This window comes from Pseudodesulfovibrio thermohalotolerans (genome assembly GCF_021353295.2).
GTDB lineage: Bacteria > Desulfobacterota > Desulfovibrionia > Desulfovibrionales > Desulfovibrionaceae > Pseudodesulfovibrio > Pseudodesulfovibrio thermohalotolerans.
In genome coordinates, this window is the sequence record NZ_CP120635.1 from 3,247,189 (window position 1) to 3,303,252 (window position 56,064).

The following is a 56,064-nucleotide window of genomic DNA, read 5'->3' on the forward strand; positions in this document are numbered from 1 at the left end:
CGGCGCCGGGATTCCCACGCTGCTAGGCATCTTCGCCGTCAATGACCTGACGGCCCTTGTAGGAGCCGCAGACAGAGCAGGCGCGATGAGGCAGAGTGGGCTCACCGCACTCGCAGTAAATGACGTTGGGAGCGGCAACCTTATCGTGAGCGCGGCGCATACCCTTGCGGGACTTGGACGTTTTCTTCTTGGGGACAGCCATGATATATACCTCGTATTGATTTGTTCTCAACCGAATGCCGCGAAGCCGAAGCTCCGGGCAAGGGCGTTACTTTATCTTCAAGTTGCGGAAAACCGCAAGCCTTTCGTCACCCTCTTCCCGCTCGCAAGCGCACTCGCCGGTATTGAGGTTGACGCCGCATCCGGGACAGACGCCCTTGCAGGACTCCCCGCACAGGGGTTTGAACGGCAGGGCCAGGGCGAATTCCTCCCAGAGGATCGCGCCCATGTCGAGCTGAAGCTGACCATTATCCAGGCGCACCCGGGGATCGCCTTCACCCTCGTCGCCATCGGGCAACTGCTCGAAGGCATCGAAGTTCACGTCGATTCCGTATTCGAAATGTTCGGCGCAACGGTCGCAGGCCAGCATGACGGCACCATTGAGAGTACCGCGTACCAGCGCCCCGTCGTCGGACTGGGGCAAAACGGAATACTCGGCCACAAGGTCGCGGCCCGGACGGATGTCCAATTTAAACGCACGCCACGCATCGCGCCAGAAATTCTGGTCGTCGAAGGTGAAGTTCCCGCCCTCCGCGGCAATGTCGCTGATAGTCAGCCAGTATTCAACCATGTCGCACTCCGTCTTCGGCCCGGCTCCACGGCCGGACAACCGGTGCTTCCTATATGGTAATAAAATCCCATGTCAAGAAAAAAACCCTTGCCATTTGCTTCAGGGCTCGGTAAGGATTCTCTCCCGCTGCCCGGAGAAGCTACCAGAACCAGGCGGCCTTGCAAGTACGAAAACGAATTATTTCCTTAGAATACATTAGGAGGTCGCAATGTCTCAGGTTTGCGATATTTGTGGAAAGGGTCCCCAGACCGGCAACAATGTCAGCCATTCCCACATCAAGACCAAGCGCCGCTTCATGCCCAACCTGCAGAAGGTTCGTCATCAGCTGGAGTCCGGCCAGGTCGTCAGCATCAAGGCCTGCACCCGCTGCATCCGCAATGGCGCAGTGGTCAAGCCCGTGGCTAGCAAGAAGCCCGAAGCCTAACGTGCAGCACATTTCGATGGCAAGAAGTTGCCGCCGAAACTTTTTTTCGGCGGCAACTTTTTTGCGTCCATCGTCCTGCTGTCCTTATTCCTCTCTCCCCTCCCCCTTGTGCAACCTTGTGTAGCCTCTGCACGCAAGGGTCTGCACATCTGCACCATTCCTCCCACTGTCCCCTAACGGCAATATGCCGAAATAGCTGACAAATCAGTTTGGCACAGTCCATGCTTTCTTCCAAGCAAACAAGCTCTGGAGAAATCATGGAATTTTTGACTTCACTCGGAACCTGGTGTTCCGGCCCGGGATTCCGATTCGGCGAAGGGCCCGGCGGTTGGTTCGGCTCAATGAGCTTCCTCCACGGGGGTATAGTCCAATTCCTGGTGCTGGGGCTGATAATATATATCCTGGTGCGACTATTCCACAAACCCGCCATGCCTCCGGAATCCGCAACGCCGGAGGAAATCCTCAAACGCCGCTATGCTTCCGGCGAGATTGATACGAGCAAGTTTCTCGCCATGAAGGACAAACTGCGCAACGGCTAACGGAGCACCACCCCGAACGAAGGCCCCCGCCGGAATCTTTCCGACGGGGGCCTTTCAGTCAATTTCCATCCGACGCGGCGGGCTACAGCTCGACCGCCCTTCTGATTCGGGCCAGCGTCTGTTCCTTGCCGAGCACGATCATGGTCTCGAACAGGCCGGGCGACTGGGTCTTGCCGGTGATGGCCACACGGATGGGCTGAGCCACGACCTTGAACTTGATGTCCTTTTCCTCGATGAACTGGCGGTGCAGTTCCTCCAGGGCCTGTTCGGTAAACTCATCGAGGCCTTCCATGCGATCGGCGATCTCCGCGAGCAGGGGTTTGGTCTCATCGGTCAGGAATTTCTTCACCGCTTTCTCGTCGTAGGGCAGGAACGAGGCGTCCACGATAAACGGGTGGGCCTGCTCCAGCATGTCGAGCAGGGACTTGGCCCGGGGCTGCAACAGCGGCGCGATGCGGGCGAACTGCTCGCGGGTCACGGACTTGGCCTCTTCCTCGCCCACCTCGCGGGCCAGGAAGTCGCAGAGCATCCCGGCCAGACGGTCCGGGTCGGCCTTCTGCATGTACTGGCCATTGACCCATTCGAACTTGGTCAGGTCAAAGACCGACGGGGAATTGCCCAGGCCGTCGGTGGAGAAAAACTCGATCATCTCGTCCATGGAAAACAGCTCCTGATCGCCATGGGACCACCCCAGCCGGGCCAGGTAGTTGGTCACGGCCTCGGGCAGGTAGCCCATCTTCTCGTATTCCATGACCGACAGCGCGCCGTGGCGCTTGGAAAGCTTTTTCTTGTCCGGGCCGAGGATCATAGGCACATGACCGAATTCCGGCACGTCCCACCCCATGGCGCGATAGATGAGGATCTGTCGCGGGGTGTTGTTCACGTGGTCGTCGCCGCGCAGCACATGATTCACGCCCATGTCGTGATCGTCCACCACCACGGCCAGGTTGTAGGTGGGGGTTCCGTCCGTACGGCGCAGGATCATGTCGTCCATCTCGGAATTCTCCACCGAGATGAACCCCTTGACCATATCCTTGTAGCCGGTGGCGCCCTCCTGCGGGGTCTTGAGACGGACCACGCCCGAGGTCAGCCCTTTTTCACGGCAGGTGCCGTCGTACTTGGGCTTGCGGCCTTCCCGCATGGCCTTCTCGCGCATGGCGTCCACGTCCTCCTTGCTGCACTGACAGTAATAGGCGTGGCCCGAGGCCAGAAGCTGGTCGATGACCTCGTTGTGCCGCTCGGAACGGGCGGACTGAAAGACTATCTCGCCGTCGTGCTCAAGCCCGAGCCAGCGCATGGAGTCGATGATGGCGTCCGTGGCCTCCTGGGTGGACCGCTCACGGTCCGTGTCTTCGATGCGCAAACGGAACTCCCCGCCCATGGACCGGGCAAGAAGCCAGGAAAACAGTGCGGTGCGGGCACCGCCGATATGCAGAAACCCGGTCGGGCTCGGCGCGAAACGGGAAACAACTTTGGTCATGAGAATGCCTCCGGCGGCTCGGAAGCCTGTTGAAAAAGGTTTCCGAGAATCTCCAAAACTTTTTTACCGCCGCTTCGCGGTAGGTGCGAACGCGGCGGATGTTCTTAGTATGTAATATGTCGAATGCCGCCCTCCGCCCCATTTACCCGCCCTCCCCCTTATGCGGCGACGCATCAAATGGGGAAGAAAGGGAAAAAACAGGGTCCGGGGGAGGCTTCTTCCGCTATACGGCTTCGACGCCCTTTACTTCGGGGATTTCCTTGAGAAGAATCCGTTCGATGCCGTTCTTGAGGGTCATCTGGGACATGGGGCAGCCTTTGCAGGCTCCTGTCAGGCGGACCTTGACGATACCGGAGTCGGTGATATCCACCAGCTCCACATCGCCGCCGTCGCCCTGCAGCATGGGCCGGATCTTGTCCAGCACGTCCTCAACTTTTTCACGCATGGCAAAACCTCCGTTGATTCGGGTTCGGTCGGAACATCTACGGCCTGCCGCGCGAGTTGTCAAACACGGCGCGCGAAAGGCAGAAGTTCCAGACGGGTCGGATAGCCCTTTGCGAAGGCGGTTTACCTATCCAGAAGAATGGAGAACGCCTCTTCCAATTCCTCGTCCAGGTCCTCGACCATCTCGTCCATCTGTTCAGGCGTGAAGTTCATGGAGGCCCACGCCTCCGGGGACGGCGGCTGAACAAAGAACTCTCCGCTGGAGCCGACGCCCAGGCCGGTGGCGAGGGTCTCGGCGCAGTGCACCAGAAGCGGCTCGGCTTCCTTGTGCCCGGGCTTGGGATGATGGTGTTCAAGCACCGCAGAGACCAGGACGTAAGGGAAGTTCCACTTGCGCAGGAGCATTCCGCCCAGGGTGGCGTGGTCGAACCCGAGCAAAGTCTTTTCCTCGGCGAACAGCACGGCGTCCTTGGCACGGGCATGGGCGTGGACGGCCGTGGCCCTCTCCGGCTCCACCTGAAGGAGAATAAGCTGGCCGATGTCGTGCAGCAGGCCGGAAACAAAGGCCCGTTCCGGGTCGCCCTTGCCGGACATGCGGCACAGCCGCCGGGCGATAAGGCCGCAGCAGATGGAATGTTTCCAGAATTGCTCCATGTCGATGACGTCGGCGGGCACGTCCTTGAACAGGGACATGACCGAAGTGCCGACGGCCAGGGTGGAAAGCTGATTCACGCCGACCACGGTGACGGCCCGCGAGATGGTGTCTATCTGCATGGGCAGGGAGTAGAAGGCGGAGTTGACCATACGCAGGAGGAAGGCGGTCAGGCCGGGGTCCCGGCTGATGATCTCGGCCAGGTCGTCGGCCGATGTGGACCGGGAGCCGATGGCCTGCTGCAATTCGAGGAATACCTGGGGCAGGGCCGGGAGCTGGTGATCCTTGCGCAGGATGTCCAGGGGGTCCAGCGGGCTGACCTCGGGCAGGGGCGCTTCCGGCTCAGGCTCCCGGTAGCGTTGCGGGTGGGCGGCCATATCCGCGGCCACGCGCTCGACGCCAAGCCGCGCCAGCCGTTTCAAAGAGTCGTCCGGTTTCCGGATGAACTTGAACCGCCTGGTCAGCAATTTCTTCGCCGCTTCATGAATTTCCGGCGCAACCGCCGTGTTTTCCTTCACCGGAACGCTTTCTTCTGCCATCTGTCGATCCTCGGAGGTTATGGAAGCCAGCCGCCGTCAACATAATAAATAAGCCAAGGAAGATGAAGCGGTTTTTCCTCCATCCCCGCCGCTTCCGACCATTTCTAAAGCAGTTGGAAATCGTATTGCAGCCGGAGCCGCACCTGGAAGCCGTCCTTGCCGCCCATGTCCTCGTCCGCATCCTGATACGACCAGCGGTTGAGGATGGAAAATCCTTCGAGATCGCCGTCAAAGGCGTAATTCAAATTCAGGGTGTACTCGTCGCGGTCATAGGAGGCGTTGCTGCCCGAGTCCGGAGTATCGCCGAAGGCGGTCTTGATGTTGGCCGAAAACCCCTTGGCCCCGATGCGTGAAAAATCGTAGGCCAGTCCGAGATAGAGCGACTTCTCCCCGGCCCGGTTGAAATAATAGGCCATCAGGTTGTTGAAGAACGGATAAGTGCCCCAGGAATTCCGGATGCCCTGCGAACCGTCCACCACGGTCCCGCCGATGTCGAAGGTGATCCCGGCGAACATGAGGGACCCCATGAGCCCAACCTCGCCCGTGGTGTAGTCCCCGCCCAATTGGTCTCCCACGCTGCGCTGGTCCACGCCCTGAAAAAGCAAGCCGTAGCGCACCCCATCGGGATCGCCGAAGGTGTACTTGATCTGCGTGAAAAAGGTGTTGTCCAGGTTCGGGGCGTAATAATTCCAGAACCGCATGGGCAGGTCCTTCCCGGGAGTCCAATCGGCTCCGGCCATGAACACGCCGCCCTGTTCGTCCAGCCCCGCCATCTCGGTCATCGACTTGAACAGTTCGGTATCGCGGGCCTTTTCCTTGTCCACCCAGAAAACGGACAGCTCAAGCGTGTCGATGTCCGAGGATTTCAGGCCATACGCCTCAAAGGTCTGGGCGAGCATACGGCTGTCATTGCTGTTGATGAACGGACTCTCGATGCGCTGCCGCCAAAACCGCGCCTCGGTCTCCTCGACACGGACCTTGAGGTAGGCCTCGCCCAGGACCGCGAACCCTTCGTTGTCCGGACTGAGCAACCCGGTCCCGCCCTGGTCCTTCTGGTTGAGCTCGCCGGTCACGGGCGCGGTGCCGTACAAGGCGGCCGCCGCGCCGAAGTGGTCGCCCAGCCACGGGGTCTCGTATTTGAGATAACCGCCGATAGCCAATGATTCCTTTATATTGTCATAATCATCACCCGTGGTCTTGTTCCGCTGTGTGAAGTAGTAGAGCCGGGCCTGGCCGGTAACGGTACCCCACTTGGAAAGGTCTTTCTCCGCCGCCGCCGCACACGGCAGGGCGATCACCAAAGACAGAAAACAGACCAACACAGCGGACATGATTTTGTCAGGCACGGCGAATCTCCTTTGTTCCAGACCTCGAAACGGAACGGGCGGGACTTCGGCCCTATCGCCTGTATGCCCTTGATCTCGCGCTGAATCAAGCCCCCACGCGAACAAAGCCGACGCAAAGGACGGTCACGAACGGGAAAAATCGCCTGTCGCGATCAACTGAATATGAAATGCGGGTTGTTTTCCCTCTCGTGGCGCACCGTGGTCATGGGGCCGTGGCCGGAATAGACGCGGGTGTCCTCGGGCAAGGTGAAGATGCGTGAACGGATGGAGCCAAGCAGGGCCGAGGAGCTGCCGCGCGGCAGGTCGGTCCTGCCCACCGCGATCATGAACAGCAGGTCGCCCACGAACACGCACCCGGCGGCGGGAAAGAAATAAGACAAGCTGCCCGGCGTGTGCCCCGGGGTGTCCAGAACGAACATCGGCTGACCCAGCGCGGTGCGCCTGCCCGGCCCAATGGGGGTGTAGGCGAAATCGATGTAGGGAGCGAACTCACGGTTGCCGCCCGCCTCGAAGGAAAGCTCCTTCAGGAACTCGTCTTCCGGGCTGGCGTAGACCGGGGCGGGATGGGCCTCAAGGAGTTCCTTGACCCCGCCGATATGGTCCATATGAAAATGGGTCAGAAACACGGCATCCAGCTTCAGGCCGAGAGCCGTGATGCGCTCGACAAGACGGTCCGGCTCCAGGCCCACATCGAAGACCACGGCCTTCCCGCCCATGCTCACCAGATAGCAGTTGGTCTCGTCCGGACCAAGGATGAAAGTTTCAATGGTCAGTTTGGCCATGGCTTGCCCTGCGCTTCTTTGCTGCGTATGAAACAATGACATTAACGATTTCGCGAGGATAAGAATGCTGCACTTTCTGGGCAACTGTCAAATGGAATTCCTCGGCAAGGCCGTGGCCGCCCTTGGCCTGCCCGTTGCCCACCGGCCACTCGCCTCGCCCATGACCCACGCCAGCCATCCCGGCGGAATACCGCCCGAACTAGCGCGGCAGGCTCGCCTGCATGGTCCGGATGACATCTTCAACGGGCGGCTGCCGGAATACCAGTTCGGGCTGCCGGGCCTCGACGACGCGCCCGAGCTACTGGTCCTGAACCTGTTCCATGAAACAGCCCCGCTCTTTCTGCACAACGACGGCTTCATCTTCCACCTGAACCCGGCTGCCTGCGCGGGCAGACCTGAGCTGGCCGCCTGGATCAACGGGCAGTGCCGTCCCATCGCGCCCAATCCTACCTCCTATCTCCAGCGATTCGGTCGCTTTCTCTCGCAGGCCCGCGAACAACTCCCTGAAACGCCCATACTGGTCATGGCGCGGCTCAACCACTACCCCGCCTTTGGCCCGTCTCCGCAATCCTATCTTCCGGGATGGGACGATCTGAGCCGCGAAGCCCCGGCCCACTACGCGGTCTGGAAACGCGAACTTGACGTACACATACTCGACATGAACCGCGTTTTCGGCGGCATCCGGCGCGATACAGGCGAAAGCATCGAATCCCATTGCCCGTTCCTCAAAATCAAACGGGAGGAACAAGACGGCGCGGTGGTCGGGCTTCGCGCCTCCCGCGACGTGGAGCACATCGGCCCCATCTGGGCCGTTCTGGCCGACAAGATCGCGGCCTTCGCCAAGACCGGCGAGATACGATACGAACCGCACGAGACCGTGCCCGCTGAATGGAACCGCCCATGGCGGCCGACAGCCCTGGATGACGAAGCCGTCATCGACCGTTTCGCCACCGAGAGCAACTACCCCTGGGCCGAGGCCGTGGCCAGTTTCTTCATGGACCTCGGCCGGGACCGCACCCCCCTGCTGGCCGCGTCCGGCGAGTTCATGCCCGTCTGCCACAATACCCTGCACATGATCCGCGCCTATGGACGCATTTTCAGGAATCCGCTCCTGGCCACCTTTTGCGACGCCCACCGTCCAGCCGCCGAAGCCTTCACCGCCAACGGATCGTTCTATCGGGCCGACTATCTGGCCCGGCTCGACAAGATCAGGGAACACGCCCTGACGTAGGGAACGCCTCCGGCGCCCGGGGCGCTGCCCCGGCCCTCGCCGGAGAACCTTTTGGAAAAGGTTCTCCGGACTCTCCAAAACTTTTTATTGCGCCTTCGGCGGGATAGACGAGAAAAGGGGAAAAGATAAAAAAAAGCGTGGGGTGATTCCCACGCATTTTTCATCTAGCGGCGGGTGAGGCCGTATTTTTTCAACTTGTATTGCAGGGTGCGGCGGCTGATGCCGAGGGCTTCGGCGGTACGTTCGCGGTGGTTGCCGTTTTCCTCAAGGGCCTGAATGATGACCTGTTTTTCCGCCTCTTCCAGGTTGGCCGGGGTGGGCGCATGGCGTGCGCCGTGAACGTATTCCATGTCCATGGCGTTTTCCCGCGCGCCGGTGATCTGCGGCGGCAGAAGGTCCGGGCCGAGAGCGTCGGACCGGGAGAGAATGAGCGCGCGCTCCAGCACGTTCTCAAGCTCGCGGACGTTGCCGGGCCAATCGTAACCGGACAGGGCGTCGAGAAAGGCCGGGGTCACGGTGCGGATGATCTTGTTGTTCTTGTTGCCCAGGCGGCGAAGCAGGAAGCTGACCAAAAGCGGCAGGTCCTCCTTGCGTTCGCACAGCGGCGGAATACGGATTTCAAGTACGGCCAGACGGTAGTAGAGGTCTTCACGGAACCGTCCCGCCTCGACCTCTCTCTTGAGGTTGCGGTTGGTGGCCGCGATGATGCGGGCGTCCACCTGGATGGTGCGCACCGAGCCAAGCGGCTCGATGGTCTTCTCCTGCAACGCGCGCAAAAGCTTGGCCTGGAGCGCGGCGGGCATTTCGCCGATCTCGTCCAGAAACAGGGTGCCGCCATCGGCCAACTGGAACCGGCCGGGCTTGTCCTTGACCGCGCCCGTAAAAGCCCCCTTCTCATAGCCGAAAAGCTCGGATTCGAGGAGGTCGTCGGGCAGGGCCGCGCAGTTGACCTTGATGAGCGGCTTGTCCGCCCGCTGGCTGGCCCGATGCAGTCCCTCGGCCACCAGTTCCTTGCCGGTGCCGCTTTGACCAAGGATAAGCACTGTGGCCTCGGCGGGACCGGCCTGACCGATGAGGTCGCGGACCCGCTCGATACCGGGGCTGGCCCCGATGAAATCGGGTTCGCTGCCAACCTCGGCGCGCAACCGGGCGTTCTCGTCGAGCAGCTTGTGATATTCGAAGGCCTTGCCGAGCACGGCGGTAAGCTCGTCGTTGTCGGCGGGCTTGGTCAGGTAATCGAAGGCCCCGCGCTTCATGGCGTCCACGGCGGACCCCACAGAGCCGAAAGCGGTCAGCAGGACCACGGGCATACTCGGCCGCCGGACCTGCAACTCCTTGAGCAACTGCATTCCGTCCATGCCGGGCATCTTCATGTCCACCATGGCCACATCGGGGAAGGTGTCGGCTTCGGCCTCCTCGGCCAGCACGGTCAAAGCGCGCTCGCCGGACTCGGCTTCGAGCACGGTCCAGCCGTCATCCTCCAGCACGGCCCGAACCATCATCCGATGGCCCGGCTCGTCGTCGACGATCAGCGCAATACGTTCTTCATTCATGGCTATTCCTTGGCTTCCCGGTGCTGCGGGTCGGGAAAGAAGAGCTTCATCTCGGTTCCCGCACCGGGTTCGGATTCGATGATTACCCGGCCCTTGTGGGCGCGCATGATGTTGTGGACGATGGCAAGACCCAGGCCGGTGCCGGTCTTCTTGCCCGTGACGAACGGCTTGAAGACGTCGTCGCGAATTTCAGGGTCCATTCCGGGCCCGTCATCGGCCACGATAATCCAAACGCCCTCGTGCCCGCGCATGGAAACCAGGCGGACATGGCCGGGCTTGTCGCAGTCGGCGCACCCCTGAATGGCGTCCAGGCTGTTGGAAATGAGATTGAGCAGGACCTGCCTGAGCGCGTCGGGATCGGCCCAGACCGGCTCGGGGCCGAAATCGAACTCCGGCTCGATCTGCTTGTCCTCGAAATCGAAGCGCATGAGCTGCCTGAGGGAGTCGCCCACCTTGAACAGGTCGATGAACGACGGGTCGAGCTGGCGCGGCCGGGCCAGATAGAGGAGATCCGTGACCACCCGGTTGAGGCGGTCCGCCTCCTGGACCATGGCGGCGGCATACTGGTCGAGCGGAGCCTGGCCCTTGAGCTTGGTGGCGAAGAGCTGAGCGAAACCGCGCAGGGAGGAAAGCGGATTGCGCACCTCATGAGCCACACCCGCGGCCAGAGAGCCAATGGCGGCCAGCCGCTTGGCCTCGTTCAGGTCCTCCTCCAGGGAGCGGATCTGCGTGCGGTCACGGATGAGCACGAGCCGCTGGCCCAGCTCGGGCGCGGTGTCGTCGTCATGCTCCTGGAACGGCAGGAACAGAATCTCCAACTGACGGCCCTGATAGTCGAACTGTTCCCATTCCACGGAACCGGACGGCCGGGTTTCATTGGTCTGCAGGCCGAAGTCGAAATCCTGCCAGTATCCGCCCACGATCTCGGGCGGCGGCGCGGGGGCGTCCCCGTTTTTCTTTCCGGCGTTTTTTCCGCCCTTCTTTCCGGACGGTTTCCCGTTCTTCCCGCCGGGCTTGTTTTCGGCCCCGGCCTCGGAAACGGCCCCGGACTCCTCGTCCGGCCCAGGCGCGAGGAGCTGCCTCGCCGAACGGTTGGCGGCCAGTATCTCGCCGGTCTCGGCCAGAGTGACCAGGCCGTCCGGCATGTTGTCCAGCAGCTTGTTCTGGAACCGCTCCAGGCGGACGAGCTTGCGGCTCGCGCCCCGGCGGCGCAGATAGGCGAACGCCAGGGACCAGAGGACCACGGCGGCGAGAAAGACGTACCCTGTCTGATAGGTGGCGGCCTGCCGGTACTGGCGGAACTGGCGCATGTGCTTTTCGGCGTTGAGCCCCACCACCAGGTAAACCTGGGACTGGAATTCGTCGAACATCATCCCCGGCCCCATGCCCTGGCCCATGCCGGGCCCCATGTTCTGCCCCATGCCCCGGCCCTGCCCGCCCCGTCCCGACGACGGTTCCCCGTCAACGGGGTCCACGCCGAGCAGAGCCGCGATGCCGGAACGGACCTGAAGCCCGGACAGCAGCACGTTGGTCTTGTCCACCTCGGCCATGACGTGCCAGGCCCGGCCGGGTTCGATGTCCTCGGCCACGGCGTCCGGCAGTTGGAAGATGGGATGATTGTCCTTTTTCACGGAGGTCACGATGGGCCGTCCGGAGCGGTCGAACAGGGTGACGAACTCTATGTCCTCGGACTTCGCAAGCTCGGTGAAAAGCTCTTCCGTCATGGTCCGGAAAAGGGTCGAGGACTGGCCGCCCATGCGCAGGGTGCGGGCGATGCGGAAGATGTTGTTGTCCACACCGCGCAGAATGGAGTTGCCGGTCATTATCATGTGGTCCTCGACGATCTTGCGCTGCTGGGCGATGGACTGCCAAGTCAGGTACAGACTGCCGAGGCCCAGCACGATGAGGGCCAGAACAAGGGCTACGAGAGGCCCCTTCTCCTTTTCTTCCGGGTGAACTACTTCCATGTCCGCACTACTCGCCCTTGACGATCTTGTAGATATCCATGGGAGACATGTCGTGTTCGGCGGCCAGGGTCTTGAAGGAGCTCTCCGGGGCGGCGTCGATGCCCGCGTTCTTGAGCCGCGCCAGGACCTCTTCCAGCTCCAGGCCGTAGGATGAGCAGATCACGGCGACCGTCATCTTGCCGGTGCCCTCGGGCGGCTGGGGGGGCATCAAGGAAAACGGATCGTCACCTTGCTTGGCCCGGATGATGTCATAAATATACTGCGGACTCACGCCGCGCGACCGGGCGATGTCCTTTATCAGCGAATCCTCGTTCACGGACTCGTCGAACCCGGCCTCGTGCAGGGTGCTCAGGGCGAGGTCCACGTCCAACCCGAGAAATCCGCAGAACTTCTTCAGCGGGCTGGTCTCGGCGTGCCCATAGGGAGGATTGCCATATGTCACTGTGGCGTCTTCCTTGATCCGCGCACCTAAGTCGAGCAGCGTGCTCATGGGAGGCAGGCCGAAGAGAGTGCCCGCGAAAACCACAAAGACCAGAACCAAGCTGACGATCATGGGCGTCGTCATGACCACCAGATCGCGGGCCCGGTTCTTCATGTAGTTCATGAGGGGCTTCCAGTTGAGCCAAATGTGCAGAAGCAGGGCGATGAGGAACAGGGTGCCCACCGTGGTGTGAACGTCGCCCCACTGCGTCTTGGTCATGCCCAGCAGATGCCAATCGGCCCAATAGGCAACACGGCCTTCCGGCACAATATACAAAATCACGCTGGTGACGAGCGTGACGAGAAAAGAAATAAGTGCGGTAAGGGACGTGATTTTTCTGAACATCCTGGGTCTCCTCGAAAAAGTGATGCGTTGCCGCAAATTTCCTGCACCCCGCCAACGTCTGCCGACGATTATATGCGGGACAGGCGGCCCCACGCCTCCTGCCCCGCAATATCCTGTTTTCCGGGTTATCGGAAATACTGCCTCAATTCAACGAGCTAGAACATTCCCCGGTTCGTGCCCTGACCGGAGCCCATGCCCTGGCCGTAGCCGCGAACGGGACCGGAGCCGTCGCCCATGCCGTGGCCGTATCCGCGACCGAAGCCGGAACCGCGGCGGGGGCAATCGCCGAAAGCGGCGATGCCGGTGGCCTCGACGAGCTCATCGCCCATGGCCTTGCGCAGCTCAAACATCTTGCTACGCTGCTCGGAGATACCCTCAACCAACTTGGCGATGGCCGCTTCGTCAGCCTTGCCGCTGTTGATCATGGCCTGAAGCGTGGAGCGCTTGACCCAGATCTGATTGCGGACGGCCTCGAACTGCGGCTCGTATTTGTCGACGATGGCGTCGGCCTGGGCCTGCTTCTCGGGGGTCAGTTGATTGTACATGGCACCGGGGCCGTAGCCGGGACCGTAGCCCGTGCACGAGCCGGAGAATCCGCGCCCATGGCCGGGACCGGCCAGCGCGAAGGCGGCCATGCTCAGGACCAAGGCCGCAGCCAAAGCGGAGATGGTGATGTTTTTCTTTGACATGTGTCTGCCTCCTAAAGGTTTATGCATTCATGCAAACAGGTAAATGCGTGTGTGACATTCTGATTGTCATAAAGCATGGGGCGTGCCAAAAATGTAATCACTATAAATTATTACTTTATTTTAAAACACTACGCCTGTGGTGCACAATCTTTTGTGCAGATATGTTCACACACTCTGCACACATCCTGTGCAAAGTGCAAGCGGCCTCCCTTGACAAACCGCGACCGCGGCACAACCTAAGAGGCATCGACAAACCACATGGGCCACGGAGTTACAATCATGCCTATCTATGAATATACCTGTAAACAATGCGGAAACGAATTCGAAGAGCTTGTCCTGGGCGCGGAAACGGATGTGACCTGCCCCAAATGCGGTTCGGAGGATACGGAAAAAATCATGAGCGCCTGCCGCGCCAAGGTGGACGGCGGCGGCCCCAACCTCGACGCCCTGCAAGGGGGCGGCTGCGGCTCCGGCGGCGGCTGAGGAATCTAGCATCGCGCCCGGTCCGGGCGCACACGCCTTCCCACGATCCCGGCCGCACTCCTGCGGCCGGGGCTGTTTTTTCCCTCTTCCATCCGGGTCCGGCCCGACCTCGGCCGTTCCCTTTCGGCAAGAGAAATGATAGGTGGACCGAACCAAGCTCCACTTCGCAACGAACGAGGACCCCACATGCCCAACAGATTGCCCTGGCCGGAATATTTCATGCGCATCGCCCATCTTGTGGCCCAGCGCTCCACTTGCACCCGCCGCGCCGTGGGCGCCATCGCCGTGCGCGACAAGCGCATCCTGGCAACCGGATACAACGGCGTACCCACCAACATAGCCCACTGTGAAGAAGTGGGCTGCCTACGCGACCGTCTCGGCATTCCTTCGGGCGAACGCCACGAACTCTGCCGGGGCCTGCACGCTGAACAGAATGTCATCATCCAGGCCGCCACCAACGGGCTGGACCTCAAGGGGTGCGACATCTACTGCACCACCAAGCCCTGCATCCTGTGCACCAAGATGCTCATCAACTGCGGCGTGAAGAACATCTATTACAGCGAGAACTATCCAGACGAGCTGTCCGAAGCCATGCTCGTCGAAGCCGGAGTGAACCATGTTTTCATGGAAGGCGACTTCAGCTAGCGAACGATTCATGGCCCGGGCCGTTGAGCTGGCCCGGCGGGGACGCGGAGCCACGGCCCCGAACCCGTGCGTGGGGGCCGTGCTGGTCCGCGACGGCAAAGTGGCCGCCGAGGGATGGCACACCCGGTTCGGCAAGCCGCACGCCGAGCGGGAATGTCTGGCCGCCGCCCGCGCCTCGGGCGTGGACCCGCGCGGCGCGACCATGTTCGTCACCCTGGAACCGTGCAACCACCACGGCAAAACCCCGCCGTGCACCGAAGCGCTCATCGAGGCGGGCGTGGCCGAGGTGGTGGTCGGAACCCGCGACCCCAACCCGGTGGCCGCCGGCGGCGTGGAAAAACTGCGCGCCCACGGCATCAAGGTCACGGTGGGCGTACTCGAACGGAAATGCCTGGACCTGATCGACGATTTCCTGCTCTGGCAGCGAACCTACTCGTCCTACAACATCCTCAAGATGGCCGCCACGCTGGACGGCAAGATCGCGGCCGCCTCCCGCAGGCCCGAGCCGGTCTCCTGTCCCGAATCCTTTGCCAGGGTGCACGCCCTGCGCGCCATGGTGGGCGCGGTCATTGTCGGCGGCAACACCTTTTATGCGGACGATCCGAGCCTGACCTGCCGGATGGACGGCCTGCCCGAGGACTTCGTCCAGCCCTTCGGAGTGATCGTCTCCTCCCGACTGCCCGACGACCCGAGCCGCTTCACCCTGCTGCGCGACCGGCCGGAACGGGCTATCTTCATGACCTCTCAGACCGCCGCCCGCAGTCCCCAGGCCGATGTCCTGCGGCGGCGCGGCACCTCGGTCTGGCCCTTGCCCGGCCGGGCGGGCTCCCTTGCCCTCTCCTGCGGTTTCGAACGGCTGCGCTACGACTGCGGCTGCCACTACACCCTGTGCGAAGGCGGCGGCCGACTGGCCCTGGCCCTCATCGAACAGGGACTGGCCGACGAACTCATCCATTTCGTGGCGCCGCGCATTCTCGGCGACGACTCCGCCCCGGCGGCCTACTCCGGCCGCAAAGCCGCGGCCATGTCCCAGGCACTCGATTTCCGCATCGCGGAATGCGAACCAGTGGGAACGGACCTGATGCTCACCCTGCGCAACCGTTAACGCACCTTTGGCCGGACAACGGCCATTCGCTCCGGCCCATGAGCCCCCATGTCCACACCCGGCCCTGCGCGGCCGCTTGCCATCCTTTCTTCAAGCGGTTATCATTATCATATGCTGGTCGCAAAAGTCCTTGTTGCGGTCCCGCTTCTTGCGGGACTTCTTCTCGCGTCTCCCGGTTTCGCCCAGGGAACCGACGACGCCGGAAATCTAACCTACCTGACCGAAGAGTTCAGGCCCTTGAGCTATACCATTGACGGCAAGCCCGCCGGGTTGGCCGTGTCCCTGCTCAAGCTGCTCTGGAAGGAAATGGGCGTGCCGGAGCAGCCCATCCAGGTCATGCCCTGGCCTCGCGTATACGATACCCTTCAGCTCGACCCGCACATCATGATCTTTTCGATGTACCGCACGGCGGAACGGGAAAAATCCTTCAAATGGGTAGGGCCGATCGTCAAGGGGCGGCTTGCCCTCTTCTCGTTGCGCTCGCGTCACCTGAAGACGAATTCCCTAAAGAACCTCACCGGAAGCCGAATCGCCTCCCTTCGCGACATCGCGGCGGCCTCGAAAATGCTCCGCGCCGGATTCGTTCCAACCTACGCATCCAACGCCGCACATGCCATACAATTGCTCGAATCCGGCCGTGTGGACGCCCTCGCCCTGGACGAACTCAGGTTCCGCCAAGCGCTCACGACTTTGGACATTCCCCCCGAAACCTTCGAGATCATCTATGTCCTGAGCGAAGAATCGCTTTGCTACGCCCTCAGCCCCGACACTGAGGACACCCTCGTCGCCCGTTTCCAAAAAGCCCTGGACACGGTGATCAAGAAGCCGGACTACCGCAAGCTTCGTGCCCGATTCCTGAATTGATCGAGTCGATTTACAACCTCGCCGCCAATTGCTAGTGGAAGTAATATGCCACTGCGCCAACCGCCATACAGCAAACGCCCGCCAACAGGGGCCTCCCCGATCGGAATCGCGGTGATTCCGCTCCTGATCCTGTGCGGTCTGCTTCTCTTGCCGGCCCCGGCCCTAAGCGGACTGGGCAAGCCCAAGGCGCTGGAGGCGTACACTTGGCTGACCGAGGAATACTATCCGTTCAACTACACGGAAAACGGGCGGCTCCGGGGAATCTCCGTGGACCTGTTGCGCATGGTCTGGGGCGAGCTGAACATCTCCCCGAAACCCGTGGAATCCATGCCCTGGGCCAGGGCCTACGAACGGGTCCAGCACGAAGCGCACACCGTGCTGTTCAGCATGGCACGCACCCCTGAACGCGAAAAGCTGTTTCAATGGGCAGGCCCCATCGCCTCGGTCCGATTCGTGCTGATCGCCCGCAAGGACCGTCACATCCACTTGGAAACACTGGACGATCTAGAGGGATTGACCGTGGGCACCCTGCGAAAGGACGTCTTGGACGCCTTGCTCGCGAAATACCAGGATATCGCCCGCATCCAGCCCGTAGTCAGCATGGACCAGAACATAAACAAGCTCATGACGAACAGGCTGGACATGGTGGCCTACGAGGAAACCTCCTGGTACAAGATCGCGGCCCGCTACGGGTTCGATCCAGACGATTTCGAGACCGTGTACGTCCTGCGGGAAACGCCGGTGTACTATGCCTTCAACCCGGCCACCCCGACCAATCTGGTGAACGTCTTCCAGACCGCGCTTGACCGGGTCAAGGCCCGGCCGGAATACCCCGCGCTTCTTGACGCCTACCTGCGCTGACGCGCCGATTTACACCCGCCCCCCGGCCTGCTACAACGAGGCCGCACAACACAGAAACGAGGTATCATCCATGTTTACCGGACTGATAATGGGCATGGGCCGCATCGAGGCCGCCGAGGCCAGGGGTTCCGAGACGCGGTTTCGCATCCGGCCCCTCTGCGAACTGTCCGACATCGAGCTTGGCGAGTCCATCGCCGTGAACGGCGTATGCCTGACCGTGGAGACTTTCGGCGACGGCTGGTTCACCTGCTACGCCAGCCGCGAAACCCTGTCCGTGACCAGCCTGGGCGGATTGCGCCCGGGAAGCACGGTCAATCTGGAGCGGGCCATGGCCATGGGCGACCGTTTCGGCGGACATATCGTGGCCGGACACGTGGACTGCATGGCCGAGGTGGCCGAAGTGCGCCCGGCGGGCGAATCGAAAATATACCGCCTGTCCTTTGACGCGGCCCACGGGCGATACGTCATCCCCAAGGGGTCCGTGACCCTGGACGGCATCAGCCTGACGGTCAACGCCTGCGCCCCCACCTGGCTCGAAGTGAACATCATCCCGGAGACGCAACGGGTGACGACCATTTCCGGCTGGTCGTCCGGCACCAAAGTCAACATGGAAACGGACGTCATCGGAAAGTATGTGGAGCGGATGGTCCAACCCTGGACCGGCTCACCGGAAACCGACAAGGGCGCCACCGGCATCACCATGGATTTTCTACGGAAAAACGGTTTTTAACCGTCCCCGTTTGGACCGTACGAATTAAAAGGCACGCCCGCAAAGCGTGCTTTTTTTATTTATGCTTTGCCGCGATGGTTCGCGAACTCCCGACCTTCGCCGTATTCAAGGCGGGAGGCGGCGCAGTGATATCCACGCGCTGTCCCCTTCTCCTCAAAGGGCAAGAGACACACCAAAACGAAACCCGCCGCAACAAGGCTTGCAAAAGAAAAGGCCGGGAGGAAAACCTCCCGGCCTTTGCAAATCAGGCGTTTGCCGCGCTAGCCCACAACGATGTTGACCAGCTTGTTGGGAATGACAATGACCTTGCGGACGGTCTTGTCCTCGATGAACTTCTGGACGTTTTCCAGGTTCATGGCGAGCTTTTCGACCTCGGGTTGCGGGGCGTTGTTCGAAGCCTCGAACTTGCCGCGCACCTTGCCGTTGACCTGGACGACCATGGTAACTTCGTCGAGGACGAGCGCCTTTTCGTCGTATTTGGGCCACGACTGGGAGGTCAGGTGCGCCTTGTGGCCGAGGGCGGCCCAAAGCTCCTCGCAGATATGCGGGGCCACCGGGGAGAGCAGAGTGACGGCCGTGGCGATGGCCGAGGACAGGGCCGCGGGATCGGACTCCTTGAGCTCGTCCTTGACCTGGTAAAGCTCGTTGACCAGCTCCATGATGGCCGCGATGACCGTGTTGAACTGGAACTCGTTCTCGATGTCACGCGTGGCGCGACGGATGGTGTCGTGCTCCTTGAAGCGCAGTCCCTTGGCGGCCTCGCACGCGGGCTGGGTGTGGGAAGCCGGGGTCATGGGCGTAAGCACATCCTCCAGATCCTCAATCAGCCGCCACAGGCGGGACAGGAAGCGGTACGCGCCGTCAATGCCCTGATCGGACCATTCCAGCTCCTTGACCGGCGGGGAGGCGAAGAGGATGAAGAGCCTGGTCGCGTCCGCGCCGTACCTGTTGATCATGGCGTTGGGATCGACCACGTTGCCCTTGGACTTGGACATCTTGCTGCCGTCCTTGAGAACCATGCCCTGGGTCAGCAGGTTGGCGAACGGTTCGCCATGCTTGACGAAGCCGCAGTCGCGCAGGGCCTTGGTGAAGAACCGGGAGTAAAGCAGGTGCAGAATGGCGTGTTCGATGCCGCCGATGTACTGGTCCACGTTCATCCAGTAGTCCAGATGCTCCCCGCCCAGGGCCTCGTCCTCGTTGCGCGGATCGCAATAGCGCATGTAGTACCAGGAGGACTCGAAGAAGGTGTCGAAGGTGTCGGTCTCGCGCCGGGCTGGCTTGCCGCACTTGGGACAGGTGCAGTTGACGAACTCCTCCATGGCGGGCAGGGGCGACTTGCCGTCCTGGCGCACCTGGGCGTTCTCGGGCAGCAGCACCGGCAGGTCCTCGTCGGGGACCGGAACCACGCCGCACTCGTCGCAGTAGATGACCGGAATGGGCGCGCCCCAGAACCGCTGGCGGGAGACGTTCCAGTCGCGCAGGCGGTAATTGACGGCCATCTTGCCCTTGCCGGACTTGTCCAGATGCTCGACGATGGCCTTCTTGGCGTCTTCGTTGGGCATTCCGTCGAACTCGCCGGAATGAATCAGGAAGCCGGGGGCGGTGTACGCCTCGGTCAGATTAGCGGCGTCGAGCTGTTCGCCCTTTTCGTGCAGTTCGGGCGGATTGATGACCGCCTGCTTGGAAAGACCGTACTTGGTGGCGAATTCAAAATCGCGCTGATCGTGGGCGGGAACGGCCATGACCGCGCCGGTGCCGTAGCCCATGAGCACGAAGTTGGCCACGAAAATGGGGATGTCCTTGCCGGTGACCGGGTTGACGCAGTACTTGCCGGTGAAGATGCCTTCCTTCTCCAGGTCGTCAGCGCCGCGCTTGATGCGGTCCATGTTCCGGATGTTGGCCACGAAGGCCTCGATCTCGCCCTTGTTCGGGGCGTCGGCGATGAGCTTCTCCACAAGGGGATGCTCGGCGGCGACGGACATGAAGGTCGCGCCGTACAGGGTGTCCGGGCGGGTGGTGAAGACGTCGATGGACTCGTCCATGTCCTTCACCTGGAAGGTCAGCTCCGCACCGTAGGACTTGCCGATCCAGTTGCGCTGCATGGTCAGCACGCGCTCGGGCCAGCCCCCTTCCAGAGATTCAAGGTCGTCGAGAAGCTCGTCCGCGTAGTCTGTGATACGCAGGAACCACTGCTCCATATCCTTCTGCTCCACCTCGGAATCGCAACGCCAGCACAGCCCTTCCTCAACCTGCTCGTTGGCGAGCACCGTGTTGCAGGTCGGGCACCAGTTCTGCGGAGAATTCTTGCGGTAGGCGAGGCCCTTTTCCAGGAAACGGAGAAAGAATTTCTGTTCCCACTTGTAGTACTCCGGACGGCAGGTGGCGATTTCACGCCGCCAGTCGTAGGAGTATCCCAGCCGCTTGAGCTGTTCGCGCATCTCCGAGATGTTCTGGTAGGTCCAGGTGGCGGGATGGGTCTTGTGCTTGATTGCGGCGTTCTCGGCGGGCAGGCCGAAGGCGTCCCAGCCCATGGGGTGCATGACGTTGAAGCCCTGCATGGACTTGAAACGCGCAACCACGTCGCCGATGGAGTAGTTGCGGACGTGGCCCATGTGAATCTTGCCGGACGGATAGGGAAACATCTCCAGCACGTAATATTTGGGCTTGGAGGGATCCGTCTCAACCTGGAAGCAGCCGGATTCCTGCCAGATCGCCTGCCATTTTTTCTCTATGTCCTCGGGGGAATATTTGCCTAATGCCATGGTAGATGATTCCTATGTGGTCGTTTCGTCCCCGTCGACGGGCCGGGAGGCGTGGCGGATGCGTGCCTTGGGGGCGATCAGTTTCGCTTCAGGGTTTTGGCCACGCCGTCCAGAATGCCGTTCACGAAGGAACGGGACTTGTCGTCCCCGAAGGTCTTGGACAGCTCGATGGCCTCGTTGATGGCCGCCTTGACCGGAATGTCGGTGAACAGCATCTCAAACAGGGACAGGCGCAGGATGGACAGCTCGACCATGGCGATCCTTTCGATCTTCCAATGCTGCGAGTGCTCTTCGATGGTCTTGTCGATGTCGTGCAGGTTCACGTTCACGCCCATGACCAGATTGCGCGCGAAGGCGCGCGCAGTCTCGGATTCCTGTTCGAGAACCAGGGGGTTGATGTCGAACAGGGTGTCCATGTCCAAGGGGTTTTCCTTGTCAAGGAAGTGCGTGGAGTAGAGCACCTGAAAGGCCAGGGTGCGCCCCACCCTGCGGATACCGGGCCGGTTGCCCTTTGATTTCGAACTCATGGGTTAAAGCTGCTCCAGCACGCGGATCGTTTCGAGCATGGCGGACGCAGCCTCCACACCCTTGTTGCCGCCCTTGGAACCGGCGCGTTCAATGGCCTGATCCAGGGAATCGCAGGTGAGCAGGCCGAAGCCCATGGGCACGCCGGTCTCCATGGTGGAGTGGGCGACGCCCTTGGCGCACTCGCTGCAAACGTAGTCGAAGTGCGGAGTGGCGCCCCTGATGACCGCGCCGAGCACGACGACGCCGTCGTAATTGCCGGACCGTGCCAGCTTCTGGGCGGCGATGGGCAGCTCGAAGGCGCCGGGTAGGCGAACCAGGGTCAGGTCGTCCTCGGACGCGCCATGACGGACAAGGTAGTCCACGGCACCGGAGATGAGGCGGTCAACGATGAAGTCGTTGAACCGGGCGGCCACGATGGCGATCTTGAGTCCCTTGGCGTCCAGCAGTCCTTCGATGGTCTTCATGGACATGATGTCTTCTCCCTACTGATATGAAATATATAGCAGTGTAATATGTTATCGGTTCCCCAAAAGTCAAACTTTGGGGGTTACTTGCCATCCACCTTGAGAAGGTGGTGCATCTTGTCGCGCTTGGTCTTGAGGTAGCGCTCGTTGAGCTCGCAGGCACCCACTTCGATGGAAACGCGCTCGACAACCTCCAGGCCGTAGCCTTCGAGGCCGACCATCTTCTTGGGATTGTTGGTCATCAGGCGCATCTTGGACACGCCCAGGGCCACCAGAATCTGCGCCCCGGTGCCGTATTCGCGCATGTCCGGCGGAAAGCCGAGCTTGACGTTGGCCTCGACGGTGTCGAGTCCCTGGTCCTGCAGGTGGTAGGCGCGGATCTTGTTGCCGAGGCCGATGCCGCGTCCTTCCTGGCGCATGTAGACGAGCACGCCCTTGCCTTCGTTGCGGATCATGCACATGGCGTCCTGCAACTGGGGACCGCAATCGCAACGCAGCGAACCGAACACATCGCCGGTCAGGCACTCGGAGTGGACGCGAACCAGGGTCGGCTCGTCGGGGTGAATGTCACCCATGTAAAGGGCGATGTGCGTCTTGCCGTCGGCCTCGGAATGGAAGGCGGCGGATTCAAAGTTGCCCCAGCGGGTGGGCAGATGGGCCTCGCCAACCTTGGTCACGGACTTGCCGTCGAACTTCATGCGGTAGGCGATGAGGTCGGCCACGGAGCAAATCTTGAGCCCGTGCTTCTTGGCGTATATTTCCAGGTCGGGCATCCGGGCCATGGTGCCGTCCTCGTTCATGATCTCGCAGATGACCGCGGCGGGCTTGAATCCGGCCAGACGGGCGATGTCGCTTCCGCCTTCGGTCTGGCCCGCGCGCACCAGCACGCCGCCGTCCTTTGCCCGCAGGGGGAACACGTGGCCGGGGGTGACGATGGAATCGTGGTCGGCTCCGTCGGCCACGGCGGCCAGCACGGTGGTGGCGCGGTCCTTGGCCGAGATGCCGGTGGTCACGCCCTCGCGCGCCTCGATGGAAACCGTGAAATTGGTACCGAAGCCGGACTCGTTCTTCTTGGTCATCAGCTCCAGGCCGAGAGCGTCGGCCATTTCATTGGACATGGGCAAACAGATAAGCCCGCGTCCGTAAGTGGCCATGAAATTGATTATCTCCGGCGTAACCGCCTCGGCGGCGCAAACCAGGTCGCCCTCGTTTTCGCGGTCTTCGTCATCCACCATGATGACCATCTTGCCCTGGCGGATATCCTCAATGGCTTCTTCTATCTTGCAAAGGGACATGCTTCTACCTCGATGATGGTTTACCCTGACGGGCGCGTGAAAAACCGCGCCCCTCGCCAAACGGCGGGGAACCAATGTACTTAGCGCAAATGGCCCCGCTGGGGAAGTGGAAAATTCCCAAGTGAAAGGCTTTGAATATCAAACGGTTGTTAAAGGCGATTTCCAAAGAGCCCTGTTCATACGGTCCGACGGCCGTCTTCCGAAGAATGGCGCGGCGCCTTCAACAGCGGGTCCGGCGGTCAGACCAGGGTGAGTTGCCGTTCGTGCGCGGGCTCGTGCATGAATACCTGGTTGCGGCCATTTTGCTTGGCCTGATGCATGGCCCGGTCCGCGGCCGTTATCAGGGCGTCCCGCGACGAACACCTGTCCGGACGAAGCGAAACAAGGTCGGCCACGCCGCAGGACACGGTCACCCTGATCTCCGGCCCCTCCAGGCTGATGTCGTTGACCTCCACGATCATGCGCAGCTTCTCGGCAGCCTGTGCCGCCTGCCGCGCGTCCGCCTCGGGCAGGATGACCATGAACTCCTCGCCGCCGTAGCGGACCGCGATGTCCGAAGCGCGGATGTTGGCCTTCAGCAGCCGGGCCACTTCGGCCAGGGCCAGGTCGCCCTGCGGATGGCCGAAGGTGTCGTTGATCCGCCTGAAGTCGTCGAGATCGACCATGACCAGGGCCAGATCCTTGCCATAGCGGCGGGCGCGGTCGATCTCCTCGTCCAGCCGTGCGAAGAACCAGGGGCGGTTGGGCAGGCCGGTCAGCTCGTCGTGGGTGATCAGGGAGTCAATTTTCTCGTTGGCACCGCGCAGCAGCCGCATGAACCGGGTGGCGCAGAGCAGAGCGACGGCCAGGAGCAGGACGGCGGCCAGAAACGGGACGGTCAGGGCGTATTCCCGGTCGTTCAACAGGGTGACGGGAAGCAGCGTGAAGACGATCACGGTGACGGACAGGCCGCATTGGAGGAGGAAAATACACCGCGCCTGTCGCGTCAGGCGTCCTTTGGAGGGCTGGGACATGCTGCTCTTCCTTGTGTTCACGGTGGGACTTGCGCGCATTGTACCCGTATCGGCGAAAAAGAAAAGAGGACTGTCGCGCACCGCTCGGCCGCCGCCTCGAAGAAGGAGGCGGCCCGAGCGTGCTGAAGATCAGGCCCGCATCGAGTCGGTCCGGAGCGCGGACAGTGCGGTTGCCGGAGGCGTGACGCGCCGGGCCACGAGTTCGTCGAGCAGGGCCTTTTGGCGGGAGGACAGGGCCGCCCGGTCCAGGCTTCGCCCCGCGTCCAGAATGCCGACCACCTCCTCGATCACCGTCACGCTGCGTGCCGTGCGGTACCAGTCCGCGATGTTGCAGCGGCAGGCGTCCGGCTTGTCGTGGTGCCGCCAGCCGCCGCATCGGTCGGCCACCAACGCGCGCGACAGGCACAGGCTCAAAAGATTCATATTGCCCGGCCGCACCAGGGGGCCGTCGTCGAGAACGGGCAGCCACGGCTGGTCCAGGGTGAGTTGCGCGTCAACGCGGGCGACGACCATCTCGGCATCCAGATGCCGGAGATAGCGGCTCAGCGCGCACGGCTTGAGCACGTTGTCGTCATCCAGAAAGACGAGCTTCCCGCCGTCCGCCAGCTTGATGAGGATGTCGCGGACCCCGTGGCCCCGGTTGCGGTCGCCGGGCAGGCTGTAGACCCGGACCGGATAGGCACAGCGGGGGGCCGTTCCCCGCACGCCGTCGAAGCCGACGAGTATCTCCACCTGGTTGCGCTCCAGCCCGGCGAACCGGGCCGCCCTTTCCACGGATTGCACCGCGTTGTTCAGGGCGTTGGGCCGATTCCCGGCCGTGGGCGTGATGATTGAAAACAGAATATCGCCGTCCCTGGCCATATCGTTGTCTCCCTCCCGCGTCCTTGCGGGGTTGGCGGGGCGAACGCGCCCCGATGATAGTCTTCGCGAAAGACCGGGAAGGACCCGGCGTTTCATTTTACGTATCGGTGAGATCGGGGTATTGTTTAGGGCGGAAAAGCGTTTTTCTTTGCCTTGCAGGCGGCTTATGTTGTTTGGGAAGGGCCTCCGCAAGAGCTTTTTTGCGGAAAGACGCCTTGACGGATCAACGCGCCGTCCAACGAAGCGCCCCCCCCTTCGGGACGGCTGGACCTTTGCCGCGAATCCCTTTATCGTTCCCCAATCATCGACCTTTGGAGAATCAAATGCCCCTGCTTCGATATGCGACGCTATTCATGCTCTTCATCCTGGCCGGATGCGCCGGGTATTCCTTCGGCCCGGGCGAAGCTTCCGTGCTGCCCCCGCAATACCGCGTTCTGGCCATCGACGAAGTCGTCAACCCGACCACCCTGCCGTGGCTTGAGCCGCGTCTGCGCAAACTGCTGCGCGACGAGATGAACAATCGGGGAACCTTCGCCTGGACGGACCAGCGCGACAAAGCCGACGCGGTCATTACCATAGACATTGAGCGTTACTACCGGCCCACCGCCGTGGAAGACTCCGACGAACGGACCCTGCTCACCAAGGCCGTGTTCCGATTCAACGCGACCATCCGCTCCACCACGGACGAGTCCGTGCTCTGGGACTCGGGAAGAATCACCGAAAACTGGCCATACGACTACGGCAACGGCGAAGAAGCGGACATGGAGGTCACCAAACGCGGCATTCAGCGGCTGGCCGACCTCATGACCGAGGACTACTAGCAACCTATCGGAACGGACCATGGCGAACCGGCCCAGATATATTTTTCTCATCTGCCCCGACCCGCAGCTCATCAAAACTCAGGTGGATGAGCGTCTGAAGTCGTCCGGCCAGGACGGCTGGGAAATCAAACCCTTCTGGGGCGACGACGAGGACCCCTTGCCCCAGGCGTTCTGGACGGACCTGACCATCAAGTCGCTCTTTCCCCAGCCCAAGGCCCTGGTGGTTCGCCGCGCCCATGCCCTCAAGGCCGACCAGTGGGACAAGCTCGACGCTTCCGTCAGAGGACTCGGCCAGGACATCTACCCGTTTTTCTGTCTCGAAGGCGAATGGAAAGGCAAAAAGCCCCCTGTTCCTCCGGCGCTGTCCCGGCGATCCCTTTACAAAAAGGCCCGGGACGCGGGCTGGGTCTGGGAATCCCCGGGACTGGACCAACGCTCCATGACCGGCTTTGTCAAGGCTTGGGCCGCCAAGTGCGGACTGACCTTCGAGCCGGGCGCGGGACAGGCCCTTGCCATGGCCCTGCCCACGGACGCCGTGGCCTCGCGCTTGGAGCTGGACAAGATCGAGCTGGCCGCGGGCGCTGAAAAGATTGTCCGCAAGGATCATGTCTCCCTGGTGGCCCGCACCGGCGAGATGCCCTTCTTCGACCTCATGGACGCCCTTGGCCAGCCCGGGGCCGAGGCCTCGATCTGGAAAAGAGTCATCGACGACCACTCCAAGTCCGCGAAGGACCAGATGCTTTTCAACCTCATCGGGTTTCTGGCCAGCCAGGCGCGCATGTACTGGCTCCTGGCTCACGGCGGCAAGGCCGCGGGCAGCCCGTTCATGCTCAAGAAAAAGGCTCCTCTGGCCAAACGTCTCGGCGCGGCCGGAGTGGCCCGCATGATCGACCTGGCCATGGAAGCGGAGCTCTCGCTCAAAACCGGCGAGCGCAAATACGAAGAGGCCCTGGACATGCTCATGGCCGGGCTGATCGATCTTTTCCAGCCCAAGACCCGGGCCGGACGCTACTGAGATGCCCAAGGACGCCCCCCACTACGCAGGCCACCGCCAGCGGCTCAAGGCCAGGCTGACCGACAACCCGCGCGGCCTGGCCGACTACGAGGTCCTTGAACTGTTCCTTGCCATGAGCCTGCCCCGACGCGACACCAAGCCCATCGCCAAGGAACTCATAGAGCGCTTCGGCTCCCTGAAGGAAGCGGTCATGGTGCGTCCCGACCAACTCGAAGGGATCAAGGGCCTCGGACCCGCCGTTCGGACACAGTGGGCGCTTTTCCAGGAACTGCACGCCAGGCTGGGCGAGGCCGACGCACGGCGCGGCCGGTCCGTGACCGACCCCGCGGCCCTGGCCAGGGCCGCCATGGCACGGCTCGGGAACAAGGAGATCGAGGAATTCTGGGCGGTCTTCATGGACACCAAGAACCGGATCATCGCCTGGGAGCCGATGAGCAAAGGCACTACCAACGCCACGGCCGTGTTCCCGCGCGAGATCGCTGCGGCCGCCCTGCGCGTCGAAGCCACCAACATCATCCTCGTCCACAACCACCCCGGCGGGGGCAGCAACCCGTCCGCCGAGGACATAATCCTCACCACCAAGGTGGCCGAAGCCTGCGCCAGCCTGGATATCGCCGTTCGCGACCATATCATCGTCACCGACCACGACTATTACAGCTTCAACGAATTCGGGAGGCTCTAGATGCAGGAACTGGCCGCCATCGTCCGGGGAAAGGTCCAGGGGGTCTGGTTCCGGGGATGGACGCGCGAAACAGCGCGCGACTTCGGCGTCGCAGGCTGGGTGCGCAACCTGCCCGACGGTTCCGTGGAGGTCCTCGCCCAAGGCACGCCCGAACAGCTCGACAGGTTCGAGGAACGCCTCCGACAGGGGCCGCCGCTCGCCCGCGTCACCACCATCGACTCCCGACGCGCCCCGGTGGAAACGGCCCTGACGGGCTTTTCCGTGCGCCGCTGACTCTTCACGGCCTTCATCCCCGCTCCATCCCACCTCTCTTCCTGTATTTTATCGCCGCATCACGGGTCGTGACGGCTGCATTTCCCATAAACGAACCAAACAAGGCAAGAATCGCGAATTTACCATAATAATGGACTTGCCAACGCGATCTGACGATATATGTAGTCAAACACCGTCTGTTTGCACACAAATCAGAGGATACGCATTTGAGCCAGAAAAAGAAAAAATCCCCCATCCGCCCGTCGCGCATCAAGCGCAGAAAGCCGGATGTCGACATTGATAAGACGCCGAAGCCCGGCAAACCCGAAAAGACCGGCGAGGACATCCCCGAGATCATCGAGGCGCTGACCAATGCCCCGGGCGCGTCCATGTTCAGCGATGGCGAGGACGTTCCCGGCCACAACCCGGCCGACATCCCCCAGGTCCTGCCCGTGCTCGCCGTGCGCGACATCGTGGTCTTCAACTACATGATCCTGCCGCTCTTCGTGGGCCGCGAGAAATCCGTTCAGGCCGTCGACGCGGCACTGGCCGGCGACCGTTACATCCTTATCCTGACCCAGAAGGACGAAAGCGTTGAGGACCCCGGCCCGGACGACCTCTACGCCACAGGCACCGTGGGCATGATTATGCGTATGCTCAAGATGCCCGACGGCCGCCTCAAGGTCCTGGTCCAGGGGCTGGCCCGCGCCAAACTGAAACGGTTCACCTCCAACGACCCGTACCACATCGCCGAGCTGACCCCGATCGTCGAGCCCGAGGCTGGGACGCTGAACGCCGAGCAGGAGGCCCTTGTCCGCTCCTCTCGCGAGCAGTCCGAACGCATCCTTTCCCTGCGGGGCATCTCCAGCGCGGACATCATGTCCGTGCTCAACAGCGTGTCCGACCCCGGCAGGCTGGCCGACCTCATCGCCTCCAACCTGCGCATGAAGGTGGAAGCCGCCCAGAAGATTCTGGAATGCGTCGACCCCCTCAAGCGATTGGAACTGGTCAACGAACAACTGCTCAAGGAGGTCGAGGTGGCCTCCATGCAGAACAAGATCCAGACCATGGCCAAAGAGGGCATGGACAAGGCCCAGCGCGACTTTTACCTGCGCGAGCAGATCAAGGCCATCAAGCGCGAACTCGGCGACGAGGGCGACGAATCCGAGGAGATGGAGGAACTGCGCAAGGGGCTGGCGGCCTCGGGAATGCCCAAGGACGTCATGAAGGAAGCCTTCAAGCAGCTCAGGCGGCTGGAAACCATGCACGCCGAATCGAGCGAGGCGACGGTTATCCGCACCTACCTCGACTGGATGATCGACCTGCCGTGGAAAAAGCTCTCCCGCGACCGGCTGGACATCAAGAAGGCGGAAGAAATTCTCAACGCCGACCACTATGATCTGGAAAAGGTCAAGGAGCGCATCCTCGAATACTTGAGCGTGCGCAAGCTCAACCCCAAGATGAAGGGCCCGATCCTCTGTTTCGTCGGCCCTCCGGGCGTGGGCAAAACCTCGCTCGGCCGCTCCATCGCCCGTTCGCTGGGACGCAAGTTCCACCGCATGTCCCTGGGCGGAATGCGCGACGAGGCCGAAATTCGCGGTCATCGGCGGACCTACATCGGCGCCATGCCCGGACGCATCATCCAGGCGATCAAGCAGTGCGGCACGCGCAACCCGGTAATCATGCTCGACGAGATCGACAAGCTCGGCTCCGATTTCCGTGGCGACCCGTCCTCGGCCCTGCTCGAAGTCCTTGACCCCGAACAGAACAACACGTTCACCGACCACTACCTGAACGTGCCCTTCGATCTGTCCAAGGTCATGTTCGTGTGCACGGCCAACATGCTCGACTCCATCCCCGGCCCGCTCATGGACCGCATGGAGGTCATCCGCATCCCGGGCTACACCGAGCAGGAAAAAACCGTCATCACCCGACGCTACATCATTCCCCGCCAGATCAAGGAAAACGGCCTCGACGAGGGAGAACTCATCATCTCCGACAAGCTCGTGGCCAAGGTCATCCGCGAGTACACCCGCGAGGCCGGGCTTCGCAACGTGGAGCGCGAAATCGGTACCCTGAGCCGCAAAATGGCCCGGAAAAAGGCCGAAGGCGAAAAGGGGCCGTTCAAGATCACGGCGAACAACCTTTACAAGCTCCTCGGTCCGCCGCGCTTCCTCGACGACGAGAAGGAACCCACCCTGCCGCCGGGCGTGGCCGTGGGCCTCGCCTGGACTCCGGTGGGCGGCGAGATACTGCACATCGAGGTGACCACCATGCCGGGCAAGGGCAAGCTGATCCTGACCGGCAAGCTCGGCGACGTGATGAAGGAATCGGCCCAGGCCGCCCTGTCCATCGCCCGCGCCAGAGCCGACCTCTACGGCATCGACCCGGCCTTCGCCGAGAACCGGGACATCCACGTGCACGTCCCGGCGGGAGCCACGCCCAAGGACGGCCCGTCCGCAGGCGTCACTCTGGTCACCGCGCTCATCTCCGCCCTGACCGACACCCCGATCTGCCCGGACCTGGCCATGACCGGCGAAATATCCCTGCGCGGCCGAGTCCTGCCCGTTGGCGGCATCAAGGAAAAGATCCTCGCCGCCGTGTCACGCGGCATGAAGAAGGTCCTCATCCCGGCCCAGAACAAAAAGGACCTGGCCGAGATTCCGGACGAGCTGCGCAAAAGAATCTCCATCAAGACCATCGAAAAGGTGGACGAGGTCTGGCCCCTCGCCAAGGCCGAGTAAACCGGAACGATCATATCGAAACCAAAGGGGACCGCAGTATACTGCGGTCCCCTTTTCCTTTTGGATTTCCCTCATGCCTTTCGCATCCATCGGACCGACGCGCGGCAGAGGCTACATCTTCAGCGTCGCGGGCTGGACATGGGCCCTGACTACATGCCCACCGCATCGCGGCCCGGCAGGGACAATCCCCGGTCGCGCCGCTGGTCAAGGGAGGGCGCGGCCGACTCGGACAGTTTTCCCGAGTGGCCGGCTCCGATCCGCGCGCGGACAAAAGTGTCGGGACCGGGAAGGATGTCGCAGAGCAATGCGGCGCGGCGGGCCACGCCTTCCGGCACAGGCGGCTTGCCGTAACGCCTCCGCAGGCCGGGATTGTCCGCCAGCGCGTGTATGAGGGCCGCGAGGTCGCGGGCGAGCGGAAGGTCCGGATTGAACTCGAAACAACGCCCAAGGGTGGTCATGCAATCCCACCACTGGCCCTGCTCGTAATACACGCGGGCCAGGTTGTAATAAAGATGGTCGTCCTTCTCCGCATACTTGAGCGCCCGGCGGTAGCAGATCGCCGCGCCGTCGAGAAAGCCTATCTTGCGCAGAGCGATGCCGAACTCGTTGAAGAGATGCTGGTCCTTGCCGGGGAACGGGGTTCTGACCCGCAGCAGCTCGCCGAGGAACACGCGCCCCTTGGCCGTGCGCCTCGCGAGGAGGAGTTCCCGGGCCAGCTCGAACAGGCCGCGCACGTTGGCCTCGTCCACGGCGGGCGGGAGAAGCGAATCATCCGCCACCCGACAGGTCTCGGCAGGCCGGTAGCCATTGCGCCGAACCGAAGGGAGCATCCTGTTCTCGAACACGGCCACTTCCGGGGTGTATCGGACAATCAACTCGTCGGCGGTGATGACCGACTCCTCGCCAAAGGGCAGGAACGCATCATCCAGACCGCGCACGACGTAGCCGTCCTCACCGTCCTGGCAAACGAACCAGTAGCGGACCCGCCCTCGCCTGCCTTGTGCGGTTGTCTTTCCGGAATCGTGGGAGTCATCGGTGGAGAAAACACAGCGAACCGGGCCAAGCCCCCGTTGCGGGGCACTACTGGCGAGGCTTCTGCCGTCTAGAGAAACTGACGCATCCGTCATCATGGGTCACCCTTCCGCAGGGGGACGGCCATGCCCTATTCAAGCCTGCCCGATCCGCGCTTTCCCCGAACGCGAACCGGCGACGACAGCCGAGGGCACGGCATTTCCCCTGCGCCATCCGGTGGGCTCCCGCAGTCACCAGGCGCATTGCGTGAAAAAGGTCCGGCAACGCCGAACAGCCTTTCCACCCCGTATTCCCGAATCTTATCGGCCTGGCGGGCAAAGGACTTTAGCGCAAAAAGGATGGAACGGAGATCGGGACCGAGACTATTTCCCGCCCCGACGCTTGAACTCGACATGTCCCACGCCGCCGGACCGGGCGCGTCCGGGCTCCACGGGATTGACCATCAGGGTATCGTCGAGCTTGAGCCTGCCGGAACCGGCGGCCAGGATTTGGCGGGCGCGGGCGGCCACGGCGGGCGGCACCGGCGGCTTGCCGTAGCGATCGGCCAGTCGCTCGTCCGTCTCCAGCCGGACCATCAACCCGAGCAGGCTGTTGGTCGGCCCAAGACCGGGATTGAACTTGTTGGACTGGATGAGGTAGTCCAGCGAGCGGGTCCAGTCGCCGTTCTCGTAATGGGCGCGCCCCAGATTATAGAGGAGATTCTCGTCTTCCGGCGCATAGTCCAGAGCGCGGATAAAGAAGGAAATGGCCTCGCCGTACAGACCGCACTTGCGCAGGCCGATGCCGCATTCGTTGAACAGGAACTGGTCCTTGCCTGCGAAATCGGCCTTGATCCCGGCCAGATCGGCGAACAACACGGCGGCGCGGCCGGGCTCGCCCTGTTCCAGGTAAAGCAGCCCCAGGCCAAAGAGGCCGCTGAAAACCCGCCTGTCGATGGCGGCGGACCGGACATCCTCGGGCGTGCCGCGCTCAAGCATGGCCGGGACGACCCGTTCCTCGAAAAAGGCCAACTCGGGAGAATGGTTCCCGGCAAGCTCGTCCAGGGAAATCAATTCGGCCTCGCCCATGGGCAGGCGACGGTTGCTGAGCAACCGGACGGCGAACTCGTCCTCGCCGATCTGCTCCACGAAACGGAAGGTCAGGCTCTCGTGGGAGCGGCTGTTTGCGCCCATGCCCATCTTCACGGCCGTGCGGACGGAAAAAACGCAACGGACCGCGCCCTCCGCCAGATATGCCTGTCCGGACGGACGGGTGGTCCCGGCCTCACCATTCCCGGTATCGAGATGCAACGCAAAGAATTCGTCTTTCATGGTCCCTCTGCGGCTTGAGCCGGGCGGACGCGCCCGCCGACCTTTTGCCCCTCATGTTAGCCGGGGCCGAAGCGCGGTGTAAAGCCCCGATTCGGACATAGGGGGGTAGACACAGCGCGCAACGGACTTACCTTAAGCTCCTGCCGGGCGGCGACGTTGCCAGCCCGGTTCTTTTCAGCTATGGAAACCCTCTGCCGGGAGTTCCCGGCCCATCACAACACCGTTTCGGAGCACGCCATGCCCATATTCGAATACAAATGCAACGCGTGCGGCAACGAATTCGAGGAACTCGTTTTCGACCGCGACGAATGCCCCACATGCCCCAAATGCCAGTCCACCGACACCGGCAAGCTCATGAGCGCCGTCCGGTCCAAGGTCGGCGGATTCAGTCCGGACGCGGGCGGCGACAGTGCCCCCGCCAAATCCAGTGCGCCCTCTTCCGGCTGCGCGGGCTGTTCCGGCGGCAACTGTTCCAGTTGCGGCTAATCTCCGAATGCCATCTTCCCATGGTGGAAGTCATACCAGAGGAATCTGCATGAAAAAGCTCACCATCGCCACGCGCGGCTCCGCCCTGGCCCTGTGGCAGGCCAATCATATCAAGGACCTGCTCGAAGCCGAACATCCCGGCCTGTCCGTCGACCTGCTCAAGATCAAGACCAAGGGCGACAAGATTCTGGATGTGCCGCTGGCCAAGGTCGGCGGCAAGGGACTGTTCGTCAAGGAGATCGAGGAGGCCCTGCTGGACGGCCGTGCCCAGTTGGCCGTGCATTCCATGAAGGACGTGCCCACCGAGCTGCCCGACGGCCTTGAGGTCGGCATCATCCCCGAACGCGAGGAAGCCACCGATTCCCTGCTCTCGGTCAAATACGACGGCCTCAAAGGGCTGCCCGAGGGAGCCAAGGTCGGCACCTCAAGCCTGCGCCGCCAGTCCCAGCTCTGCGCCCTGCGTCCGGACCTCCGGATCGAGACCCTGCGCGGCAACCTGGATACCCGGCTGAACAAGCTCCTGAACGGCGAATACGACGCCATCGTCCTGGCCACCGCCGGACTCAAGCGGCTGAACATGTCCGCACCCAAGCAGGAGATACTGAGCCCGCCCGAGTTTCTGCCCGCCGTGGCCCAGGGCGCGCTCGGCATAGAGTTCCGCTCCGACGACGCCGAAGTGCGCGGTATGCTCGCCTTCCTGGATCACGCCCCCACCCGCTATCAGGTCCTGGCCGAACGCGGCTTCCTGACCGGACTGGACGGCGGCTGCCAGGTGCCCATCGCGGCCTGGTCCGAGATCGAAGGCGACACGTTGCGGCTGACCGGCTACGTGGCCGAAGTGGACGGCTCCACTCCCATCCGCCGAGTAGTCGAGGGAAATGTGCGGCACGCCTGGGACATGGGCATGATTTTGGCCGGACGAGTCCTCGAAGCAGGCGGCAAGGCCATCCTCGACGAAGTCTACGCCCGGGAAACAAAGTAGTCTGCGACGCGGCCCGCGCCGCGTCATATACATTTCTTTATATGAAGAAGATAAAAGGTATCAAGTTGTTGGGGGAACGCCAGCCCCGCGGCCCGATCAAGGCCCTAAAGGTTTCCAAATATTCTCCGATAAAAACGGCAAGGAATATGTTCAACACTCCATGGAAGGAGGTACGAATCATGGAAATTGCCGGTTTTGAAGCCTTGGGCCCCAACATGGCCGAACAGATGAAGTCCATCCGCAAGGTTCGCCTCCAGCGCGAAGTGCTGGAGAATCCAGAAGTGGCCCGCGAACTCGTCAAGGTCGAGTCCACAGGCACCTACAACACTCGGGGCGACATCGTCCAAGCCGTTTCAACAGACTTGGGGGATGCATAGTGCGCCACTTGTCCACAAAGTAGGGCCGGTCAGGAAATCCTGACCGGCCCTACTTTTTTATGTATCGTTCAACGTCTCTCCGCCCGTCCGGGCACAAGCCGCTTCCTTCCCCGCGCCGATAAAGACTTTCCTACCGGCTTTCCGACACGCCCGCCGAAGCGAACGTCGCCATCTGATTGAAGATATTGGCGGCGGCGCGAACAAGGAACATTGCGCAGGCCGCGCCGGTGCCTTCTCCCAGTCGAAAACCGAGATGGAGATAGGGGTCGACATCCAGGGCCTCGATCACTGCGGAGTAGCCGGGCTCGGCCGAGGCGTGGCTGAGCAGGCAGTAATCCTTGACCGCGGAATGGATTTTCCAGGCGGAAAGATAGGCGGCGGTGGAGATGAAGCCGTCCACGCAGACAAGCTGGTGGTTCTTGGCCCCGCCCAGGATGAGACCGGCCAGGGCGGCTATCTCGTAACCGCCCAGGGCCGCGAGAATGTCCACCGGGTCGCCGGACTGGATGGCCTGGCTGTTGGCTTCGAGACCACGGCGGATAACGGCGGTCTTGGCCGGGATGACCTCAGGGGCCAGTCCCGCGCCCGGGCCGGTGAGCCCTGCGGGATCGAGACCGAGAAAGGCCGCGTAAAGGGCCGTCGACGGAGTGGTGTTGGAAATGCCCATGTCGCCGGTACCGAGCACGCGGACGCCGTCCTCATGAGCGCGATCGGCCAGGGATACGCCCAGGAGAAGGGCCTGGAGACACTGCTCGCGAGTCATTGCCGGACCGTCGGCCAGGTTGGCGGTGCCGGGCGCGACCTTGGCCTGGATCAGGGCCGGATGATCGTCGAAAGGACCGCCGCAGCAGCCCGCATCCACCACGAAAAGCTCGGCGCCCACGGTCTTGGCCAGGACGTTGATGCCCGCGCCGTCGGCCAGGAAGTTGAGAACCATCTGACGGGTGACCTCCTGGGGATAGGGGGAGACGCCCTCGGCGTTGACCCCATGGTCCCCGGCCACGGTGTAGACCCGCATGGGGTCGGACTGGGGCGGCTGTCCGCCCTGAATGAGATAGAGTTGCAGTGCCAGGGCTTCCAGTCGCCCGAGACTGCCCACGGGCTTGGTCAGGTTGTCGAGATGAGCCTGTCCTTCGGCTTCGATGCTCCGGTCCACAGGAGCTATTCCGTCCAATATCCGCTTGAAAGCTGCTTCCATTATCTATTCCTTAATCATGATAAATTTTGATTCCGAGAGCCATACACCGCCCACCGGGAAGCTGTAAACAGACAAAGCTCGTTGCGGAAACGCCTGCCCCATGCTATCCGTATGGAAAGATTCAGTAATTATTCAAACACATAAGAAAAACCATGACCCGGGAAATCTGCATCATCCACGCCAACTGCCAGGGCGAACCGCTGGCGGCGCGCCTTGAATGCTGCCCGGAATTCCGCGAGCGGTACGAATGCCGCCTGTTCACCAACTACGTGCGCGAGCCGGTTCCGCAACAAGACCTTACCCGCTGCGCCCTGTTCCTGTATCAGCACCTCGGCCCGGACTGGGGCGAGCTGGCCTCCGAACGGCTCGCCGCCATGCTGCCGAAGCAGGCTCGGACCTTGTGTATCCCGAACATGTTTTTCAAGGGATACTGGCCCACCTGGACCGGCCGCGCGGGGTTCGACTTCCGTTGCGAGCTGCTCGACGAATACATCGACGCCGGGCTGTCGGCCGATGAAGCCGTCCTTGTCTATCAACACGCCGATCTGTCCGCGAAGTTCGACCTGCCGGAGATTCTTGCCGAAACCCTGCGGCGCGAAAGGGAACGCGAAGCCCGCACTCCGATCAAATACACACGCATCATTGAGGAGCGGCACGGCCGCGAGCAGCTTTTCAACACGGTCAACCACCCCGGCCGCCTGCTCATGGACCACGCCGCGCGCGGCATACTGCGCGAACTCGGCCTGCCCGGACCGGACGAGACCGCGCTGGCGGCGCTGGGCGCCCCCTTCCCGGAACTGGAACAGCCCATCCATCCCTCGGCAGCAGCCTTTTTCGGATGGGATTTCGCCGGGCCGAACCGGGAGTATTCGATTTACGGCCAGCGGATGACCATTGCCGCCTGGACGGCCCGCTACGTCTGCGCCCGGCAAAACGGCGTGACCGACTTCATCGGCTTTCTGCAAGGGGCGGAAAGCCCAAGTTGACGCCCCCTTCGCAACAATACCCGTTCATTTCGCTTCCGCCGGACAAGGGTTCGTCCTTCTGCATCCGCGGTTTTCGCCTTTGGCGCGGGAGATTGATTATTAAGTTTTCTTAATCGCTATCCGATAGGAGGTATACGCGACCCTCACGGAGGAAGGTCATGTACATCGAAACGGATATCGCACAATTGGAAGGCGGCTCGATTTTCGAGCAGCGGCCCGAAGCGGAAGGACAGGACCAGGCCCTAACGTGGCCCGGCGACGTCGTGGACATCTCGGAGGAGGCGATCTGCGCCTTCCGTAAAGCGGCCATCGAGCCCGTTCGAAGCGGAGCCTATGTCCTGCGGGGCATGGAGCAGCGCATCAGCACGGTCCGGGCAGAAATCTCCCGCATATGGAATTCCGCCCTGCCCGACGATGAAAAGAACATGCAGATATCCGCCCGCGAGAACGAGATAGCCCTGCTCCAGGCGGGCCAGTTCTCCTACGCGCGGGCAGGCTTTCCCCTATTCGTCTGATCCGCGATCAGTCATAAAAAAAGCCGCCGAAGACATCTCCGGCGGCCTTGTTTTTTCCATTCGGAAAATCACTTCAGTCTTGGCGGCCCGATGACGATCATCTCCGCGATGGTGTGGTCCACCTTGGGAAGGCTCCGCAGATTCTTGCCCACGAACTGCATCTCCAGCATGACCAGATCGCGGTACATGGGAGTGCGGTCCACGAACGGGACCTCTTCCATGTCCTTGGTCAATTCCTGGCAGCGGTGACAACCGGGGAAGCGAACTTCCTGGCCCGTGTGGCGGGTGAGCAGGTTGGGCACGCCGTGCATCCGGCAGATCATCAGCCGATGCTCGTACAGACCGCAGATGCCCTGCTTCTCGTCGATGTTCAGGGGGCACATGATGTGCGGCCGTTCGCCCCGGGCCAGGGCCGCCTGGGCCTGGTCCACGTAGTCCTGCGCGCGGGCCTTGACCTCTTCGAGCCGGTCGGCCGGGAGCTTGTTCAGCCCTTCCCACATGTAGGCCCACTCCACATAGGTGTGGTGCTGGAAAAAGGACAGGCAACAGTTGTCGTCGCAGCCGTCGCAGGCCATGCCGATGGGCCGGGCCGTCTCGTCGTATCGGGCGACCATCTTGTCATATATGGCGGCCAGCTTGCGAAAAGCGGCCTTGGGAGTCAGCTTGTTCATTCGATGTCGATGTGTTGAAGGATCAGGTCCACGCACTCCTCGGGAGCGCATTGGTCCGTGCGGATGGTCAGGTCTGCGGCCTTGCGGTACAACGGCAGCCGCTCATGATAGAGATCGCGCATGGTCTTGCCGGGGCCGATGGCCAGCCCCCGGTTCTCGCCGTTCCCCACGCGCTCGATAAAAGTGGCCTCGTCGATGTCGAGCAGGACCACGGGCCCGAGCTCCTTGAGCCGCCTGACCGCCTCGGGGCCGTAGATGACCGAGCCGCCCGTGGATATGACCGTGCGGGCCAGGTTCAGCTCCGAGACCAGTTTTTCCTCAATGCGCAGAAAGTCTTCAAGCCCGTATGTGTCCATGATCCCTTGCAAGGTCAGGCCGTAATAGGACTCCATGTAGCGGTCCGTGTCGAGCTGGCGCCAGTCGAGCCGCCCGGCCAGGATTCCGCCCAAGGTTGACTTGCCCGCTCCGGCCATGCCCACCAGGGTGATGCACGGTTGCGGAACCAGGTCGCGCGTGATGGGGGTGAAGGCCATGCCTATTCGCTCCGAACCAGGCAGACCCGGTCCTCGCCGTCACGCTCGGTGACCAGGACGTTGACATGCTCGTTGCCCAGGGTGTCCAGCTTCTTGCCCACGTAGTCCGCCTGGATGGGCAGCTCGCGATGCCCCCGGTCCACCAGGACCAGCAGCTCAACCCGCTTGGGACGGCCGTAGTCGAGGATGGCCTCCAACGCGGCGCGCACCGTGCGGCCGGAATAAAGCACGTCGTCCACCAGCACGATGGACGCCCCCTCCACTTCAAAGCCGATCTCCGAGCAGTTGATGGTCGGAGCCAGCTCCAGGTTGGTGGTCCAGTCGTCCCGGTAAAGATTGATGTCGAGCTTGCCCAGGGGAATCTTGCGGTTCAGCCGCTCGTCCAGCAGCAGTTTCAGCCGCTCGGCCAGGTCCGCGCCCCGGCGCTGAATGCCCAGGATGGCCAGGGTCTCGTCCTCGCCCCGGCGCTCGTAGATCTCGACGGCCAGCCGTTCCAGGGTTCGGCTCATTTCCTTATCGGACAATATGGTGCCGCAGTCTTTCATCATCTCGGCCTCGCATGGCTAGCGGTTGAAGGAGCGTAGAAAAGTAGCCCATACCCCTTGGCCGGTCAACTCCGCCCGGCGTCCATGGACACTTTCGATTTGACAAAGAGTACTATTGATCTTACCTGTTCATTTCCCGACCCAAATTAGGAGGCATTATAATGATCGAAGTCACTGAAGCTGCTCAGAAGCAGCTTGAAGGCTACTTCCAGGACAAGGAAGCGTCCCCGATCCGCGTATACCTCGCGGCCGGTGGCTGAGCTGGCCCGCGCCTGACCCTGGCTCTGGATGAGCCTAACGATAAGGACGACGTGTCCGAGGCCGGTGGATTCACCTTCCTCGTGGAAAAGGACCTGCTGGCCCAGACCGGCAACATCAAAATCGATATGACCTATTACGGATTCGTCGTCGAGTCCGAGAACTCCGTGAGCGACGGCTCCAGTTGCAGTTGCTCCTCTTCGAGTTCCTGCTCCTCGGCCGGCTCCGGCGGCTGCGGCTGCTAGCCTTCGGCACGACGCATCCATTGCGTTGATCCCATTCCCCGGGCCGAAGCGTACCCCGTACGCATCGGCCCGGGCTTTTTTGCGCCCTGCGACCAACCACGCGGCAAAACGCGGCGAACCGGCCGCCGACAGTTGTGGACAACATTTTTTTAGAACGGAATTCCAATTGGTTGAGCCGACAACAACCACGACTTATCGTTTTTTTCTTTACATCGAATAGATGGGACTTATTCTCTTCAAAACTAACCCCACCCAGGAGATCAAGAAAATGATTACAGTCACCGAATCCGCTCAGAACGAACTGAATAAATATTTCGAGGACAAGGACGTGCAGCCCATCCGTGTGCATCTGGCCGACGGCGGCTGCTCCGGCCCGCGCCTGTCCCTGGCTCTGGACGAACTGCGCGAGGGCGACAAATCCGTGGAGCAGGGAGACCTGACCTTCCTCATCAATGAGGAACTGGCCGAAGCCTCGGGCGCAGTGTCCATCGACATGACCCCCTATGGTTTCACCGTCTCCTCCGAGAACCAGATCGGCGGCGGAGGCTGCGGCTGCTCTTCCTGCGGCACCGGCTCCTGCGGCTGCTAGCTCCCGACCCTCCAGCCTGTTGCAACAAACACGGGCTGCCGCGCATTTGACATGCGCGGCGGCCCGTGCTTTTTCTCGCGCCCGGCCTCAACCGCCTACCCGCTCCCAGCCTTTCCGCCCGAAGATTTCCGCCACGATGTCGCCTCTCTCATTGGACAGCGAAGGTCCGCTCTTCCACCTCAATGGATCGACATTTTTTCACAAGATAAAATCGGACTAATTATTTTTTCTAAAAAGTAACTTTGTCCGAAATTATTTTCCTACTTTCAAAAAGCAAAGACGACGGTTCCGGCCAGGCCAAAAACCTTTTGGAGCTGTGGACGGCCGCGCCACGTTCTCGCGCCCCAATCCGGCCGGAGAAAGGCTAACGGCATGACGCCGTACCAGCGAGGACGCGCACTACTCTCCATGAGCAAGCGATTTGAATGAGGGAAATAAAAGGGAGGTTCCCGGCGCGTCCGAATCAAGCGGCAGGCCGAGGCAATCCCGGCGCGGAGAGCTGTCCGGCAGGCCCTTGCGGACAAAGAAAAAGGGCGGTGCTCGCATGGCACCGCCCACTTCGATTAGGACCGCAATCCCGGCCCTGACAGCCGGGTTTAATCGAAAGTTCTTTCATCGACGAGACGGGGAGCGTCGTCCGGCAGGGAGCCGGGGGCGCAGGTCTCGACGACTGGTCGCAATTTCATTGTAGCCTGGAAGTCGGCCTCGAAACTTTCCGTATCGAAAGGCTGCGCCGTTTCGGCCACAACCACGAGTACGTCCATGTCCATAACACGCTTTACTCTGATCTGCCAGCCGGAAATGGACGGATATCCGGAAAAGACCGTGGAGGCTTGCCCCGGGTAGATGAACTGTCCCTTGACCTTGGCCGTATCGTCGGCCCGCCCTTTCCATCCGGTAAGCTTTCTGGCCGTTCGGCCGCAGGCGCATTCGCTCAAATCCATGGATGACAGGTCGCCCGTGGCCAGGCGGACCAGCGGATAATCGGTGAAGAACGGCGTGACCACGACCTCGCCCACCTCACCGTCCGGCACAGGCAGCCCGGTGGCCGGGTCGCATATTTCCACATGCCGGTAGTTGGACAGGTGCATTCCGCCCAGCTCCCGGCACTCGTAGGCGATGCAGCCCACGTCGGCCGTGCCGTATCCCTGTCGGACGGTAATGCCGAACATCTCCTCCACCTCGGCACGCAGGGATTCGGGCAGGGGCTCCGCCGCGACATATGCCTTTTCCAAATGGAAATCCTGCTGCGGGTCCAGCCCGGCGGCCATGGCCTTTTCGCCGATGACCTTCAGGTAGCTGGTCATGCCCACAAACGCCGTTACAGGGAGGCTGGTCAAAAACTCGATCTGCTTCTCCGTGTTGCCCGGCCCGGCCGGAATCACGGCGCAACCGATGTCCCGAAGCGGCTCCTCCAGCATCAGCCCGGCCGGAGTCATGTGGTAGGAAAAAGTCATCTGGGCGATGTCGCCCGGACGGAATCCAGCGGCGAAGAACCCCTCGGACCATGCCCAGTAGTCCGGTTCGCGCCCCTCTGGGTCGAAGATGGGACCGGGCGACTGATAGATGCGCGACAGCTCACCCGGACGGACGCTCAGAAACCAGCCTATGCCGTGTTCCCGCTGCCACTCGACAATGTCCTTCTTGCGCAGGGGCGGGATTTTCCCGAAATCCTCCCAACCCTTGAAGTCCCGGGCGGACGCGCCCATCTCACTCAATCTGGCCTGAAACTCGCCCGACGACCGCTCCGCCGCCGCCAGCACTTCCCGCACGCCTTTCCACTTGCGCTTCATCCGCTTCTCGCGCGGTTCCGTCTCATATTCGGTGTAGTACATGGATGAATGCCTCCGGCGGCCGGACGAACTCCCCGTACGGACGTATCCCCCGGCCCCACCTTGCTGATCTTGTTGCGCTCCGCCTTCCGCGAAGGGGCCTGCCCGACATTCGTGCCTCGTAACTCTACGTCAGATGACGTTTTTTCGCCACCTCTCTCGACACGGCCGCGCCGGGAAAGGCCACGCCGTCATCCAAGCCAACGCTTCCGCCTGCGGTAATGCTTCACGTCCCGATAGCTTTTCCTGTCCCCGGAACACCCCATGCCGAGATAGAATTCCTGAACGTCCGGGTTGTCGAGGAACTCCCGGGCCGTGCCGTCCATGACCACCCGGCCGTTCTCCATGATGTAGGCGGTCTCGGCCACGGAAAGAGCGGCGCGCGCATTCTGCTCCACCAGCAGGATGGCCACGCCCTCCTTCCGGTTGAACCGCCGGATTATGTCGAAAATCTCCTCCACCAGGAGCGGGGCCAGCCCCAGGGACGGTTCGTCGAGCAGCAGCAGTCTGGGCTTGGCCATGACCGCCCGGCCGATGGCGCACATCTGCTGCTCGCCGCCGGACATGTAGCCCGCGAGTTGTCTGCGCCGCTCCTTGAGCCTCGGAAAATACTCGTACACCAGGGCCAGAGAGTCGGCCGTCTCCGTCTTGGGCCGGGTGAACGCCCCGCAGCGCAGGTTCTCCTCCACGGTCAGGTCCTCGAAAATGCGGCGGCCCTCCATGACCTGGAAAATCCCCTTGCGCACGATCCGCTCCGGCGGCAGCCCCTGAACGGGCTCGCCCCGGTAGGTCACCGCGCCGTCCGTGACCTCGCCGTCCTCGCACTGCAACAGGCCGGAGATCGCCTTCAGCGTCGTGGACTTGCCCGCCCCGTTCGCGCCGAGCAGCGCGGTGATCTTCCCTTCCGGGCAAGCCAGGGACAACCCCTTCAGGACCAGCACCACGTCGTTGTAGACCACTTCCAGATTCTCGACTTTGAGTATGTCGCTCACGTTGCCTCCGGGCTCTCCATCAAAATTTTCTTTCCCTCCGGGCGTAACGCCCGGAAGATTCCGATGGGCCGGGGGAAGAACCTGTCATGCGGTCAGCCCCCGGCCTTTCCTTCCGGATCAATGTCCCAGCCAGTCCTCCCTCCGTTCGAGAATCTGCTCCTTCACGAAGGTCAGCTTCCCGTCTTTGACGGTGTAAAGGAACACGGCCATGTTCGGGCGATGGTCGTCGGGAAAGTAGGAGATGAGCGGGGCCAGCCCCATGGGATCGAAGTCCCGCAGGGTCTCCAGGGCGGTCTTGAGGGACTCGCCGGTCAGCTCGCCGTTGGCCAGGGCCCGCTTCATGCCCTCGGCCATGACCAGCGCCGAAACAAAGCCGCGCGTGTAGTGCGTCATCTGCGGCTGGTTGCCGGTGATCTCCATGATCGCCTTCATGCCCGGCACGTCCTGCCCGTACACTGCGGCGGCCTGGTTGGAATAGACGCCGTCGGCATCCGCGCCCGCCAGCTTGGACAGGTTCTCGTCACACCCCCATATGTTGATGAAGAAGGTCGTGTTCATGCCGATGTTCTTGGCCGACTTGAGAATGACCGAGGTGGACGGGGTGGTGCCCCCGATCCAGCAGTAGTCCGGGGCCGCGTCCTTGAGCGGCAGCAGCTCCGTCGTGGCGTCGATGGCGTTGAGCGCCACGTTTGCCTCGCCCACGATCTCGAAACCCAGCTCCTTGGCGTACTCCTTGCCGCCCTTGATGGGGGCCAGCCCGTAGGGGTGGTCGGGGTAGATGAAGGCGATGCGCGGGGCGCGCGACTCGGTCCAGCCATCCTTGAAGTACTTGATGGCCGCCCGGCACTGGGTTGAATAGTCGGCGGCGCTGAAGAAGTTGTACGGAGCCACCTTCGGATCGGTCAGATGGGCCGAATAGGAGGCGGACAGGTTCGGCACCTTGTCCTTGGCCAGGGTGGGAACCAGGGCCTCGGTCACGGCCGAGCCGTATCCCTGAATGCAGACCACGTGATCGGTGTTGACCATCTTCTTGTACAGGGAAAGGCCCTGCTGCACCTTGTAGGCGGTATCCTGGAGGTCGAAGACGATGGGACGGCCGTTGACGCCGCCCAGCCCGTTGACATACTCGACCCCGCCCTTGAGCCCCTCGGCGTAGGGCGCGCCCACGGACGAAGTGGGCCCGGACAGATCGACGAGCCCGCCGACGCGGATGGGCTCGGCCTTCTTTTCGGAAGTTGCAGCCGGTTTTTCCTCCCCGCCTCCGCAGCCCGTAAGCACCAGCCCGGCCAAAAGCAGGGTGCAGACCGCGGTTATGATTTTTCCAACCCTCATGCAGATCTCCTTGAGGTTGAAGTTGTGCGTTCCGTATCGGGAACGCCGCCTATGTCCACCCGCCGGACGGCGGGATTGCGACCGCCTCCCTAATGGGCGAACGGATAAAGTTTCCAGTACGCCTTTATCAGCCGCCAGCGATGGGCCAGCCCTTCCGGCTCGAAAATGAGAAAAAGGATGAGTACCAGGCCGAAGACCCCTTCGCGCATGGCGACCACGTGCAGGGCTATACCGGGCCAGAACCCGGCCAGGGTGTTGGCCAGCGCGTTCAGGACCTCGGGCAGGAGCACGATGAACACGGCTCCGAAGACCGACCCGAGGACCGACCCCAGCCCGCCGATGATAATCATGGCCAGGTAGGAAATGGACAGGCCGATGTTGAACTGCTCCGCCGAGATGTACCCCGTATAATGGCCCCACAGGCCGCCCGCCACGCCCGCCAGGAACGAACTGACCCCGAAGGCCACGAGTTTGTACCGGAACAGGTTCACGCCCACGATCTCGGCGGACAGATGGAAATCGCGGATGGACACGAAAGCCCGGCCATACTTGCTCCGCATTATGTTGGTAACCATGAGCAGGGCTCCGGCGGCAAAGGCAAGGAGCAGGAAATACATGCGGATCTCGGAGTCGAAGGCGAACCCGAGGATGGACGGAGGCTTCAGGAGCAGGCCGTTGGACCCGCCGGTGAGCGCGCCCCCGTGCAGGAAGACATATTCAAGGACCAGTTGGGCGGCCAGGGTGGCGATGGCCAGATAGATGCCCTTGAGCCTGAGGGAAGGCACGCCGAAGACCATGCCCACCAGGGCCGTCACCAGCCCGCCGGTGAGGATGGCCAGGGGAAAGGGCACGCCGTGAACCGAACATTGCCCGGCGGCATAGGCCCCCACGCCCAGGAACGCGCCGTGTCCCAGGGATATCTGGCCGCACACCCCGGTCAGGAGGTTGAGCGACACCGCGCCGATGACCGAGATGAAGACCAGGTTGACAATGGAGGTCAGGTGGGTGTTCAGGACGAACGGAGCCGCGCACAGTATCGCCAGGAACAGGCCGACCATGCTTTTCTGGAACCCGGACGGAAAGACCTGGGCCTCGGCCCGATAGGAGGTGAAGAAGAGTCCGCATTTGCCCTGCATGGCTACAACCTCTCAATCTCTTTGGTGCCGAACAGTCCGTAGGGCTTTATCATCAGGATGACGACCAGGACGATGAAGGCCGCCACCTCCCGGAACCCGCCAAGGCCGAGGAGCTGCCGCGCCGCGCCGTCGCAGACGTTTTCGAGCACGCCGATTATCAGCCCCCCAAGGGCTGCGCCGAGCAGGGAGTCCAGGCCGCCGAGGATGACCGCCGGGAAGACCTTGAGCCCCAGGTGGCCGATATGGGCGTTGATGCCGTTGATGTTGCCGAGGATGACCCCGCCCACGGCCGAGACGACGCAGGCTATGCACCAGCTCATGGCGAAGATGTTCTTGATGCCGATGCCCATGGACTGGGCGGCCTGCTGATCGAAGGCCGTGGCCCGCATGGCCACGCCCATGCGCGAGAACTTGAAGAAGACGGAAAAGACCGCGAACAGGAGCGCGGAAAGGATGAAGGCCGCGATATACACCGGGGCCACGGGCAGCCCGGCGATCACGACCGGCTCGGTGGGCAGGACCTGGGGATAGACCCTGATCTGCGTGCCCCAGAAAAGCTGGACCACGGACTTGAGCACCGAGCTCATGCCCACGGTGACCATGATGACAGAAATATGCTCCTCGCCGATGAGCGGCCTGAGCACCATGCGCTCGATGACCAGACCAAGCAGCACCGAAAAGACCAGGGTGACGAGAAAGGCCCAGACGAACGGGATGTGGAACTGCACCGTCAGGGCGAAGCAGACGTAGGCCCCGGCCATGACCAGTTCGCCCTGGGCGAAGTTGACCACCTTGGTGGCCTTGTAGATGACCACGAAACCGAGCGCCACCAGGGAATAGATGGAGCCGACCACCAGGCCGTTGACGATGAGTTGCAGGTAGTATTCCACTTAGGCCTCCATGTCTTCGATGCGGATATCGCCGCACATCCGCCTCACCCGGCCGTCCTGATAGGCGATCTCGGTTTCGAGGCTGAGGACGCAGGCGTCGGTGTAGAGCGCGTCGATGAGCGTGCCGTACCGCTCGTTGATGGTCCCGCGGCGGACCTTCCGCGTGCGGGTCAGCTCGCTGTCGTCCGGGTCAAGCTCTTTGTAGAGCAGGCCAAACCGCCGAATGCGCGTCTCCTCGGGCAGATCCGCGTTGGTCTTCGCCACCTCTTCCCGAATGAGTGCGTAGACCTCGTCCTTGGCGGCCAGGTCCTGATAGGTGGTGTAGGTAATCATCCTCGATTCGGCCCAATGGCCCACGATGGCCATGTCGATGCACAGGATGGCGGCCACGAACCCGCGCCCGTCGCCCAGGACCACGGACTCGCGCAGAAACGGCGAGAACTTGAGCTTGTTCTCCAGGAACTGGGGCGAAAACCTGGTGCCGTCTGCGAGGCGCATGACGTCCTTGAGCCGGTCGATGACCACCAGCCGCCCGTTGTCGTCGAAGTAGCCCGCGTCGCCCGAAAGCAGCCAGCCGTCCGGGGTCAGGGTCTCGCGGGTGGCCTCCTCGTTCCGGTAGTAGCCCAGAAAGACGGCGGGCGACCGGGACTGGATCTCGCCTTCGTCCGAGATGCGCACCTCGGTTTCGGGAATGGGCGCGCCCACGGAGGTGAAGTCCACCTCCCCCTCCTTGTGAATGCAGGAAATGCCCGCGATCTCGGTCTGGCCGTAAATCTGCTTGAGGTTGACGCCAACGGCGTGGAAAAAGCGGAAGACGTCCGGCCCGAGGGCCGCGCCGCCGGTGGTGGCCGAGCGGATGCGCGAAAGGCCCAGCCTGTCCCGCAGGGCGCGGAAGAGCCCCTGGTCGGCCAGAAAATACTTGAACCGAAGCCACGGCGACGGGGTTTCGCCCGCGAAGACCGTGTCCACGTACTCGTAGCCCACGGGCAGGAAACGGTTGTAGAGATACCGCTTGAGCGGAGTGGTCTCCATGATGTCGCCCGCCACCTTGGCCGCGATGGACTCGTACACGCGCGGCGGGGAGAAGATGAAGTGCGGGCCGATCTCGCGGGAGTCCGCCGAGGCCGTGGCCGGGGTCTCGGGGAAGTTGACGCAGAACCCGAAAAGCAGGGCCGAGGCCACGGCCATCATCTGCTCGCCCATCCAGGCCAGGGGCAAAAAGGAGACAAACTCGTCGCTCGCTGTCTTGGGATCGTGCAGGCCAAGGTTGTGGGCCATGGACAGCAGGTTCTTGTGGGAGAGCACGGCCAGCTTGGGACGGCCCGTGGTTCCCGAGGTGGTGGCGACGAGGCACGGATCGTCCGGCTTCACCTTCCGGGCCAGCTCCCGGAACCGGGCCAGGCAGTCGCCCCCCTTCACCCGACCCATGCGGCGCACGGCATCGAAACTCGCAAGCCCCTCCACCTTCGCCTCGTAGGCCTGGAGCCCCTTGGGCTCGTGGTAGACGATATTCCTCAGCTCCGGCAGCCTCCGGCGAAACGAGAGCATCTTGTCCACCTGTTCCTGGTCCTCGGCAACCACCAGACGGCACTGGGACAGGGCAAAGACGTACTCGATCTCCTCGGCCGGGGAGTCCTGATACAGCCCGAGGGCCATGCCGCCCAGCCCCTGGATGGCCAGCTCGGCCCAAATCCACTCGGGCCGGTTGTCGCCGATGAGGATGACGATATCCCCCTTGCCCAGGCCCAAGGCCTCCAGCCCACAGGCGAACTCGGCGGTGATGCGCAGGGATTCCTCCCAGGTCACGGCCTGCCAGACGCCCCAGGCCTTTTCGCGCAGGGCGGTCTTGCTGGGCCGGTCCCCGGCCTGCCTGACGAGCAGCCGGGGCAGCGTGGTCATGTATGGTTTGGCCATTCAACGTCCTCGTCGGCCCGGCGCGCGGCCGGACCTATCCTTCTCTGGTTTCCATCAAACCGAGGGCCTGGAACACCCGCCGCCCGCCGATCCCGCCACTTGGTGCGGCCCAGGGGCGCGGCCTTCCGGGCCGCCGGCTACCTCCCCATGAACGCGGCGTCCTCGGTGCCCAGATAGGCGCTGATGACGTCCGGGTTCGCCTGCACTTCATCCGGCGTGCCCTCGGCGATCTTGGAGCCGAAGTCGATGACCACGACCTTGTCGGAGATGTCCATGACAACTCCCATGTCGTGCTCGACCAGCAGGGCGGTGACGCCCCACTCCTCGGCGATATCCAGGATGTATCGGGCCATGTCCTCGGTCTCTTCGAGGTTCATGCCCGCCATGGGCTCGTCCAGAAGGATGAGCTTGGGCTCGGCGGCCAGGGCGCGGCCGAGTTCGACCCGCTTGCGCACGCCGTAGGGCAGACGCCCGGCGTGGTGATGGCGATATGGGGATAGATTCAGGAAGTCGATGACGTCCTCCACCCGGCGGCGATGGCTGCGCTCGGTGCGCACGGTCCTGCCGAAGTAGAGGATGGATGACAGCAACCCGTAGCCGATGCGGCCATGCCGCCCGACCATGAGGTTGTCGAGGACGGACAAGCCCTTGAACAGGGCTATGTTCTGGAATGTCCTGGAAAGTCCCAGCTCCGTGCGCCTGTGCGCGGGCAGGGATAGCAGGCATTCGCCGTCCAGCTTGATGGAGCTTGGTCCGCGCACGCCCCCGTCGGGGGAGTAGCGGCCGCTGATGCAGTTGAGCATGGAGGTTTTCCCGGCCCCGTTGGGACCGATGAGGGACGCGATGGTCCCTTTCTCCACTGAGAAGGACACGCCCATGAGCGCGGCGATGCCCTTGAAGGTGAGCGTAACGTCGCGGACGTCGAGGTAGGCCATAATCGTTCCATTATGGTCTTCGGAACCCGACCGTTCCAAACGACGTCTGCACGGCCCGTCGGTGAATGCCGAAAACACCGCCCGGGTCCATATGCTGCCGGTTGGGCAGTAGGGTCCCTAGGTCCACTCCCCCCGGAAATCCTCGGGAGCGACCAGTTTGTAGCCCCGCTCCGCGAGCGCCGTGGCGACCGTGGAGGGGTCTTCGGTATCTATTCGGACGACCACGATGCGGCGTCCGTTGTAAAAGAAGGTGCCGGTGGAAATGATGGACATCTTCATGTTGGCGATGACCCCGGCGACTTCATAGAGCACGCCGGAACGGTCCTCGACTTCAAGGGTCAGACGGCTGCCGCCCTCGCGGTAGCCCATCTCCTCGGCCAGGACGTCCAGCATGACGTTGCGATTGATATAGCCGATGAGCTCGCCCTCGTCGTCGACCACGGCCAGCCCGGCCAGGTTCATCTCGTACATCATGTCTGCGGCGCCCTCGATCTCGGTCTCCGGCGACACGGTCTTGATGTCGGTGCGGTAGATTTTCTCCACCGTCAGCTTGCTCATCAGGTAATTGATCTCGTGCTTCTCCAGGGAAGTCATGATGCTGGGCAGCGCGGCCGAAATATCTTCCTTGCGGACATAGCCCACAAGCTTTCCATCGTCGTTCACCACCAGGAGCATCCACAGCTTGTTGTCCTCAAGCTGTTTTTGAGCCTCCTTGACCAACGTCTGAGGGGTGACTTTGACGAAGTCGCGAAGCATTTTCAGTCCGACGTACATGAATTCCTCCTTGGCAGCGCACCGCGTGCCCTGTATTGCTTGAATGGCATGGATTCGTCCCGGTTGGATACACGTTTTCATTAAACGGCGCAATTCCAACCGTGAGCGGCAGGGTCCCGGTTATTACCATCTAGACACACTTTTCAACGGCCAGTCAATACTCAAACACCTGTTTGACCCGCAGCCGCCGCGCAGAACGCAGGGACGGCTCCGAAAGACCGCACAGCCCCGGTCCTATTCTAACAGTCTTGACTTTCCCGGAAATAAAGGCACAGTTATCGCGTTGAGGACCGACATATGTTCATAAATAGGAAACATCGCCCCCACATCGGTAAAATACCCGGCGAGGACCGTATGGTCGTCCTGCGGGGGATACGCGTATTTCTGGCGCTTCTCGCAATCGTCATCCTCATCGTCGCGGGCGGAGGCTCCCTCATCTACCACGTCGAGAAGGACAACTTCCTTGAGCGGCTGCAAATCACGGAAGCCAATTCCCTGGAGCTGCAACGCGTGTCCATCGAACGCATTCTCGACCGCGTCGTGTCCGACATACTGTTCCTGGCCGAGCAGAACGAACTCATCATGCACCTCGACACCGGAAACCGGCGGGCGGTCCTGGACATGGAGCGGGAGTACCTGCACCTTGCGGCCAGCAGGCGGGACTACGACCAGATCCGCTACCTGAACGAACAGGGCGTGGAGCAGGTCCGCATCAACTTCCGAAACGGGCTGGGCGAAGTCGTCCCCGAAAGCCGCCTGCAAGACAAGGGCGGACGATACTACTTCAAGGAAACCTTCGCCCTGAACGAGGGGAACATATTCCTCTCGCCCATGGACCTCAACATCGAACACGGCCGGATCGAGCAGCCCCCGAGACCCATGCTGCGCATCGGCACGCCCGTGTTCGACACCTACCGGCGCAAGCGGGGCATCGTCCTCATCAACTACAACGCGCAGGACCTCCTGGACACCATCCTCTGGACAGGCACCACCGCCGAGGGGCTGAGTATGCTCCTCAACTGTCGGGGCTACTGGCTCCTGGGGCCCGACCCGGACGATGAATGGGGGTTCATGTATCCCGACCGGAAAGACGTCTCCTTCGCCAACAGATTCCCGGCCGAGTGGCAACGCTTCAACTCGGGCGAACAAGGCCAGTTCCTGACCGAAAACGGCCTGTTCACCTTCGTCAGGCTGCACCCGCTGACCCATATGCAAAAAATCAGCATCAGGATGAATGCCAAGGCGGTGGCGTCCGCCACGGCGGACGCGCCCTCCCCCTACGTCTGGACCCTGGCCTCCCGGGTGCATCCGGACGTCCTGAACGGGCCCGCGAAAACGCTCAAGCTCAAACTGTTCGCGTTCGGCGGCGCACTCTTCATCATCATGGTATTCGGCGCGTGGGAATTGGCCATGGCGATCGCCCGGCGTCAGATATACCAAGATCAACTGGTCGAAGCGGCCATGTACGACGCCCTGACCGGCCTGCCCAACCGCAAGCTTTTCTTCGACAGGCTGGATTCGGCCATGATCGCGGCCGAGCGATACGAACGCAGGCTGGCCCTGGTCTACATCGATCTGGACGGTTTCAAGGAAGTAAACGACACCAAGGGCCACGACGCGGGCGACGAGCTGCTCAAGCGCGTGAGCGCCCTGCTGACCGGCGCAGTGCGGAAGTCCGACACCGTATCCCGGCTGGGCGGCGACGAATTCGCCGTCATCCTGGGCCAGGTGACCAACGTGCAGGACGCGGCCCTGGTCGGCGAAAAGATCGTTTCGGAGCTGCGCGCCCCCATCGCCCTCACATCGGGTCCCGTGACCATCGGCGCCAGCGTGGGCGTGGCCGTGTTTCCCGAGCATGGCCACTCCGAGGAGGAGCTTATCAAAAAGGCGGATCAGGCCATGTACGTCTCAAAGGACAAGGGCAAGAACACCTGCACCCTGGCCGACTCCTCCCGCTGCGCCGACGCCTGACCCGGCTTTCCCCGGATCAGCCGTCCCCGCGCCTGAACAGCGAAGCCTGGGCACACCCGCGCGACAACCCCAGCGAACGATAGACGGCGTCCATGTCCACGGCCTCGCGCACCACCGAGGCCAGATGGTCCAGGGCGTCCTCCAGTCCGAACACGGGCCTGGCGATCTCCAACGGCGACAACCCCTTGTCCATGCGCAACTGGTCCACGAACCAACGGCGGAAGCCGTCGGCGTCAAAGAGGCCGTGCAGGTAGGTGCCGAGCACCCGGCCGTCCGGGCGCATATAGCCCAGCGGTTCGCCGGAACCGTCGCGCATGGCCACGCGCAACTCCTCGGACAGCGGCTCGGTGCGGCCGTGATGAATCTCGTAGCCGTGTACAGCCAGTCCCGAGGCGGAATGCGTCCCGGACGTACGCGTCAGGGTCTTTTCCGGCGACAGGGTGGTCTGCACGGGCAGAAGATCGAAACCCTCCACGCGGGTGGTCTCGGACTCCAGCCCGTAGGGATCGTCCACAGTCCGGCCCAACATCTGGAACCCGCCGCAGATGCCGACGATACGCGTCCGGCCCCCGGCCAGCCCACGCAACGCCGCGGCCATGCCCGTGCCCTTGAGAGCGCGCATGTCCGGCACGGTGGACTTGGAGCCGGGGATTATCACCGCGTCGGGCGTGCCCACGTCGATGGCGTCGGACACCACGCGAACGCGCACGTCCGGTTCGGCGTGCAGCGGGTCGATATCGTTGAAATTCGAGATGCGCGGCAGGTCCAGAACCACGATGTCCACGCACTGGTCCTCGGGGAGTTTGTCGCCCTCGGGACGGAACCCTTCCTTGAACGAAACCGAATCCTCCTCGGGCAGTCCCAGGGAATGGATGTACGGCACCGTGCCGAGCACCGGCTTGCCCGTGCGCTCGAACATCTGGCTGAAAGCCGGGTCGAGCAGCGAGGCGTCGCCCCGGAAACGGTTGATGACGTAGCCCTCCACCAGGCTGCGCTCCCCGGGCGTGAGCAGGCTCATGGTCCCGACGATGGAGGCGAACACACCGCCCCGGTCGATATCCCCGGTGAGCAGGACCCGGGCCTCGGCGTACTGAGCCATGGCCATGTTGACGATATCGTGGTGTTTAAGGTTGACCTCGGCAGGGCTGCCCGCCCCTTCCAGGACCATGACGTCGTGCTCGTTGGCCAGGGAGTCGTAGGCGGCCTTGACCGCCTCCCAGGCGCGCGGCTTGTATTCCACGTACTCGCGCACGGCCATGTTGCCCACGGGGCGTCCCATAACGATGACCTGGGAGCCGGTGTCCGAACCGGGCTTGAGCAGCACCGGATTCATGCGCACATCGGGATTGAGTCGGCAGGCCATGGCCTGGGTCACCTGGGCGCGCCCCATCTCGCCGCCCTTGTCGGTGACAAAGGAGTTGAGGGACATGTTCTGGGCCTTGAACGGGGCCACATTGTAGCCGTCCTGAAGAAATATGCGGCAAAAGGCAGCGGCCAGCACGGACTTGCCCGCGTTGGAGCTGGTTCCCTGGATCATCAGGGCGGGCGTCCTGCGGGTCCGCCGGACCACCGGGCCGCGCGCCGTGCCCGCCACGACCTCCATGGCCCGGACCAGCTTCTCGTTGTCCTCGCGACTGCGCACGGCCACCCGGAACCAACAATCGTCCAGGCCGGTATAGTTGCCGCACAACCGGATGCCTATGCGGTGCTCCATGAGCAGCCGCTCCTGCAACCGGGTCGCGTCCTGCCCCACCCTGTCCATGCGGCACAGGAGATAGTTGGCCGAGCCGGGCATGACCTTGATACCGGGCACCTGGCGCAGGCCCGAGGCCAGCTCCTCGCGCAGCAGCTTCGTCCGCTCGCGGGTCTCCTCAAGATAGGCCGTGTCCCTGAGGCACCGCTCGCCCACCTTCTGGGCCAGTCCGTTCACGGACCAGGAGGGCATGGACCGGCGGATGCGCAGGATCATGTCCGGGTCGGCAAAGGCGAGGCCGAGCCGCAGGCCCGGGATGGCGTAGGTCTTGGTCAGGGAGAGGACGGTAATGACGTTTGACGGCCGGTCGCGGGTCAGCCGATCGGCGTCTCCGGGCAGGAATTCGGCGAACGATTCGTCCACCACGAAGACGGACCGGGGAAACATGGCCGCCACCTCGCGCACGTCGGCGGCGGACACCAGGCTCCCGGAAGGATTGTTCGGGCTGCACAGAAACACCAGCGAAGGCGTGGTCAACAGCGGGCCCATGGCCGGGAAGTCCACCTTGAAATCGTCGGTCAGCAGCGGCTCCTCAACGGGCAGCCCATGGGCCTTGCAGGACCTGGCGTAGTCCACATAGGTGGGCGAGGGGATGATCGCCCGGCGGAACCCCTTGAGCCCCGCCACGGCGAAAAGCAGCTCGGACGCGCCGTTGCCCGCCACGACCTGGGTGGGCCACACCTTGTACCGCTCGGCCGCGGCCATGACGAGCCCGGTGCTGTCCGGGTCGGGGTAGGAGTCCACGTCCTGAAGCGCCTGGCCGACCACCTGCCCGAGCCACTGCGGCGGCCCCATCGGGTTCACGTTGGCCGAAAAATCGAGGATATCGTCCGGCGAGCACCCGGCCGCCTCGGCCATGCGCCGCCGGTTCCCCCCGTGAGCGAACCGCCGCTCGTCCAAGACTTCCGATATCCCTTCGAAAACATTCTGCTTTATCATCACACTTCCGGCGTCTGCCCGTAGGCTTAAAAAAGATCAAGAATTTTGATCGGAATACGCGCAAAGCGGTCGGGTGTCCACTTGCAAAGGAAAGCGGCCCGCCGCCTCCTTTCCATCGTTTCCAACTGGAAAACTCCCCCGTTTTATGCAACCCTTCATAAACTTGCCGTCTCGCTTCCGAAGGCGGCCCGAACCCGACACAACCTCATCGCCGAGACGGAGAATCATCATGTGGAAGCGCGCGGTTTGCACCAAGGACTGTCCCGACACCTGCGGCCTGCTTGTCCAAGTCGAGGACGGCAGGATCATCCGGGTCAAGGGCGACCCCGACCATCCCTACACCCAGGGGTTCATCTGCAAAAAGGGAGCGCGGTTCCCGGAACACGTGCACGGCGCGGCGCGGCTGACCGAACCGCTCAGGCGCACCGGCCCCAAGGGAAGCGGCGAGTTCGAGCCCGTCACCTGGGACGAAGCCCTGGACGAAGTGGCCGCCAACATCCGGCGCGTGGCGGACGAGTTCGGCCCCGAGGCCGTGCTGCCCTACTCCTATGCGGGGCACATGGGACTGGTCCATCGCCACTCGGGCGACGCGTTCTTCAACAAGCTCGGGGCGAGCCGCCTGGACGCGACCATCTGCGGCCCGGCGGCCACGGCGGGCTTCAAGGCCAGCCTCGGCTCCGGCCCGAGCACCGAGATCCAGGAAGCCGCCAAGTCCGACTTCATCATCATCTGGGGCAACAACACCCTGGTGACCAACGTACACGCCTGGCCCCACTTCCTCCGCGCCCGCAAGAACGGAGCGAAGATCGTGGTCATCGACCCGTACCGCAACCCCACGGCCAACGAGGCGGACCGCCACCTGATGCTCCGCCCCGGCACGGACGCGGCCCTGGCGCTCGCCGTCATGCACGTGCTCATCGACGAGGACATGCTCGACCACGACTTCATCGCGACGCGCACCATCGGCTTTGACCGGCTCAAGGAACGCGTCATCGACTGGCCCCCGGCCCGCGCCGCCGAGATCTGCGGCCTGCGGGAAACGGAAATCCGCGATCTGGCCCGCGCCTACGGCACCGCGCGCGCCCCGTACATCCGCTCAGGCTGGGGCCCGGCCCGGCAACTGGCGGGCGGCATGGCCATGCGGACCATCTCCCTGCTCCCGGCCCTGGTCAACGCCTTCGCCAAACCGGGCGGCGGCATCACCCGTTCCCTTGGCGGCGCGCCGGGCAAGGCCGCATCCCTGCTCCGTCCCGACCTGCGCCCGGAAGGCACGCGTACCGTGAACATGGTCCGCCTTGGCCACGCCCTGACCGAACTTTCCGACCCGCCGATCAAGCTGCTCTACAACTATCTTTCCAACCCCGCCGCCGTGGCCCCGCAATCGGCGCAAGTCATGGCCGGGCTCGCCCGCGAAGACCTGTTCACCGTGGTCCAGGAGATGTACATGACCGACACCGCCAGGTTCGCGGACATCATCCTGCC

At 62.6% G+C, this 56,064-nt stretch carries 56 protein-coding genes (2 of these 56 cut by a window edge); 23 read left to right on the forward strand and 33 right to left on the reverse strand.

Annotated features, from left to right (window positions below):
• From plsX to LF599_RS15240, 3 genes are all read right to left on the reverse strand, one after another.
• Positions 1-30 carry the start of a phosphate acyltransferase PlsX gene (plsX, locus tag LF599_RS15230; protein WP_404823717.1) on the reverse strand. Its footprint begins 1,020 nt before the window's first position, so only the first 30 of its 1,050 coding nucleotides appear in the window; its start codon is at positions 28-30; the stop codon falls past the left edge of the window.
• Complete coding sequence (rpmF, locus tag LF599_RS15235) at positions 23-202, reverse strand: 50S ribosomal protein L32 (RefSeq protein ID WP_272699292.1); 180 nt, start codon at positions 200-202, stop codon at positions 23-25. The genes plsX and rpmF overlap by 8 nt, the downstream gene beginning before the upstream one ends.
• 66 nt (positions 203-268) lie before the next feature.
• Positions 269-790 (reverse strand): DUF177 domain-containing protein, encoded by a 522-nt coding sequence (locus tag LF599_RS15240; protein ID WP_269942910.1) that lies wholly within the window; start codon positions 788-790, stop codon positions 269-271.
• Between the two features lie 208 nt (positions 791-998).
• Here LF599_RS15240 and rpmB point away from each other — a divergent pair, with 208 nt between their 5' ends.
• Positions 999-1,214 carry a 50S ribosomal protein L28 gene (rpmB, locus tag LF599_RS15245; protein WP_269942911.1) on the forward strand — a complete coding sequence of 72 codons (216 nt, stop codon included), beginning with the start codon at positions 999-1,001 and terminating at the stop codon, positions 1,212-1,214.
• 257 nt (positions 1,215-1,471) lie between these two features.
• The gene (locus tag LF599_RS15250) at positions 1,472-1,753 is read left to right on the forward strand and encodes an SHOCT domain-containing protein (RefSeq protein WP_279521376.1); all 282 of its coding nucleotides are present in this window, start codon (positions 1,472-1,474) and stop codon (positions 1,751-1,753) included.
• 82 nt (positions 1,754-1,835) lie between these two features.
• Here the strand turns inward: LF599_RS15250 and gltX are convergent, their stop codons facing one another.
• The 5 genes from gltX to LF599_RS15275 form a co-directional block, all read right to left on the reverse strand.
• Positions 1,836-3,233: a glutamate--tRNA ligase gene (gene gltX, locus LF599_RS15255; protein WP_279521377.1), complete on the reverse strand. Its 1,398-nt coding sequence runs from the start codon at positions 3,231-3,233 to the stop codon at positions 1,836-1,838.
• A gap of 223 nt (positions 3,234-3,456) precedes the next feature.
• On the reverse strand, positions 3,457-3,678 hold the full coding sequence (locus tag LF599_RS15260) for a NifU family protein (RefSeq protein ID WP_269942913.1): 222 nt from the start codon (positions 3,676-3,678) through the stop codon (positions 3,457-3,459).
• Between the two features lie 122 nt (positions 3,679-3,800).
• On the reverse strand, positions 3,801-4,868 hold the full coding sequence (locus LF599_RS15265) for an HDOD domain-containing protein (RefSeq protein ID WP_279521378.1): 1,068 nt from the start codon (positions 4,866-4,868) through the stop codon (positions 3,801-3,803).
• 104 nt (positions 4,869-4,972) lie between these two features.
• The gene (locus LF599_RS15270; RefSeq protein ID WP_269942916.1) at positions 4,973-6,214 is read right to left on the reverse strand and encodes an OprD family outer membrane porin; all 1,242 of its coding nucleotides are present in this window, start codon (positions 6,212-6,214) and stop codon (positions 4,973-4,975) included.
• Between the two features lie 152 nt (positions 6,215-6,366).
• Entirely contained in the window at positions 6,367-6,996 is a 630-nt protein-coding gene (locus LF599_RS15275) for an MBL fold metallo-hydrolase (protein ID WP_279521379.1), read from the reverse strand.
• A gap of 64 nt (positions 6,997-7,060) precedes the next feature.
• Here LF599_RS15275 and LF599_RS15280 point away from each other — a divergent pair, with 64 nt between their 5' ends.
• Entirely contained in the window at positions 7,061-8,227 is a 1,167-nt protein-coding gene (locus LF599_RS15280) for an SGNH/GDSL hydrolase family protein (protein ID WP_279521380.1), read from the forward strand.
• 164 nt (positions 8,228-8,391) lie between these two features.
• Here LF599_RS15280 and LF599_RS15285 read toward each other — a convergent pair whose 3' ends face one another.
• The 4 genes from LF599_RS15285 to LF599_RS15300 all read right to left on the reverse strand — a co-directional run bounded on the left by LF599_RS15285 (position 8,392) and on the right by LF599_RS15300 (position 13,262).
• On the reverse strand, positions 8,392-9,780 hold the full coding sequence (locus LF599_RS15285) for a sigma-54-dependent transcriptional regulator (RefSeq protein WP_279521381.1): 1,389 nt from the start codon (positions 9,778-9,780) through the stop codon (positions 8,392-8,394).
• A 2-nt stretch (positions 9,781-9,782) separates the two neighbouring features.
• Entirely contained in the window at positions 9,783-11,747 is a 1,965-nt protein-coding gene (locus tag LF599_RS15290; protein WP_279521382.1) for a two-component system sensor histidine kinase NtrB, read from the reverse strand.
• 7 nt (positions 11,748-11,754) lie between these two features.
• A complete protein-coding gene (locus tag LF599_RS15295; RefSeq protein ID WP_279521383.1) occupies positions 11,755-12,573 on the reverse strand; it encodes a DUF4405 domain-containing protein in 819 nt (272 codons plus the stop codon).
• A 155-nt stretch (positions 12,574-12,728) separates the two neighbouring features.
• The gene (locus LF599_RS15300) at positions 12,729-13,262 is read right to left on the reverse strand and encodes a Spy/CpxP family protein refolding chaperone (RefSeq protein WP_279521384.1); all 534 of its coding nucleotides are present in this window, start codon (positions 13,260-13,262) and stop codon (positions 12,729-12,731) included.
• Positions 13,263-13,541: 279 nt separating this feature from the next.
• Between LF599_RS15300 and LF599_RS15305 the strand changes: the two genes are divergently transcribed.
• The 6 genes from LF599_RS15305 (at position 13,542) to LF599_RS15330 (ending at position 17,950) form a co-directional block, all read left to right on the forward strand.
• Positions 13,542-13,745, forward strand: a complete 204-nt coding sequence (locus LF599_RS15305; RefSeq protein WP_279521385.1) for an FmdB family zinc ribbon protein — start codon at positions 13,542-13,544, stop codon at positions 13,743-13,745.
• Positions 13,746-13,931: 186 nt separating this feature from the next.
• Positions 13,932-14,390, forward strand: coding sequence for a deoxycytidylate deaminase (locus tag LF599_RS15310; RefSeq protein ID WP_279521386.1), 459 nt, complete (start codon positions 13,932-13,934; stop codon positions 14,388-14,390).
• Positions 14,362-15,495 (forward strand): bifunctional diaminohydroxyphosphoribosylaminopyrimidine deaminase/5-amino-6-(5-phosphoribosylamino)uracil reductase RibD, encoded by a 1,134-nt coding sequence (gene ribD, locus LF599_RS15315; RefSeq protein WP_279521387.1) that lies wholly within the window; start codon positions 14,362-14,364, stop codon positions 15,493-15,495. Before LF599_RS15310 ends, ribD begins: the two co-directional genes overlap by 29 nt.
• Before the next feature lie 111 nt (positions 15,496-15,606).
• On the forward strand, positions 15,607-16,359 hold the full coding sequence (locus tag LF599_RS15320; RefSeq protein ID WP_279521388.1) for a substrate-binding periplasmic protein: 753 nt from the start codon (positions 15,607-15,609) through the stop codon (positions 16,357-16,359).
• Positions 16,360-16,470: 111 nt separating this feature from the next.
• Entirely contained in the window at positions 16,471-17,220 is a 750-nt protein-coding gene (locus tag LF599_RS15325) for a substrate-binding periplasmic protein (protein WP_279521389.1), read from the forward strand.
• Between the two features lie 70 nt (positions 17,221-17,290).
• Positions 17,291-17,950 (forward strand): riboflavin synthase, encoded by a 660-nt coding sequence (locus tag LF599_RS15330; protein WP_279521390.1) that lies wholly within the window; start codon positions 17,291-17,293, stop codon positions 17,948-17,950.
• Positions 17,951-18,210: 260 nt separating this feature from the next.
• On the opposite strand, the gene leuS is transcribed toward LF599_RS15330, so the two are convergent.
• The 6 genes from leuS to LF599_RS15360 form a co-directional block, all read right to left on the reverse strand.
• Positions 18,211-20,712: a leucine--tRNA ligase gene (leuS, locus tag LF599_RS15335; protein ID WP_279521391.1), complete on the reverse strand. Its 2,502-nt coding sequence runs from the start codon at positions 20,710-20,712 to the stop codon at positions 18,211-18,213.
• A 77-nt stretch (positions 20,713-20,789) separates the two neighbouring features.
• Positions 20,790-21,239, reverse strand: a complete 450-nt coding sequence (gene nusB, locus LF599_RS15340) for a transcription antitermination factor NusB (RefSeq protein WP_279521392.1) — start codon at positions 21,237-21,239, stop codon at positions 20,790-20,792.
• Positions 21,240-21,242: 3 nt separating this feature from the next.
• The gene (gene ribH / locus LF599_RS15345) at positions 21,243-21,713 is read right to left on the reverse strand and encodes a 6,7-dimethyl-8-ribityllumazine synthase (protein ID WP_269943011.1); all 471 of its coding nucleotides are present in this window, start codon (positions 21,711-21,713) and stop codon (positions 21,243-21,245) included.
• Between the two features lie 74 nt (positions 21,714-21,787).
• A complete protein-coding gene (locus LF599_RS15350; protein WP_279521393.1) occupies positions 21,788-22,999 on the reverse strand; it encodes a bifunctional 3,4-dihydroxy-2-butanone-4-phosphate synthase/GTP cyclohydrolase II in 1,212 nt (403 codons plus the stop codon).
• A 239-nt stretch (positions 23,000-23,238) separates the two neighbouring features.
• Entirely contained in the window at positions 23,239-24,012 is a 774-nt protein-coding gene (locus tag LF599_RS15355) for a GGDEF domain-containing protein (protein ID WP_279521394.1), read from the reverse strand.
• A 129-nt stretch (positions 24,013-24,141) separates the two neighbouring features.
• Positions 24,142-24,873, reverse strand: coding sequence for a glycosyltransferase family 2 protein (locus tag LF599_RS15360; RefSeq protein WP_279521395.1), 732 nt, complete (start codon positions 24,871-24,873; stop codon positions 24,142-24,144).
• 323 nt (positions 24,874-25,196) lie between these two features.
• Here LF599_RS15360 and lptE point away from each other — a divergent pair, with 323 nt between their 5' ends.
• From lptE to lon, 5 genes are all read left to right on the forward strand, one after another.
• Entirely contained in the window at positions 25,197-25,694 is a 498-nt protein-coding gene (gene lptE / locus LF599_RS15365) for an LPS assembly lipoprotein LptE (RefSeq protein ID WP_269942937.1), read from the forward strand.
• Between the two features lie 19 nt (positions 25,695-25,713).
• Complete coding sequence (locus LF599_RS15370) at positions 25,714-26,709, forward strand: DNA polymerase III subunit delta (protein ID WP_279521396.1); 996 nt, start codon at positions 25,714-25,716, stop codon at positions 26,707-26,709.
• 1 nt (position 26,710) lies between these two features.
• Positions 26,711-27,391, forward strand: coding sequence for a RadC family protein (gene radC / locus LF599_RS15375; protein ID WP_269943013.1), 681 nt, complete (start codon positions 26,711-26,713; stop codon positions 27,389-27,391).
• Entirely contained in the window at positions 27,392-27,664 is a 273-nt protein-coding gene (locus LF599_RS15380; RefSeq protein ID WP_279521397.1) for an acylphosphatase, read from the forward strand.
• A gap of 206 nt (positions 27,665-27,870) precedes the next feature.
• Entirely contained in the window at positions 27,871-30,387 is a 2,517-nt protein-coding gene (gene lon, locus LF599_RS15385) for an endopeptidase La (RefSeq protein WP_279521398.1), read from the forward strand.
• A 149-nt stretch (positions 30,388-30,536) separates the two neighbouring features.
• Here the strand turns inward: lon and LF599_RS15390 are convergent, their stop codons facing one another.
• Together LF599_RS15390 and LF599_RS15395 are read right to left on the reverse strand one after the other, a co-directional pair.
• The gene (locus tag LF599_RS15390) at positions 30,537-31,517 is read right to left on the reverse strand and encodes a tetratricopeptide repeat protein (RefSeq protein ID WP_279521399.1); all 981 of its coding nucleotides are present in this window, start codon (positions 31,515-31,517) and stop codon (positions 30,537-30,539) included.
• Positions 31,518-31,781: 264 nt separating this feature from the next.
• Positions 31,782-32,729: a tetratricopeptide repeat protein gene (locus LF599_RS15395; RefSeq protein ID WP_279521400.1), complete on the reverse strand. Its 948-nt coding sequence runs from the start codon at positions 32,727-32,729 to the stop codon at positions 31,782-31,784.
• 237 nt (positions 32,730-32,966) lie between these two features.
• Between LF599_RS15395 and LF599_RS15400 the strand changes: the two genes are divergently transcribed.
• The 3 genes from LF599_RS15400 (at position 32,967) to LF599_RS15410 (ending at position 34,574) form a co-directional block, all read left to right on the forward strand.
• On the forward strand, positions 32,967-33,215 hold the full coding sequence (locus LF599_RS15400; RefSeq protein WP_279521401.1) for an FmdB family zinc ribbon protein: 249 nt from the start codon (positions 32,967-32,969) through the stop codon (positions 33,213-33,215).
• Positions 33,216-33,264: 49 nt separating this feature from the next.
• Positions 33,265-34,197: a hydroxymethylbilane synthase gene (hemC, locus tag LF599_RS15405; RefSeq protein ID WP_269942942.1), complete on the forward strand. Its 933-nt coding sequence runs from the start codon at positions 33,265-33,267 to the stop codon at positions 34,195-34,197.
• A 179-nt stretch (positions 34,198-34,376) separates the two neighbouring features.
• Entirely contained in the window at positions 34,377-34,574 is a 198-nt protein-coding gene (locus tag LF599_RS15410; RefSeq protein ID WP_269942943.1) for a hypothetical protein, read from the forward strand.
• Positions 34,575-34,704: 130 nt separating this feature from the next.
• Here LF599_RS15410 and cobT read toward each other — a convergent pair whose 3' ends face one another.
• Positions 34,705-35,772 carry a nicotinate-nucleotide--dimethylbenzimidazole phosphoribosyltransferase gene (gene cobT / locus LF599_RS15415; RefSeq protein WP_279521402.1) on the reverse strand — a complete coding sequence of 356 codons (1,068 nt, stop codon included), beginning with the start codon at positions 35,770-35,772 and terminating at the stop codon, positions 34,705-34,707.
• A 152-nt stretch (positions 35,773-35,924) separates the two neighbouring features.
• Between cobT and LF599_RS15420 the strand changes: the two genes are divergently transcribed.
• Both LF599_RS15420 and LF599_RS15425 read left to right on the forward strand, forming a co-directional pair.
• Positions 35,925-36,758, forward strand: a complete 834-nt coding sequence (locus tag LF599_RS15420) for a WcbI family polysaccharide biosynthesis putative acetyltransferase (RefSeq protein WP_269942944.1) — start codon at positions 35,925-35,927, stop codon at positions 36,756-36,758.
• A gap of 158 nt (positions 36,759-36,916) precedes the next feature.
• The gene (locus LF599_RS15425; RefSeq protein ID WP_279521403.1) at positions 36,917-37,273 is read left to right on the forward strand and encodes a hypothetical protein; all 357 of its coding nucleotides are present in this window, start codon (positions 36,917-36,919) and stop codon (positions 37,271-37,273) included.
• 68 nt (positions 37,274-37,341) lie between these two features.
• Here LF599_RS15425 and LF599_RS15430 read toward each other — a convergent pair whose 3' ends face one another.
• The 3 genes from LF599_RS15430 to pyrR are packed head-to-tail and all read right to left on the reverse strand — an operon-like array spanning position 37,342 to position 39,022.
• Complete coding sequence (locus LF599_RS15430) at positions 37,342-37,944, reverse strand: hypothetical protein (protein WP_279521404.1); 603 nt, start codon at positions 37,942-37,944, stop codon at positions 37,342-37,344.
• Positions 37,941-38,477: a homoserine kinase gene (gene thrB / locus LF599_RS15435; RefSeq protein WP_279521405.1), complete on the reverse strand. Its 537-nt coding sequence runs from the start codon at positions 38,475-38,477 to the stop codon at positions 37,941-37,943. Before thrB ends, LF599_RS15430 begins: the two co-directional genes overlap by 4 nt.
• A gap of 2 nt (positions 38,478-38,479) precedes the next feature.
• Positions 38,480-39,022, reverse strand: coding sequence for a bifunctional pyr operon transcriptional regulator/uracil phosphoribosyltransferase PyrR (gene pyrR / locus LF599_RS15440; protein WP_279523113.1), 543 nt, complete (start codon positions 39,020-39,022; stop codon positions 38,480-38,482).
• 161 nt (positions 39,023-39,183) lie between these two features.
• Between pyrR and LF599_RS15445 the strand changes: the two genes are divergently transcribed.
• Complete coding sequence (locus tag LF599_RS15445) at positions 39,184-39,525, forward strand: IscA/HesB family protein (protein WP_279521406.1); 342 nt, start codon at positions 39,184-39,186, stop codon at positions 39,523-39,525.
• A gap of 268 nt (positions 39,526-39,793) precedes the next feature.
• Positions 39,794-40,114, forward strand: coding sequence for an IscA/HesB family protein (locus tag LF599_RS15450; RefSeq protein WP_279521407.1), 321 nt, complete (start codon positions 39,794-39,796; stop codon positions 40,112-40,114).
• 596 nt (positions 40,115-40,710) lie between these two features.
• Here the strand turns inward: LF599_RS15450 and LF599_RS15455 are convergent.
• From LF599_RS15455 to LF599_RS15490, 8 genes are all read right to left on the reverse strand, one after another.
• Positions 40,711-41,949, reverse strand: a complete 1,239-nt coding sequence (locus LF599_RS15455) for a phenylacetate--CoA ligase family protein (RefSeq protein ID WP_279521408.1) — start codon at positions 41,947-41,949, stop codon at positions 40,711-40,713.
• A gap of 188 nt (positions 41,950-42,137) precedes the next feature.
• The gene (locus LF599_RS15460; RefSeq protein WP_269942950.1) at positions 42,138-42,938 is read right to left on the reverse strand and encodes an ABC transporter ATP-binding protein; all 801 of its coding nucleotides are present in this window, start codon (positions 42,936-42,938) and stop codon (positions 42,138-42,140) included.
• A 117-nt stretch (positions 42,939-43,055) separates the two neighbouring features.
• Positions 43,056-44,270 carry an ABC transporter substrate-binding protein gene (locus LF599_RS15465; RefSeq protein WP_279521410.1) on the reverse strand — a complete coding sequence of 405 codons (1,215 nt, stop codon included), beginning with the start codon at positions 44,268-44,270 and terminating at the stop codon, positions 43,056-43,058.
• A gap of 89 nt (positions 44,271-44,359) precedes the next feature.
• On the reverse strand, positions 44,360-45,406 hold the full coding sequence (locus LF599_RS15470; protein ID WP_269942951.1) for a branched-chain amino acid ABC transporter permease: 1,047 nt from the start codon (positions 45,404-45,406) through the stop codon (positions 44,360-44,362).
• A gap of 2 nt (positions 45,407-45,408) precedes the next feature.
• The gene (locus LF599_RS15475; RefSeq protein ID WP_279521411.1) at positions 45,409-46,296 is read right to left on the reverse strand and encodes a branched-chain amino acid ABC transporter permease; all 888 of its coding nucleotides are present in this window, start codon (positions 46,294-46,296) and stop codon (positions 45,409-45,411) included.
• Complete coding sequence (locus LF599_RS15480; RefSeq protein WP_279521412.1) at positions 46,297-48,210, reverse strand: AMP-binding protein; 1,914 nt, start codon at positions 48,208-48,210, stop codon at positions 46,297-46,299.
• A 137-nt stretch (positions 48,211-48,347) separates the two neighbouring features.
• Positions 48,348-49,145 (reverse strand): ABC transporter ATP-binding protein, encoded by a 798-nt coding sequence (locus tag LF599_RS15485; RefSeq protein WP_279521413.1) that lies wholly within the window; start codon positions 49,143-49,145, stop codon positions 48,348-48,350.
• Positions 49,146-49,262: 117 nt separating this feature from the next.
• Positions 49,263-49,919, reverse strand: a complete 657-nt coding sequence (locus LF599_RS15490; RefSeq protein ID WP_279521414.1) for a CBS domain-containing protein — start codon at positions 49,917-49,919, stop codon at positions 49,263-49,265.
• 297 nt (positions 49,920-50,216) lie between these two features.
• On the opposite strand from LF599_RS15490, the gene LF599_RS15495 reads away from it, so the two are divergent.
• Positions 50,217-51,890: a sensor domain-containing diguanylate cyclase gene (locus LF599_RS15495; RefSeq protein ID WP_279521415.1), complete on the forward strand. Its 1,674-nt coding sequence runs from the start codon at positions 50,217-50,219 to the stop codon at positions 51,888-51,890.
• A 16-nt stretch (positions 51,891-51,906) separates the two neighbouring features.
• Here the strand turns inward: LF599_RS15495 and LF599_RS15500 are convergent, their stop codons facing one another.
• Positions 51,907-54,582 (reverse strand): cobyric acid synthase, encoded by a 2,676-nt coding sequence (locus tag LF599_RS15500; protein ID WP_279521416.1) that lies wholly within the window; start codon positions 54,580-54,582, stop codon positions 51,907-51,909.
• A gap of 229 nt (positions 54,583-54,811) precedes the next feature.
• Between LF599_RS15500 and LF599_RS15505 the strand changes: the two genes are divergently transcribed.
• On the forward strand, positions 54,812-56,064 hold the 5' portion of the coding sequence (locus tag LF599_RS15505) for a molybdopterin-containing oxidoreductase family protein (RefSeq protein WP_279521417.1). It continues 772 nt past the right edge of the window; the window shows 1,253 of its 2,025 coding nt (coding positions 1-1,253); its start codon is at positions 54,812-54,814; its stop codon lies off the right edge, out of view.

Excerpts from the sequence above, each read along its gene's own strand:
- rpmF (WP_272699292.1), bottom strand. The coding sequence starts at position 202 with ATGGCTGTCCCCAAGAAGAAAACGTCCAAGTCCCGCAAGGGTATGCGC.
- LF599_RS15240 (WP_269942910.1), bottom strand. The coding sequence starts at position 790 with ATGGTTGAATACTGGCTGACTATCAGCGACATTGCCGCGGAGGGCGGG.
- rpmB (WP_269942911.1), top strand. The coding sequence starts at position 999 with ATGTCTCAGGTTTGCGATATTTGTGGAAAGGGTCCCCAGACCGGCAAC.
- LF599_RS15250 (WP_279521376.1), top strand. The coding sequence starts at position 1,472 with ATGGAATTTTTGACTTCACTCGGAACCTGGTGTTCCGGCCCGGGATTC.
- gltX (WP_279521377.1), bottom strand. The coding sequence starts at position 3,233 with ATGACCAAAGTTGTTTCCCGTTTCGCGCCGAGCCCGACCGGGTTTCTG.
- LF599_RS15260 (WP_269942913.1), bottom strand. The coding sequence starts at position 3,678 with ATGCGTGAAAAAGTTGAGGACGTGCTGGACAAGATCCGGCCCATGCTG.
- LF599_RS15265 (WP_279521378.1), bottom strand. The coding sequence starts at position 4,868 with ATGGCAGAAGAAAGCGTTCCGGTGAAGGAAAACACGGCGGTTGCGCCG.
- LF599_RS15275 (WP_279521379.1), bottom strand. The coding sequence starts at position 6,996 with ATGGCCAAACTGACCATTGAAACTTTCATCCTTGGTCCGGACGAGACC.
- LF599_RS15280 (WP_279521380.1), top strand. The coding sequence starts at position 7,061 with ATGCTGCACTTTCTGGGCAACTGTCAAATGGAATTCCTCGGCAAGGCC.
- LF599_RS15285 (WP_279521381.1), bottom strand. The coding sequence starts at position 9,780 with ATGAATGAAGAACGTATTGCGCTGATCGTCGACGACGAGCCGGGCCAT.
- LF599_RS15290 (WP_279521382.1), bottom strand. The coding sequence starts at position 11,747 with ATGGAAGTAGTTCACCCGGAAGAAAAGGAGAAGGGGCCTCTCGTAGCC.
- LF599_RS15295 (WP_279521383.1), bottom strand. The coding sequence starts at position 12,573 with ATGTTCAGAAAAATCACGTCCCTTACCGCACTTATTTCTTTTCTCGTC.
- LF599_RS15300 (WP_279521384.1), bottom strand. The coding sequence starts at position 13,262 with ATGTCAAAGAAAAACATCACCATCTCCGCTTTGGCTGCGGCCTTGGTC.
- LF599_RS15305 (WP_279521385.1), top strand. The coding sequence starts at position 13,542 with ATGCCTATCTATGAATATACCTGTAAACAATGCGGAAACGAATTCGAA.
- LF599_RS15310 (WP_279521386.1), top strand. The coding sequence starts at position 13,932 with ATGCCCAACAGATTGCCCTGGCCGGAATATTTCATGCGCATCGCCCAT.
- ribD (WP_279521387.1), top strand. The coding sequence starts at position 14,362 with ATGTTTTCATGGAAGGCGACTTCAGCTAGCGAACGATTCATGGCCCGG.
- LF599_RS15320 (WP_279521388.1), top strand. The coding sequence starts at position 15,607 with ATGCTGGTCGCAAAAGTCCTTGTTGCGGTCCCGCTTCTTGCGGGACTT.
- LF599_RS15330 (WP_279521390.1), top strand. The coding sequence starts at position 17,291 with ATGTTTACCGGACTGATAATGGGCATGGGCCGCATCGAGGCCGCCGAG.
- leuS (WP_279521391.1), bottom strand. The coding sequence starts at position 20,712 with ATGGCATTAGGCAAATATTCCCCCGAGGACATAGAGAAAAAATGGCAG.
- nusB (WP_279521392.1), bottom strand. The coding sequence starts at position 21,239 with ATGAGTTCGAAATCAAAGGGCAACCGGCCCGGTATCCGCAGGGTGGGG.
- LF599_RS15350 (WP_279521393.1), bottom strand. The coding sequence starts at position 22,999 with ATGTCCCTTTGCAAGATAGAAGAAGCCATTGAGGATATCCGCCAGGGC.
- LF599_RS15355 (WP_279521394.1), bottom strand. The coding sequence starts at position 24,012 with ATGTCCCAGCCCTCCAAAGGACGCCTGACGCGACAGGCGCGGTGTATT.
- LF599_RS15360 (WP_279521395.1), bottom strand. The coding sequence starts at position 24,873 with ATGGCCAGGGACGGCGATATTCTGTTTTCAATCATCACGCCCACGGCC.
- lptE (WP_269942937.1), top strand. The coding sequence starts at position 25,197 with ATGCCCCTGCTTCGATATGCGACGCTATTCATGCTCTTCATCCTGGCC.
- LF599_RS15370 (WP_279521396.1), top strand. The coding sequence starts at position 25,714 with ATGGCGAACCGGCCCAGATATATTTTTCTCATCTGCCCCGACCCGCAG.
- radC (WP_269943013.1), top strand. The coding sequence starts at position 26,711 with ATGCCCAAGGACGCCCCCCACTACGCAGGCCACCGCCAGCGGCTCAAG.
- LF599_RS15380 (WP_279521397.1), top strand. The coding sequence starts at position 27,392 with ATGCAGGAACTGGCCGCCATCGTCCGGGGAAAGGTCCAGGGGGTCTGG.
- LF599_RS15390 (WP_279521399.1), bottom strand. The coding sequence starts at position 31,517 with ATGATGACGGATGCGTCAGTTTCTCTAGACGGCAGAAGCCTCGCCAGT.
- LF599_RS15395 (WP_279521400.1), bottom strand. The coding sequence starts at position 32,729 with ATGAAAGACGAATTCTTTGCGTTGCATCTCGATACCGGGAATGGTGAG.
- LF599_RS15400 (WP_279521401.1), top strand. The coding sequence starts at position 32,967 with ATGCCCATATTCGAATACAAATGCAACGCGTGCGGCAACGAATTCGAG.
- hemC (WP_269942942.1), top strand. The coding sequence starts at position 33,265 with ATGAAAAAGCTCACCATCGCCACGCGCGGCTCCGCCCTGGCCCTGTGG.
- LF599_RS15410 (WP_269942943.1), top strand. The coding sequence starts at position 34,377 with ATGGAAATTGCCGGTTTTGAAGCCTTGGGCCCCAACATGGCCGAACAG.
- cobT (WP_279521402.1), bottom strand. The coding sequence starts at position 35,772 with ATGGAAGCAGCTTTCAAGCGGATATTGGACGGAATAGCTCCTGTGGAC.
- LF599_RS15420 (WP_269942944.1), top strand. The coding sequence starts at position 35,925 with ATGACCCGGGAAATCTGCATCATCCACGCCAACTGCCAGGGCGAACCG.
- LF599_RS15425 (WP_279521403.1), top strand. The coding sequence starts at position 36,917 with ATGTACATCGAAACGGATATCGCACAATTGGAAGGCGGCTCGATTTTC.
- LF599_RS15430 (WP_279521404.1), bottom strand. The coding sequence starts at position 37,944 with ATGAACAAGCTGACTCCCAAGGCCGCTTTTCGCAAGCTGGCCGCCATA.
- thrB (WP_279521405.1), bottom strand. The coding sequence starts at position 38,477 with ATGGCCTTCACCCCCATCACGCGCGACCTGGTTCCGCAACCGTGCATC.
- pyrR (WP_279523113.1), bottom strand. The coding sequence starts at position 39,022 with ATGAAAGACTGCGGCACCATATTGTCCGATAAGGAAATGAGCCGAACC.
- LF599_RS15450 (WP_279521407.1), top strand. The coding sequence starts at position 39,794 with ATGATTACAGTCACCGAATCCGCTCAGAACGAACTGAATAAATATTTC.
- LF599_RS15455 (WP_279521408.1), bottom strand. The coding sequence starts at position 41,949 with ATGTACTACACCGAATATGAGACGGAACCGCGCGAGAAGCGGATGAAG.
- LF599_RS15465 (WP_279521410.1), bottom strand. The coding sequence starts at position 44,270 with ATGAGGGTTGGAAAAATCATAACCGCGGTCTGCACCCTGCTTTTGGCC.
- LF599_RS15470 (WP_269942951.1), bottom strand. The coding sequence starts at position 45,406 with ATGCAGGGCAAATGCGGACTCTTCTTCACCTCCTATCGGGCCGAGGCC.
- LF599_RS15480 (WP_279521412.1), bottom strand. The coding sequence starts at position 48,210 with ATGGCCAAACCATACATGACCACGCTGCCCCGGCTGCTCGTCAGGCAG.
- LF599_RS15485 (WP_279521413.1), bottom strand. The coding sequence starts at position 49,145 with ATGGCCTACCTCGACGTCCGCGACGTTACGCTCACCTTCAAGGGCATC.
- LF599_RS15490 (WP_279521414.1), bottom strand. The coding sequence starts at position 49,919 with ATGTACGTCGGACTGAAAATGCTTCGCGACTTCGTCAAAGTCACCCCT.
- LF599_RS15495 (WP_279521415.1), top strand. The coding sequence starts at position 50,217 with ATGTTCATAAATAGGAAACATCGCCCCCACATCGGTAAAATACCCGGC.
- LF599_RS15500 (WP_279521416.1), bottom strand. The coding sequence starts at position 54,582 with ATGATAAAGCAGAATGTTTTCGAAGGGATATCGGAAGTCTTGGACGAG.